Here is a 49,471-nt window from a genome sequence, read left to right as displayed (position 1 = left end):
CTCAAGATGAGATTTCCCATTGCGTAAGCAAGTAAGATCCCTCAAAGACGATGAGGTAGATAGGTCCGGGGTGGAAGCACGGTGACGTGTGGAGCTGACGGATACTAATCGATCGAGGACTTAACCAAGAAAACACTTTCGATGCCGTTATCCAGTTTTGAGGGAACAACCCTCATATTGTGAAGTGACGATGGCGAAGAGGTCACACCCGTTCCCATACCGAACACGGAAGTTAAGCTCTTCAGCGCCGATGGTAGTTGGGGGCTTCCCCCTGCGAGAGTAGGACGTCGCTTCGCAAGAAAGCACCACTTTTGAAGTGGTGCTTTTTTGTTTTCAAAAATAAGCCCCCAACTGCCAAAGACCGAAGGTCAGGTCGGCGCGGTTAAGGAAGCAGCTATTCAATGGATAAGGGAATCCAGAGCAGCAGCAGGCGAGAAGCCCGGGGACCAAGAAGGTCAAGGAAGCGAGCCGGCCCGGATCGGAGCGTACAGTGTACGTGAGCACCGGACCGGCGAAGCTGACGCGGAGATTCGCCGGTCAACGGGCTTCGGAGCCAGTGCCGATGGTAGTGAGGGGGCTTCCCCCTGCGCGAGATAGACGCGCGCTTCGCAAAGACACCACTTTTTCAGTGGTGTTTTTTTATTGCAATCCATAAAACTCCTTCTGTGCAATTGTACGGTTCCCCTGTATTTGTAAAAAGTTTGAAAATATTTTATTGAATTCTTTATCAAAAGATGTGTTTTTCCGTCATTCGGACTATAATAAAAGTCAGTAGTACAGGGGGTAAAACGATGAGAATCGAACGGCCATTAGTGGAAACATTAAAGAAATTTACGGAGAAACATCCGATATCTTTTCATGTACCGGGCCATAAGAATGGATTAATTTCGGGATTGCCGCAGGATATGCAGGGTGCACTGCCCTTTGATTTAACAGAGCTGACAGGTCTGGATGATTTCCATCATCCTGAAGGAGCAATATACGAAGCGGAGCAATTGTTGGCACAAACATACGGTGCCGATCGCAGTTTTTTTTTAGTTAATGGTTCCACCGTGGGCAATTTGGCAATGATTTATGCCGTTTGTAAACGGAATGAGAAAGTGATTGTACAAAGAAATGCCCATAAATCGATTTTTCATGGACTTCAATTGGTCGGGGCGAAACCGATCTATGTTTCCCCGGAATGGGATGAAAAAACAAGGACGGCCACTCACGTAACATTTACGACTTTAGAAGAGGTATTGCTGATTCATCAAGATGCCAAAGCGGTCATTTTGACTTCTCCGACCTATTATGGAGCGGTGTCCAAAGAATTAAAACTGCAGATCGCTCTCTGTCATGAATTGGGGATCCCGGTTTTGGTGGATGAAGCCCATGGCGCCCACTTTTCGGCAAGCAAACGATTTCCGGAGTCTGCTCTGGATGCAGGAGCGGATCTGGTTGTTCAATCAGCCCATAAAACCTTGCCGGCAATGACCATGGCATCCTTTTTACATATCAAATCAAACCTTGTGGATGCAGAGAGGGTCAACCGATATTTACGGATGCTGCAGTCAAGCAGTCCATCCTATGTATTGCTTGCTTCTTTGGACGATGCAAGACATTATGTGCAAACCTATTTGGAAAGTGACGCAAGCTACTTTTTCGAAAAAAGGGAACGGTGGATTGAAGCGTTGCGTTCCATTCCATCTTTGCAAGTCATCGAAATGGACGATCCGTTAAAAGTGCTTTTAAGAGTACCAGGCCATTCCGGTTTTCAGGTGAAAGAGGCATTGGAAGAGCGCGGCATATATCCGGAATTGGCGGATCTTCATCAAGTTTTGCTCATTTTGCCTTTGTTGAAACAGGGACAAAGTTTTCCTTTTGCAGAAACAAGGATTTTGATCAAAGAAGCGGTTGCCATGTTGAAAAATACAAAGGCGATGGATGGATTTGCGACATCTTATCAAAATAAGAACAAAATCTCCATTCCCGAATATTCCTTCGATGAATTGGAGGATAAGGAAACGGAATGGATTCCTTATGTACGGGCCATTGGCAGGGTTTCGGCAGGTATGGTCATTCCTTATCCACCGGGCATCCCTTTATTTATACCGGGAGAAAAAATTACGGTATCCAAACTGAGCCAATTGGAAGAACTATTGGCGGCAGGAGCAGCTTTCCAAGGGGAGCATCGACTTGAAGAAAAGCTCCTTTATGTGGTAAAGAATTAATCGATGTCTAAAAATCAATGCAATTTATTGGAGGAACAACTTGTGGGATATTTAATCAGTTTTGAAGGAGGAGAAGGAGCAGGGAAAAGCACGATCCTCCAACGCTTAGCGGAATATTTGGTTCAACAGGGGTATGAGGTTGTTTGTACGAGAGAGCCTGGAGGCATTGAGATTGCCGAACAGATTCGAAACATCATTTTAGATAAAAAGAATATAAAGATGGATGCCAAGACCGAAGCCCTTTTGTATGCTGCCGCAAGAAGGCAGCATCTTGTTGAAAAGGTCATTCCGGCGATAGAACAAGGAAGTATTGTGTTATGCGATCGATACATTGACAGCAGCCTTACCTATCAAGGGTATGCGAGAGGGCTCGGAATCGAAGAAATATGGGCCATCAACCAATTTGCCGTGAATGGCTATATGCCCCATTTGACTTTATTTTTGGACGTCTCTCCCGAAGTGGGGCTATCCAGAATCCGGAAAGACGGCGACCGGGAAGTCAATCGCCTGGATTTGGAGTCGCTGGATTTTCACCGCAAAGTTCGGAAAGGATACTACGAACTTTTAGAAAGGTTCCCTGAGAGGATCAAGAAAATCGATGCCGATCAGGACATGGACACTGTATTTCATCTGGTGTTAAATGAGGTGTTGAATTATTTAAAAAAGGAATAAATGGAAAAAAGGGATATCTGGAATGGATATCCCTTTGTTTTTCTTTTTCTTTTAAGGGTATACTGTAAAAAACATTCATGCTCTTTTATGAAATGATCAGGATTTGCCGCCCGTTGTGGGCGTTGCATGAAAAGTTGATCATGAAACAGGGCAAAATCATCGTTTCATTCATAAAATAAGGAAAAAATTTTCTTTTCCTGACAATCCGCCATCTAAACAGCATCCAAAAGAATGGCTGATTTTTCTGAAAGCAGGAAATGAAGTGTAAATGGGTAATATGATATAATAAAATACAAGAACGTAGGAGTGAGTGGATGAAGTTAATCATTGCCGTCGTTCAGGATTTGGACAGCAACCGGTTGTCGAATGCATTAATGAAGCAGCAGTTTAGGGCGACAAAGCTGGCAAGTACCGGAGGGTTTTTGCGCTCGGGAAATACCACTTTTCTCATAGGCGTAGATGATCAGGATGTTCCGAAGGTGTTGGACATCATCCGGGACAATTGCCGGGCGAGGGAACAATTGTTCACTCCTGTTTCACCTCTTGGAGGAAATGCCGATACGTATATTCCATATCCGGTGGAGGTGGAAGTTGGCGGTGCAACGGTGTTTGTGCTGCCGATCGAAGCATATTACCACTTTTGAATGACGGATTCCTGTCATTTGAAGAATCATGTAGGGGCTGAAGTTTTGTGAAAATTAATCAGGATTTACGGGTAGGGATTAAACCGAATCTTCAAGAAATAAAACATACAACTGAGAACAATAACCGCTTTGGAGAACTTGTTGTCAAGCATGGGCAGAAACTGCAAAATGAGCAATTGACCCGTCTGTTGGGGGATATCTCCGCGGCGGGGGATCGTGTCGCAAGATCCAGAAATTTGCGTGACTTGGCCCGATTTAAGATGCTCGTGAAACGCTTTCTGCAAGAAACCGTTGAATATGGCCTTGAATTGAAACAGTCCCACACCTGGAACCGGTTCGGCGAAGGCAGAAGGTTGAAAATCATTAAAACGATTGACGAACATTTGGTGGAGTTGGCTCAGGACATTTTGGACGAAGAAAAGGAAACGATTGAGCTGCTTGATAAAATTGGAGAAATAAAAGGCCTATTGATTAATTTATATATGTGACCCCCCGTGTCTTTTGAATATTAATAGACACGGGATTTTTTCTAAAAAAAGGTTGATTTTAAGGGAAGAAAAGGTGGAAGGAAATGCTTGAAACCGTTGATCAACTAATGAAACTGCAACCGATTGTCATGAAGCAATTGCAGATGATTTTTGAAAAGGGACGCATTGGACATGCTTATATATTTGAAGGGGAAAAAGGCACGGGAAAAAAAGAGGTGGCGAAATTTTTTATTAAACTGCTGCTTTGTCTAAACCCGTCGAAAAATGTTCCATGTGAAACATGCAGAAATTGTAAACGGGTGGAATCCGGCAATCATCCGAACGTGCTGCATATCGAACCGGATGGACAATTTATTAAAGTGGAGCAAATCCGGGATTTAATTTCAACAATGGCCAAAACGTCCTTTGAGGAAGGAAGAAAAATTTATGTCCTCCATCATGCCGATAAGATGAATATTGCCGCAAGCAATACGTTGTTAAAGTTTTTGGAAGAACCGGATGGACAAGTAACGGCCATTCTTTTAACGGAACAATATCAATCGATCTTGCCGACGATCCGGTCCCGCTGCCAGCATATCAAGTTTTCAAGCATTCCAAAAGAATTTTTAATTCAGCAATTGGTCGAACATGGATTGACGTTTTCCATGGCATCCACGGTCAGCCAGGTAACGAACAGCCTTGAAAAAGGACTTGAGCTGGCGCAAGATGAGCAGTTTGCACTTGCGAGAAAAACAGTGTTAAAATTAGTTGAGGCTGTCAGAAAGAATGTGAATGAAGCATTGTTGATCATATATGACGAATGGATTCCGAATTTGAAGGAAAGAAACGAATTCGAGCTCAGCCTCGATTTACTGCTTTTAGCTTATCGGGATATTGTAGCGATAAAGGCAAATCCGGACAGTGCCTGCACTTATCCGGATATGATCGATAGATGGAAGGAATTTGCATTATCTTCCACATATGAGCAATTGTCAAACCAGATGCATGCAATCTTGGAAGCCAGACAAAATGTGGGACGCAATATGAATCGCACGCTTTTAATGGAACAGCTAATGCTGAAATTGCAGGAGGGGTATTCCTTTGTATAATGTGGTAGGTGTCCGCTTTAAACGGGCGGGTAAGATATATTACTTTGATCCTGGAGAATATCAACTGGAAAAGGATCAATACGTGATTGTGGAAACGGCCCGGGGGATTGAATACGGAAAAGTCGTAATTCCGATGAGGCAAGTGGGAGAAAATGACGTGGTTCTGCCTTTGAAGCAGGTGATCCGCCCAGCGACGGAACGGGATAAAATCCAGGTGGAAGAAAACAAGAAAGAAGCGAAACGGGCTTTTGATATAGCAAATGTAAAAATTGCAGAACATCAGTTGGAAATGAAGCTGGTGGATGTTGAGTATACATTCGATCGGAATAAAGTCATTTTTTATTTTACAGCAGAGGGAAGAGTGGATTTCCGCGAACTGGTAAAAGATTTGGCCGCGATTTTCCGGACCCGCATAGAACTTCGGCAAATCGGGGTTCGGGATGAAGCGAAACTGCTCGGGGGCATTGGTCCTTGTGGCCGGATGCTATGCTGTACTACCTTTTTGGGGGATTTTGATCCGGTTTCCATTAAAATGGCGAAAGATCAAAATTTGTCCTTAAACCCTACAAAAATTTCCGGATTGTGCGGACGATTAATGTGCTGTTTAAAATATGAAAATGATGATTACGAAACTGCGAAAAATGGAATGCCGGACATCGGTGAAACCATCATCACTCCTGATGGCGTCGGAACCGTTGCGGGAATCAATGTACTGGAACGGGTAATCCAAGTCTATTTGGAAGAACTTGAACGGACTGCCGAATATACATTGGAAGAAATCCTTGCATGCGAGAAGAATTTGATATAGACATATACTAATGGGGTGGCTTGGTTGAGGGACCGTAATTTTTTAGATGCTATAATGGAATTCGAACAGCAACTGGAATCGCTACAACAGCAATTTGACGAAATCAAAAAATCTGTTGCGCATTTGGTGGAAGAATATCAGTCACTTCAAATAGAAAATTATCATCTCAGAAAGCGATTGGAAGATCTTACAAAGGCAGCAGAAACTTTTGAACAGGGCGGAAAGAAAGGCGCTTTAGATATCGGGGAGGGCTATGACAATTTGGCCCGGCTTTATCAGGAAGGCTTTCATGTATGCAATGTGCATTTTGGAAGTTCCCGGAAAGGTGAGGACTGCTTATTTTGTCTTTCGTTTTTTAATAAAAACAGTTAACAAAAGGCTGATACCCGAATGGGGTACAGTCTTTTATTTTCATGAGGAGGAGTGTCAGTGTGGAAGAATGGTTGAAAGGCGATGAACGCCTGGATTATTTATTGGCGGAGGATTTGCGTATTATCCAGAGTCCTTCTGTTTTTTCCTTTTCTTTGGATGCCGTTTTATTGTCGAGGTTTGCAAGCATCCCGATTTCAAGGGGGCAAATAGTTGATTTATGTACCGGAAACGGGGTCATTCCTTTATTTTTAAGCACCCGTACCAAGGCAAAAATCATTGGTGTGGAAATACAAGAGCGGTTGTATGATATGGCTGTAAGAAGCATCAAGTACAATGGATTGGAAGACCAGATTCAAATGATTCATGGGGATGTAAAAGAAATTCCTCCGATGCTCGGCATTGAAAAATATGATGCGGTGACATGCAATCCACCTTATTTTTTGGACATTGAAACAAGCGACAAAAACTTGAATGAGCATTATACCATCGCCCGCCATGAAGTGCTCTTGACCCTGGATGAAGCGATTTATGCCGCAAGCAGATTATTAAAACAGGGGGGAAAGGCGGCTTTTGTACATAGACCGGGCAGACTCCTGGATATTATCACTTCCATGAGGAATTATCGTCTGGAACCGAAGCGGATACGTTTTATTTATCCGAAAATGGGGAAAGAAGCCAACATGCTGTTGATTGAAGGAATCAAGGACGGGAAGCCGGATTTAAAAATTTTGCCTCCGCTCTATGTTTATAATGAGAACAATGAATACACGGATGAAACGAAAGAATTGTTATATGGAAAAAAAGGATAACCATTATTTTTATGTGCTGGAATGCGCCGATTCCTCCCTTTATGCCGGTTATACCAATCATTTGGAACGGAGAATTAGGCAGCATAATGAAGGCAAAGGGGCAAAATATACAAGAGCACGGCGGCCCGTCCAATGCATTTACTATGAAATCTTTGAAACGAAAGAGGAGGCGTTGAAGGCCGAATACGCCTTTAAGCAATTAAAACGCAGCGAAAAGATAAAATATATTGAAATTGGGAGAGAAAAAAATGAAGTCTCAAAAAAGCAGCATACATGAGCAAAGCGGTTGTTTGTATTTGGTGGGAACCCCCATAGGCAACTTGGAAGATATCACCTTGAGGGCCTTGCGCATTCTAAAGGAAGCGGACATCATTGCAGCAGAAGACACAAGAAATACAAAAAAATTATGTCATTATTACGATATTTCCACTCCTTTGGTAAGCTACCACGAACATAACCAAGAACAGGCCGGCGAAAAAATATTGCAATGGCTGCGGGAGGGGAAAAAGGTCGCATTGGTCAGCGACGCGGGGATGCCTTGCATTTCTGATCCGGGAGCCGATCTTGTCCAAAAAGCGGTTTCGGAGGATATTGCGGTCATCCCTATACCGGGAGCCAATGCGGCATTAACCGCTTTAGTCGCATCCGGTTTAAGCCCTCAGCCTTTTTACTTTTTCGGTTTTTTGAACCGCAACAATAAAGAAAGAAAAAGACAGTTGGCCCAATTAAAAAACCGGAAAGAAACATTGGTTTTTTATGAAGCGCCCCACAGGTTGCAAGAGACGCTGGAAAATATCGCGGAGGTGCTAGGCAATCGTCGCATTGTGCTAGCAAGGGAGCTGACGAAAAAATTCGAGGAGTTTTTGCGCGGAACGGTGGAAGAGGCTCTCCAATGGACAAAAGACAATGAGATCCGGGGAGAATTTTGCATCATCTTGGAAGGTGCGAAAGAAAATGATGAAAATGAAGAAGCTCCTTATTGGGCGGGGATGACGATCCCTGAACATGTGGAATTCTTGATGAAGGAAAGACAACTTTCTTCAAAGGAGGCCATTAAGGAAGTGGCGAAATTAAGGGGGCTTCCAAAAAGGGAGGTTTACCAGCAGTACCATTTATAAAAAAAGCTGTCTAGAAATCCAATTCTAGACAGCTTTTGCCACAGTGAAGTCCCTCTTGTCACCACACATGATATCTCAAGCGAAATCGATACCGCAATCGATGACCTGCGCATAAAACAACATCTATTATTGGACGTTGATTTGAAGGCGAGTTCGATGCCGTTATCGATTGTCTGCTGGGCTGATGGGCATTCTTCCCCAATATTAGTCGTTTTTGTGTTTGTTTAAGTGTTCTTGAATTTCTTTCAATAAGATTTCCGCACCTTCCGGACTTAAAATCAATTTACCTCCGGCTAAACGGAAATTTTGGTCTGAAACTTCGCCTGTAATTGCACATGTCATATTTGGCATGTACTTTTTAAGAATGATTTTATCATCGTCAACATAGATTTCCAATGCATCTTTTTCATTGATGCCCAACGTACGGCGAAGTTCAATCGGAATAACTACGCGTCCCAACTCATCAACTTTGCGAACAATACCTGTAGATTTCATGACAATGTTTTCCTCCTATTTTGCGTCATATTTAGAATAAATCTCGTATTCGCCAAAATTCGACATTTATTCCTTGTCTGTTTAGAATAATACCAATAAAAGGAATAAACGTCAATAATTTAGCATTGAAGATTTGTGAAATATTAAAATAAATTATAAAAATTCATTTTTTTTATTAAAAAAATATGATTATCAAAAGGTAAATAACAAAAAAAGTGTGTGTATGATAAAAAAGTTCCAACCAATTTTTGCTTATGAAAATTAGTAAATATAGTCAAAATTTTAGTATAATATGTTAGCGTTGAAACAAAAATCGTTAATCGTTACAATTAATACTATATATCGTTAACATTGGAGGCAGTTTCGGTGAGCGAGAAAAAGGCTTTTTATATAACAACCCCAATATACTACCCAAGCGGAAAATTCCATATTGGAACAGCTTATACGACAGTGGCTTCGGATGCCATGGCACGTTATAAAAGATTGCGTGGCTACGATGTCCATTTCTTGACAGGAATGGACGAGCATGGCCAAAAAATCCAGCAGAAGGCGAAGGAAGCGGGAAAACATCCGCAGGAATACGTAGATGAAATTGCTAAAGCCGCACAAGAGTTGTGGAAGAAACTGGATATCTCGTACGACGATTTTATTCGGACGACTCAAGAACGTCATGTAAAAAGCGTTGAGAAAATCTTCAAGAAATTTTTGGATAACGGAGATATTTATAAAGGAGAATATGAAGGCTGGTATTGCACGCCTTGTGAATCTTTCTTCACAGAAACCCAGTTAGTGGATGGCAACTGTCCGGATTGTGGACGCCCTGTCCAAAAGTTGAAAGAAGAATCTTATTTCTTTAATATGCAAAAATATGCGGATCGCCTGCTTCAATATTACGAAGAAAACCCTGAGTTTATTGAGCCGGAATCACGGAAAAATGAAATGATTAATAACTTTATTAAACCAGGGCTTGAGGATCTTTCTGTTTCAAGGACATCCTTTGATTGGGGAATCAAAGTGCCGGGAGATCCTAAGCATGTGATTTATGTTTGGGTGGATGCTCTAACGAACTACATTACAGCATTAGGATACGGTTCAGACAATGATGAACTGTTTAAAAAATACTGGCCTGCGGATGTACATGTAGTTGGCAAGGATATCGTCCGTTTCCACACGATTTATTGGCCTATTTTCTTAATGGCATTGGGTCTTCCTTTGCCGAAGAAAGTATTTGCCCACGGTTTCATCATGATGAAGGACGGAAAAATGTCAAAATCAAAAGGCAATGTTGTATATCCGGAAATGTTGATCGACCGTTACGGAGTCGATGCAACAAGATATTTCTTGCTGCGCGAATTGCCATTTGGGGCAGACGGAGTATTTTCGCCGGAAGCATTTGTTGAACGGACAAATTATGATTTGGCGAACGATTTAGGAAACTTATTAAATCGTACGGTTTCCATGATTAATAAATATTTTGACGGTGTCATTCCGACAGAGGGATTGGAAGAGACCGAATTCGATGCTTCATTGAAAGCGCACGCAAAAGAGACAAAGGCTTTATATGAAGCGAATATGGAAAAAATGCAATTCAGTGTTGTTCTGGCGGACTTGTGGTCATTTATTTCAAGAACAAACAAATATATCGATGAAACGGAGCCATGGGTCTTGGCGAAAAATGAAGAAAACCGTGGCAAATTGGCTCAGGTCATGTACAATTTAGCCGAAAGTTTGCGGCATATTGCAGTAATGTTACAACCGTTTATGACTCAAACGCCAAAACGCATTATGGAGCAACTTGGTTTAGATGAAAAATTATTGGCCTGGGATACGATTGAGGAGTTCGGAAATGTTATACCGGAAAAAACAAAAGTGGTAGAAAAAGGAATTCCGATTTTCCCTAGGCTGGACGCAGAAGTAGAAATTGAATATATCCGAAATCAGATGCGTGCCAGTGTAAAAACACCGCAAGAAGAAGAGAAGAAAAAATCGGAAGTGCCAAATATGCCCGAAATTACCATTGAAGACTTCCAAAAACTTGATTTGCGGGTAGGTACGGTTATTGCATGCGAACGGGTACCAAAAGCGGATAAATTGCTGAAGCTTCAAGTGGATTTAGGATACGAAAAGCGTCAAGTGGTATCAGGCATTGCAGAGTATTATAAGCCCGAAGAATTGATAGGCCAGAAAGTCATTGTAGTGGCCAATTTGAAACCGGTAAAACTCCGCGGCGAGCTATCACAAGGTATGATTTTGGCAGGTTCCCATGATGGGGTATTAAAAATTGCAACAGTGGATCCTGCTTTGGCCAATGGGGCTAAAGTAAAATAATGAGTACAGCCTGTTGGATGGAGCCATTCAACAGGTTTTTTTATGATTAAAACCTATAGTAAATGTTATTTTAATATAATAAATTATGTTAGAAAATAGAATTTCATGAAAACGTTTTAGGAGTAAAAAACTAATTTTGTTACAAAACAATAAGTAGAATTCTCTGAATCTCATTTCTTGTAATCAAATTGTAATCGTTTTGTGAAATAAGTAATACATGAGAACAATACAATATACGGTAGGTGTAGCAAAATGTTTATTGATACACATGTACACTTAAATGCAGATCAATTTCAGGAAGATTTGCAAGAAGTCATCGACCGGGCACTTGCAGCAAAAATAGAAAAAATGGTAGTCGTTGGCTTCGATCGAAAAACGATTGAACGGGCGATGAACCTTATAGAAAAATATGAATGCTTATATGCAGTAATTGGGTGGCATCCGGTAGACGCTATTGATTGCACAGAAAAAGAATTAACATGGATTGAAGAGCTGACCCACCATCCGAAAGTGGTAGGAATTGGCGAAACAGGGCTGGATTATCACTGGGATAAATCACCGAAAGAAGTCCAGCAGGAACTTTTCCGAAGACAGATTCGTCTGGCGCAAAAGGTGAATCTCCCCATTGTAATCCACAACCGGGAAGCAACCGGAGATGTGGTGAGAATTTTGAGGGAGGAAAATGCCCAGACGGTAGGTGGTGTCATGCATTGTTTCAGTGGCAGCGTCGAAACGGCACGGGAATGTATCAAGATGAACTTTATGATCAGTTTAGGCGGACCCGTGACATTTAAAAATGCCCGCATGCCAAAATTGGTGGCAAAAGAAATTCCGTTGGAGCATTTATTGATTGAAACCGATGCGCCTTATTTGGCGCCGCATCCATATCGCGGAAAACGGAACGAGCCCTCGTTCGTACCGTTGGTTGCAGAGGAAATTGCCCGCCTAAAAGAAATTTCTGTGGAGGAGGTTGCGAAGGCGACGACGGAAAATGCAAAAAAAATTTTCAGGCTGGATGTATAAAATGAAAAAAAGCCTCCGATACTGCAGTTTAATAGGGTTATAACCTGCAAAACTAGTAAATGATAATATTTATTAGTTGACATAATCAAAACTTACCCGTATAATTCAACGGGTGTTAAGGAGGCGTTTTAATGTCAAGTAATCCCATACAAAAACTATTTTTTGGGAATAGACATCAACCATTATTGGTCACCATTTTGTTCACGGTGCTTTTTGCCGTAGTCATTACCTTTGTCCTGTATCAGGGAACGAAAAAGCCTGTGACCATCATAGCGAATGGAGAAGAAATGAAAGTATTGACTCATGCCGAGACAGTTAAAGAACTTTTCGAAGAAAAGGATTTAGATATTACGAGGCATGACAAATTGTCTCATCCGCTGAATGCAAAAATCAAATCCGGCATGAAGATTGAATGGACCAAAGCTAAACAAGTAACCATCATCATTGATGGAAAAGAGCAAAAGCTTTGGACAACAGAAACAAAAGTAAAAGATATTTTGGATGCAGCAAATATCAAAATATCCGAATATGATGTAGTCTCCATTCCGCTGGATAAAAAAATAGACGACGGAGATAAAATTAAAATTAACAAAGCCTTCCAAGTAACACTTGTGGATGGTACCGCAAAAAAACAAGTGTGGACTACTTCCACTACGGTCGCTAACTTTTTAAAACAGCAAGAAATCAAACTGAATGAACTGGATCGTGTCGAAAAGAATTTGGACGATCAAGTGAAACCAAATGACAAAATTGCGATTGTTCGTGTCGAAAAGGTTACCGATGTAGTGGAGGAAGAAATTGACTTTCCAGTGGAAACAAAATCCGATTCTTCCCTGTTAAAAGGAAAAGAAAAAGTCATTTCTGAAGGAAAAAAAGGAAAAGTTTCAAGGACTTACGAGGTTATAAAAGAAAACGGCAAAGTTGTAAAGAAAGTACTGAAAGATGAGAAAATCCTTGAAGAACCAAAAGCAAAAGTGGTTGCTGTAGGTACAAAGGTGGTTACGGCACAAGCATCCCGTGGAAAAAATGCAAGAGGAAAAGAATTTTATGTGATTGCGACTGCCTACACCCCGTCCTGTAATGGCTGTTCCGGGACATCTGCAACAGGAATCAATTTGCGTGGAAACCCTAATTTGAAATTGATTGCAGTTGACCCGAATGTTATTCCTTTAGGTTCAAAAGTTTGGGTTGAAGGATATGGATATGCGATTGCCGGTGATACCGGAGGCGCAATCAAAGGAAATAAAATTGACGTATTGGTACAAACAAAGGAAGAAGCCAACAGATGGGGGCGCAAGACAGTTCGCATAAAAGTGTTAGACTAATTAAATCATAATCCTTATTGGGCTTTCCTGCAATATACAGGAAAGCTTATTTTTTATTTATGTGAGAAAAATATAAGCAGACATTTCTTGTGCAAAAAGTTGATGTTTTGTACAATTGTCCAAGATAAAAAGTAAGAAGAGAGGTACTGCCTTGGAAATAAAAGAAATCATCGTGGTGGAAGGTAAGGATGACACGATTGCCATAAAGAGGGCGGTCAATGCGGATACAATTGAAACGAACGGTTCTGCCATTTCCGAAGAAACGCTGCGCCGCATCCAGCATGCCCAAGAAAAGCGCGGTGTCATTGTATTTACAGATCCCGATTATCCCGGAAGACGCATCCGGGCGATTATCGAGGAACATATTCCTGGAGTGAAACATGCCTTTTTGCCAAAAGAAAAGTGTATTGCCGAAAACGGAAAAGGCGTCGGCATTGAACATGCGAGTGATGAAGATTTGCGGGAAGCCCTGAAAAACGTCTATACGCCTTTGAGAGAGAAACCGGCGAAAGAAGAAATTACGATGGGTGATTTAATGGATGCGCGGCTCATTGGGCATCCATCGGCAAAAAATCGCCGCATCCGGTTAGGGGAAATATTGAATATTGGGATGACGAACGGCAAACAGCTCCATAAGCGCCTGATGATGTTTCAAATTTCCTATGAACAATTTATACAAGCAGTAGCGCAAATTGATCAGGAGGAACAAAATGAATAAAGATATAGCTACGCCAATACGTACGAAAGAAATTTTAAGGAAATACGGTTTTTCTTTCAAAAAAAGTTTGGGGCAAAATTTTATTATTGATTCAAATATTCTGCGGAATATCGTGCGTTACGCAAACTTGACCGAAAAAAGCGGTGCAATAGAAATTGGTCCGGGCATCGGCGCTTTGACGGAGCATTTGGCGAGAAATTGTAAAAAGGTTGTCGCATTTGAAATCGACGGACGGCTTATTCCTGTCTTGGAAGATACATTGAGCCCTTACTCGAATGTAAAAATTATCCATAAAGATATTTTAAAGTCGGATGTGGCAAAAGTCATCGAAGAGGAAATGCAAGGAATCGAGGATATTATGGTAGTCGCCAATCTTCCTTATTATGTCACAACGCCGATTTTGATGAAGTTATTGCATGACAGACTGCCGGTGCGCGGTTTTGTCGTCATGATGCAAAAAGAGGTGGCTGACCGCATTACTGCGGAACCTGGCACAAAAGATTACGGATCATTGTCCATTGCCGTGCAATATTATACGACTGCGGAAGTGGTCATGACTGTGCCGAAGACGGTATTTATGCCGCAGCCGAATGTGGATTCTTCGGTCGTTCGGTTAATAAAGAGGGAGTCTCCTCCAATTCAAGTGGCTGATGAAGACTTTTTGTTTACGGTGACGAGAGCGGCTTTTGGCCAACGAAGAAAAACCATATTCAACAATTTGCAATCAGGGCTTCCAAAAGGAAAAGAGAAAAAACAACAAATTTTGGATGCCTTGTCGGCATGCGGAATCGACCCGTCCCGCAGAGGCGAAACGTTGACGATTGAAGAATTCGGGAAATTATCGAACAGTCTTTTTCCACATTTTCACTAAATTTTCCGAATATGATAATAAAAACTTACTTTTTTTGAAGAAAAATAAGTTGACAACGATATTTGTCTGCTGTTAAAATATTATAATTTATTGACAGAATGGCATTTCTGCGCTATAATGATAAATAGTGAGGTGAATGCGGAAATGCCAAAAACATTAGCAGAGATAAAAAAAACGATGGATGAACACATCGGGAAGCCTTTGCGTTTAAAAGCAAACGGAGGACGCAAAAAAACAGTTGAGTGCAATGGAATTTTGAGCGAAACCTACAATGCGGTATTTGTTGTCGAACTGGACCAGAAAGAAAATGCTTGCAAACGTGTCTCCTATAGCTACACAGATATTTTAACGGAAGCTGTGGAAATCACTTTTTTGGATGACAATAACGAAGCACTCGCAGTCAAATAAGTTCTGACCTGTTGTAAATTGTAGACAAAGCCGATTTTTTCATCGGCTTTGTCTACAATTTTTTTTGGAACTTGCACATACTACGACTGTCAACCTACTTATTTGAAGGAGGCAAATTTCTATGGCACGAAGAGGCGGAATCATGTCGAATCGTCTAAAAGAGGAAATTGCAAAAGAGCTCGGGTTTTATGATGTCGTCCAACGGGAAGGTTGGGGAGGAATTAGAGCCCGAGACGCAGGCAATATGGTGAAGCGGGCTATCGAAATGGCTGAACAAAGTCTGGCGCAGCAGAACCAAAACAATCAATAAGTAGGGTTGACATGATTGCCAATAGCTCTGATAATGAGCTATTGGCATTTTTATATAAAGAAATTACTGAATATTTCATGTTTAAGATTTAACATCTATGGTGATAGCTTCATTATGGTACAATATACGGAAGAAATTTACCGCAGATAGTCTGTTAGGAGGATTAAAATGCTTTATGTAAAAGCTCCTGCCAAAATTAATTTAACCCTGGATGTACTTTTTAAACGTCCAGATCAATATCACGAAGTGGAAATGGTGATGACGACGATTGATTTGGCTGACCGGATCGAGCTTGATTTAAGAAGTGACGGGAAAATCTTAGTGTATTCTTCAAGCGGCATTGTTCCGGAAGATGAACGAAATCTGGCTTATCAAGCCGCGATGCTGTTGAAAAATACATATCAGGTCGATGAAGGGGCGACGATTACAATCCATAAAGAAATTCCCGTTGCTGCCGGGCTGGCCGGAGGAAGCAGTGATGCTGCCGCGACATTGAGAGGTTTAAACAAACTATGGAATTTAAATATATCCATTGATGCTTTGGCAGAGTTGGGAGCAAAGATCGGCTCGGACGTCCCATTCTGTGTCTATGGGGGTACTGCTTTGGCAACGGGCAGGGGTGAAAAAATAAAGGCTTTGCCTGCTCCACCGTCCTGCTGGGTCATTCTTGCAAAGCCGAAAATCGGTGTTTCAACAGCCAAAATTTACGCAAACTTAAATTTGGAAAATATGCAACATCCGAACACAAAGCAGATGATTCAGGCTTTGGAAAACAATGATTATGCTTTGATGTGCAGATCTCTCGGGAATGTTCTCGAACCGGTTACATGCTCTTTGCATCCGGAAGTGGCTTTCATCAAACAGCAAATGCTCCGTTTTGGTGTAGATGCTGCATTGATGAGCGGAAGCGGTCCAACTGTATACGGGCTGGTGAAAAACGAATACAGAATTCATCGGGTATACAATGGATTAAAAGGTTTTTGCGATGAAGTTTATGCGGTGCGCATGTTGGGCAAGAGGAATTCACTTGCCTAAACCCGTACATTTATGATACTTTTTCTATAAAATATTCGTATTTTATTAGGAGAGGGTCGCATGAAATGGAAGCGTAGCGAGCGCTTGGTTGATATGACACATTATTTGCTGGAACATCCCCATCAATTAATTCCACTCACATATTTTGCCGAATTGTATAATGCCGCAAAATCCTCAATCAGTGAAGATCTGGCCATTATCAAAGGAACATTTGAAACGAGAGGAATCGGGGAATTAGTGACAGTTCCCGGAGCGAGTGGGGGCGTCAAGTATATTCCCACCGTATCGGATGAAGAAACCCGGGAAATCATTCAAATATTAATTTCCGAATTGAGCAAGTCGGATCGTCTTCTGCCTGGAGGATATTTATTCATGACGGATTTATTGGGAAATCCGGAATTGATGAACCGGGTAGGGAAAGTTTTTGCCAGCGTTTTTAAAGATCAACAAATTGATGCAATCATGACGGTTGCAACGAAGGGGATTTCCATTGCCCACGCCATCGCCCGACATTTAAACGTGCCGGTTGTTGTTGTTCGCAGGGACAGCAAGGTGACAGAAGGCTCAACCGTGAGCATCAACTATGTATCAGGTTCTTCCAGAAGAATCCAAACAATGGTATTATCAAAGCGTAGCATGAAAAGCGGCCAACGGGTTTTGCTTACCGATGATTTTATGAAAGTTGGAGGAACAATGAACGGCATGAAAAGCCTGTTGGAGGAATTTGATTGCACTTTGGGAGGAATTGCAGTCCTTGTTGAGGCAGAACATGCGGGTGAAACCCTTGTGGATGATTACTATTCGTTGGTAAAACTTCATTCCGTGAATGAAAAAGAGAGAACCATTCAATTAAGCGAAGGAAATATTTTTTCAAAGGAGAGATGATCATGAAAGCAGTATCTACAAAAAATGCCCCACAAGCAATCGGTCCTTATTCCCAAGGAATTATTGCCAACGGATTTTTCTTTAGTTCAGGGCAAATTCCTTTGACTCCTGAAGGGGAATTGGTGGAAGGAGACATCGTCGCACAAACAAACCAGGTGTTCAAAAACTTAAAAGCGGTCCTTGCAGAAGCCGGTTTAACGTTGAATCATGTTGTAAAAACAACTGTATTCTTAAGTGATATGAACGATTTTGCAAAAATGAATGAAGCCTATGAGGCAAATTTTGGCGATCATAAACCTGCCCGATCTGCAGTTGAAGTAGCGAGACTTCCAAAAGATGTAAAAGTAGAAATCGAAGTAATTGCTGCCTTTGAATAAACGATAAGAGAAGCGATGAATTCCAAAAAGGATTCATCGCTTCATTTTTTTGTCAAAACGTCATGAACCAAAAACCTCTATTTACAAAAATATAAAACACTTAAAAATATTCTAAATTTTTTTCGTAAGTAAGAAGGAGATTTTTTAGTTTTGTAGAATTGAATAGCTTTAAAGGCATCCTAGAGGAAGAGAGGAGTGAAATCATGGAAGTGACTGACGTAAGACTTCGACGCGTGCAGACAGATGGACGCATGCGGGCCATTGCATCCATCACACTGGATGATGAATTTGTGGTACATGATATTCGGGTGATTGATGGAAATAACGGGCTCTTTGTGGCTATGCCAAGCAAAAAAACACCGGATGGGGAATTCCGTGATATTGCACACCCAATTAATTCAAAAACACGCAATAAAATCCAAGAAGTTGTGTTGGCTGCTTATCACGCTGCCGGTGAAGAGGAAAAAGCCCAAAATGAATCCCAATTAGAAGAAGCAAATGCATAAAACAGTGTCCCAAGAGTAAATGATTTTACTTTTGGGACACTTTTTTTATAAACGGATTTTTTGCAAAACTGAACGTTTTTCATAAATGTTCATAAAAAAAATAATATGAAAACAGAAATGAAAAAAATATAATAGAGAGGAAGAGACGCCAAGACCATTTTACAATGCCTTGAAAATCGTCCCAAATTACTATATAGTCATAAGAGAACATGAGCTGAAATTGGGGGACTTTGAATGACGAATATTTATGCGATTGTGTTGGCTGCCGGTCAAGGTACTCGCATGAAGTCCAAATTATACAAAGTGTTACATCCGGTTTGTGGAAAGCCGATGGTTGAACACGTTGTTGACAATATATCTGCATTAAATGTAAACCGTATTGTAACAATTGTTGGTCACGGAGCCGAGAAAGTAAAAGAACAGCTTGGCGAAAAGAGTGAATATGTACTTCAATCCGAGCAACTTGGAACAGCCCATGCTGTCATGCAGGCTGAATCGATATTAGGCAGTTTGGAAGGAACTACATTGGTGATTTGCGGAGATACGCCTTTAATCCAGGCAGAAACAATGAAAGCGCTTCTTGACCACCATATCGCACAGAAGGCAAAAGCGACAATTCTTACAGCTATTGCCGAAGATCCGACAGGGTATGGCCGCGTCATCCGGGATGAACAAGGCCAAGTAGCGCAAGTCGTGGAACATAAAGATGCAACGCCGGATCAGCGTTTGATAAAAGAAATTAATACTGGAACATATTGCTTTGACAATAAAGCATTATTTGAGGCGCTGAAATCGGTGAATAATAATAATGCACAAGGCGAATATTATTTGCCAGATGTTATTGAAATTTTAAAACAAAAAGGCGAAACGGTTGCGGCATATACTTGCGAGGATTTCAACGAAACCCTTGGAGTCAACGACCGAATAGCCCTGTCCCGCGCGGAAGAAATCATGCGGGAACGCATCAACAAAAAACATATGGCGAACGGGGTAACGATAATTAATCCTTCAATGACGCATATTAGTATCGATGCGGAAATTGGCCGGGATACAATTATTTATCCGGGCGTTGTGATTGAAGGGAAATCGGTGATTGGTGAAGATTGCATTATCGGCCCTAATAGCCAAATTTCCAATAGCAAGATTGGCAACCGGTCCGTAGTGAAACATTCCGTAGTGCAGCAAAGCGTTATTGGAGAAGATACTTCTGTCGGTCCATTTGCTCATCTAAGACCGGAAGCGGAAATAGGAAACCGTGTAAAAATCGGAAACTTTGTCGAAGTGAAGAAAAGCACACTTGGAGATGAAACAAAAGTTTCTCATTTAAGTTATATAGGTGACGCTGAGGTCGGGAAAAATGTTAATATAGGTTGTGGTTCCATTACCGTTAACTACGACGGCAAAAATAAATACAAAACGATTATTGAAGATAATGTATTTGTCGGATGCAATTCCAATTTAGTGGCTCCTGTCACATTGAGGACAGGATCGTTCATTGCAGCCGGATCTACGATTACGGAGGAAGTGCCGCAAGATTCCTTGGCAATCGCCCGCGCAAGACAAACCAATAAAATCGATTATGCAAAAAAATTAAAGTAATTAGGAGGCCATCATGCCGTATTCATATGCTGACACAAAGTTGAAAATATTTTCTTTGAATTCCAATTATCCATTAGCACAAGAAATTGCGGAATTAATGGGTGTAGAATTGGGGAAATGTTCCGTTAAACACTTCAGTGATGGGGAAATTCAAATTAATATTGAAGAAAGTATCCGCGGTTGCGACGTGTTCATTGTCCAATCAACTTCCCATCCCGTAAATGAACATTTAATGGAATTGTTAATCATGATTGATGCCGTAAAACGGGCATCTGCCCGCACAATCAATGTTGTGATGCCGTATTATGGTTATGCCCGACAAGATCGGAAAGCAAAAGCGCGGGAACCGATTACTGCCAAATTAGTGGCAAACTTATTGGAAACTGCCGGTGCGACACGGGTAATCGTAATTGATTTACATGCTCCACAAATTCAAGGATTCTTTGATATATTGATTGACCATTTAATGGCGGTTCCGTTGCTCTCTGATTATTTTAAATCCAAAAACTTCTCTGAAGATGAGGTAGTTATCGTTTCTCCGGACCATGGTGGAGTAACGAGAGCCCGCAAAATGGCTGAACGCTTGAAAGCGCCGATTGCCATTATCGATAAGCGCCGGCCAAGACCTAACGTTGCGGAAGTCATGAATATCGTGGGAAATGTGGAAGGGAAAATCTGTATCTTAATTGATGATATCATTGACACAGCAGGCACCATCACAATCGGTGCAAGCGCATTGATTGAAAACGGCGCGAAGGAAGTCTATGCATGCTGCACGCATCCGGTGCTGTCAGGTCCGGCGATTGAACGGATTCAAAATTCCGTCATTAGAGAATTGGTCGTTACAAATACAATCAAGCTGCCTGAGGAAAAAATGATTTCAAAAATTACTCAATTATCGGTAGCTCCATTAATGGCGGAAGCGATTTCCCGCATCTATGAAAACAAATCCGTAAGCACTTTATTTGATTAAAAACCAAAATGTAGACAAATTCCGGGACGAATTTGTCTACATTTTTTTTATTTTGGAAAGAATGATGAAGTATAAGAGCTTTTCTAAAAAATTGTGCAATGAATGGAAACTTTCAAAAAGTGGACTATAATTAAAAGTGGGTATAGTCCGCAATTTTCTATAGGAGGGGTTGAAATTATGAGCACAGTATTACAAGCGACAAAACGTAAAACTGGTGTGCGTTCAGAGTTGTCCCAACTTAGAAAAGGAGGAAAAGTACCTGCCGTTATTTACGGCTACAATATCGAAAACACTCCAATCGCAGTCGATTATAAGGAAGTGGCGAAAGAAGTCCAAAAAAGAGGAAGAACGGGTGTTTTCGATTTAGATGTGGAAGGAAAAAAAGTAAAGGCACTTATTCAGGAAGTGCAAAGAGACCGATTAAACGGAAAAGTATTGCACATTGATTTCTTATCTGTAAACATGGAAGAAGAAGTGGAAGTTGAAGTGCCAATCCATGCGGTTGGAGAATCCGTCGGCGTAAAAGAAGGCGGAGTATTGACGCAAATTTTGGATACATTGAAAATCAAAGTGAAACCGGCTGAAATTCCGGAAAAAATCGATATTGATATTTCGAATTTAGGTATTGGAGATACACTTTTTGTAAGCGATATACGGGAAAGAGTGAATTATCAAATTATAGAAGGCGATGACGTAACCGTCTTTACAGTCACTTCACCGGCGACTGCCCGGGATGCAGGCCAAGGTGACAATGACAACCAGGATATCAAAGCTACAGAAGCTCCTGAATCGCAAGCGTAAAAAAACGGGGTTGTCCAAGATGTTTGGACAACCCTTTCTTGCGTTTAATTTGCGGGCCGAGATATTTCTTTTAAGTAGGAACACTTTGATATTATGTGATAAAATAAGCAACGATTAGATATAATAAAAGGAATGGTTTCATGAAACTGATTGTTGGTTTGGGAAATCCCGGAAAGCAGTATGAAGGGACACGGCATAATATCGGGTTTATGTGTGTGGATGCTTTAGCCGCGAAGTGGAATGTGCCGCTAAAAGAAACGAAATTTAAAGGCATGTATGCCATTGCCCATCGTCCTGAAGGGAAAGTCATGTTGTTAAAACCGTTGACTTTCATGAATTTATCCGGCGAATGTGTCCGGCCGATCGTTGATTACTTCGATATAGATATTGATGATATAGTTGTTATTTACGATGATCTGGATTTAGAAACCGGAAAACTCCGGCTTCGCCAAAAAGGAAGCGCCGGCGGACATAATGGGATGAAATCGATCATCCAGCATCTAGGAACGCAGGAATTTAAACGCATTCGTGTTGGGATTGGCCGTCCTCCAGCCGGCATGAAAGTTCCTGATTATGTTCTTTCCAAATTTTCAAAAGAAGAGGAGCCGTTGATTGAACAGGCGGTTGAAAAAGTGGTTCAAGCTTGCGAATTGTGGCAATCCAAAAAGTTTATTGATGTCATGAACGAATTTAATTAATTCCCCTTTCCATCAATGAATTGAGGTGCATAATTGTTCACTGAACAGTCTATACTTGGAATATACCCGAGCTTGAAGGAGGTCCAGTATGGCTGTTCGTTATCGTTGCAGATATTGCAATACGGAATTAGGTTCTTTGCCTTTTAACGAAGAAGAAACGATTCGCAAGATTCATTTGTTTGAAGTTGGAGAAATTGAAGAATTTATTGAAAAGGACGAACTGGGAGAAACAATCATACATTGCATTTGCGAACATTGCGAAGAATCGTTGCGGCAATTCCCTGATTATTATGCTTTAAATAAATGGATTCAATGAAAGTACGCTTTGGGCGATAAAGTCCAAGGCTTTTCCAATATTTTTCATTTTTAGTAGTGAACGGCATGTCTAATGGATTCATAGATTACATATACAGGAAGTTCGTCTTATCGGAAGGAGGTACCTGTATGCGGGTAATTTCGCAATTAATCTCTCAAGATAAACATATAAATAAGCTGATTCACAATTTGAAAGACCATGCGGTACAGTCGCAATTAATTACAGGATTGAACGCCAGTGCCCGTGCCGTTATAATTGATGCACTTTTCAGAGAGTTAAAACGGCCATTATATATCATTTCCCCCAGCCTGTTGCAAGCGCAAAAGTTGGTAGATGATTTAACATCTCTTGCAGGGGAAGAAAACATCCATTATTATCCAGCCGATGAATTTATTGCGGCGGATATGACCATTACATCGCCGGAACTTAGGGCGGGACGAATTTCCGCACTTGATCACATGGCAAGGGAAGAAGTCGGAATCTATGTCATCCCTGTTGCAGGTATGAGAAAATTGATGACACCTGTAGGGCAATGGAAACAAAATGTTTTAGAAGCACATGTCGGACAAGAAATTAATATAGACCAATGGCTTTCGAAATTAGTTGAAATGGGTTATACAAGAAGTCAGATGGTAACAACCCCAGGTGAGTTTGCATTGCGTGGAGGAATACTGGATATCTACCCACCATATGCAGAGTCACCATTTCGTATTGAGCTTTTTGATACGGAAATCGATTCCATTCGCGAATTTTCTGCCGATGATCAACGCTCCATTAGAAAATTGGAGTCATGCCGTATTCTTCCGGCCATTGAATTGCTGCTTACAATGGATCAGCGCAGTGAATTGGCTGAACGTCTTGAAAAGGCGCTGGCAAAAAGCATACAAAAGGTAAAAAAACAGGAAGTAAAAGAGGCGTTATATGAAAACATCCAGTATGATATAGAAATGCTCAAACAAGGAAATTTGCCCGACCATGTAACCAAGTACGGTTCTTTATTATATGACCATCCGGCATTTTTAGGAGATTATTTTTCAAAAGACGGCATCGTTTTATTTGATGAGCTGGGAAGAATTCAAGAGGTATGCGAAGCCTGGGAGAGGGAAGAGGAAGAGTGGTTCATTTCATTGATTGAGGAAGGGAAAATGGTCCATGATGTTCAACCTTCTTACTCTTTCAAAAAAATATTTTCAAAACTAGATTTGCCGAAAGTCCACTTTATGTTGTTTACCCGCAGTTTTACCGGCATCCGTTTTGACCAGACCATGAGTTTTTCTTGCAAGCCGATGCAACAGTTTCACGGGCAAATGTCTTTTCTGAAAAATGAGGTTGAGCGTTGGAAACAAGAAAAATTCACCGTGATTATCGTGGCAGAGAAAGAACGTTTAGAGAAAATAAAAAATATGTTGGAAGATTACGAGATTGATGCCATTATAGGACCGCCTTCCGGAGAAGGTATTTTCCTGGTGGAAGGCCAACTGACTTCCGGATTTGAATTGGGATTGCAACGCATTGTCATTGTAACAGATGATGAATTATTCAAGCAGCAAACGAAACGCAGAAAAACCCGTCCTCAAAAAATGACCAATGCGGAACGAATCAAAAGCTATACAGAAATCAAACCGGGAGACTATGTGGTCCATGTTCATCATGGAATTGGGAAATATCTCGGCATCCAAACCCTTGAAGTAAACGGAACCCATAAAGATTACCTCCATATTCGTTACCGGGGCGATGATAAATTATTTGTGCCCGTCGATCAAATCGATTTAGTCCAAAAATATGTTTCTTCGGAAGGGAAAGAACCAAAGCTCCATAAGCTGGGCGGTACGGAATGGAAAAAAGCGAAGGCGAAAGTTTCCTCCGCTGTGAAGGATATTGCCGAAGAACTGATTAAACTCTATGCAAAACGGGAAGCGGAAAAGGGATATGCATTTTCTCCGGATACGGATGAACAACGGGAATTTGAAAGTGCATTCCCTTATGAAGAAACGGAAGACCAGCTTCGGACCATCATGGAAGTAAAGCGGGATATGGAAAGGGAACGACCAATGGACCGGCTTATTTGCGGAGATGTAGGATATGGGAAAACGGAAGTGGCCATCCGCGCGGCCTTTAAAGCGATTATGGATGGAAAACAAGTAGCGTTCCTTGTCCCGACGACCATTTTAGCACAGCAGCATTACGAAACCATTTGCGCGAGATTCGAAGGGTATGCGATTAATGTCGGATTGCTCAGCCGCTTCCGCACGAGAAAAGAGCAGGCGGAAACAATAAAGGGATTAAAAGATGGAACGGTGGATATCGTCATCGGGACCCATCGGCTTCTTTCGAAAGATGTTGCTTTCAAAGATTTGGGATTATTGATTGTCGATGAGGAACAACGATTTGGTGTTGCCCATAAAGAAAAAATCAAACAATTAAAAACGAACGTAGATGTATTGACGTTGACGGCCACACCGATTCCAAGAACCCTCCATATGTCCATGATCGGCGTTCGGGACCTTTCGGTTATTGAAACACCTCCGCAAAACCGGTTTCCTGTCCAAACGTATGTGATGGAGTACAGCCCGGCGTTGGTGCGGGAAGCCATCGAAAGAGAAATTGCCCGCGGAGGCCAAACATTTTATTTATATAACCGCGTGGAAGATATGACGAAAAAAGTGGAAGAAATTCAGACACTCGTACCGGAGGCCCGCGTCGGATATGCCCATGGAAAGATGTCTGAATCCCAATTGGAATCCGTGATTTTGAACTTTTTAAACGGTGAATTTGATGTGCTTGTGACAACGACAATTATTGAAACCGGCGTCGATATGCCGAATGTCAATACGCTGATTGTCCAGGATGCAGATAAAATGGGGCTCTCCCAGCTTTATCAATTGCGCGGCCGCGTAGGAAGATCGAACCGGGTGGCGTACGCGTATTTCATGTATCAGCGGGATAAAGTATTAACGGAAGTGGCGGAGCAGCGTCTTCAGGCGATTAAAGAATTTACGGAGCTGGGATCAGGTTTTAAAATTGCCATGCGCGACCTTTCCATTCGCGGTGCCGGAAACTTGCTCGGGGCCCAGCAGCACGGATTTATCGATACGGTGGGATTTGATTTGTATACCCAGTTGCTGGAAGAGGCTATTGCCGAACAAAAAGGCGAAAAACGCGAAGAGAAGGAAGAAGTGGAGATTATTTTGCATGTAGATGCATATATCCCTGATAAATATATTCCTGACGGATATCAAAAAATTCAAATGTATAAGCGGATTAAAGCGATGGAAAACCCGGAAGATTATCATGAAATTGTCGAAGAACTGCACGATCGGTTTGGCGACATGCCTCCCGAAACGGAAAGACTTTTGCGCATAGCGCGGATAAAAGCATGGGCAGGCAAATCCGGCATTGTTTCGATAAAAGAAAAGCAGAAAATCATTTCAATTGTGTTTTCTGAAGAAGGCACAAGAAATCTCGATGGTTCAGTCGTTGTTTCGGAAACGATGAAGTTTGAAAAAGCGGTTGGTTTTAGCATGGACGGACCGATTTTGACGATCACCATCGACGGGAAAAAATGCGGAAACAACGAACCGTTGGATGTGCTGGAGCAAGTGGCTGAAATTATTTATAAAGCAAGGAAGAATAATGTAGTGGAACAGGAAGCAAAATAAGACTGTAAACATGACCCAAATACTCATTTGGGTCATTTTGTTTACCCCAATATTTTGCTTGTTTTTCATTAAATTGTTATATTTTTAAAATTTTTGGGGCATATTAATTTTACAATTTTTCGATGCAATAAAAACATTTTACACAAAATCCTCCGCATGTATTTTTTGCATACTTTGCCTAAAGATTAAGCATACTATTTGTGAAATTAAGACTTCAGAAAGCGAGGCAGCGTAGATGAAAGCAACAGGAATAGTTCGTCGAATTGATGATTTAGGTCGTGTTGTAATCCCGAAAGAAATCCGCAGAACCATGCGGATACGAGAAGGAGATCCTTTGGAAATTTATACTGACCGGGAAGGGGAAGTTATTCTAAAAAAATATTCACCTATTAATGATTTAGGCGAGTTTGCAAAAGAATATGTAGAATCTTTGTATGAAACAATAGGCACTCCTGCTTTAATCAGCGATCGTGATGAAATGATTGCAGTGGCAGGATTGTCGAAAAAAGATTACACAAATCGCCGTCTTTCACCTTTTGCGGAGGAATTTATGAAACAACGGAATATTGTATTGGAAAAACAGGAAACAACAATTGAGTTGGTGCCAGGCCAATTCGAACAAGTAAAATCCTATTGCGTGGCACCGATTGTGGTAAACGGCGACACAATTGGGGCAGTGTATCTTCTTTCAAAAGTCCATTATTTAAGCGAAGTGGAGCAAAAAGCAGCGGAAACGGCGGCTCATTTCTTGGCAAAGCAAATGGAGAATTAGAAAGAATTTGGAAACAAACATTATGAAAAAACATCATTTTCTCTTAAGGGGAAAATGATGTTTTTTTTTAGTGTTATTGAAAAAATAAGAAAATATTGGAAGAATAACAGATGGATTATTTTTTTGTTATCGGGAAATAGGAAAGTTGTTTTATTATTTGAAAGAGTCTTTGGTATACTTTCTTATGTGAAGAAAGGAAAGAGAAAACAAATATGTCAAATTCGATCGGATTGAAAGGCTATATGAAGGGGGCACTGCTCTTAACCGTCTCGGCTCTTATTGTAAAAGTGCTGAGTGCAATTTATCGGGTCCCTTTTCAAAATTTAGTGGGAGATGCCGGCTTTTACATTTACCAGCAAGTTTATCCGTTTATATCATTTTTTGTTGCATGGACATCGGGCGGATTTGCCGTTGCCATTTCAAAAATGCTGGCAGATGCGGAGCTCGGCCGGGATGCCATCCGAAAAAAAGGCATCATTGCTAGAACGGTATTTTTATATCTGTCAGGTTTGTCGTTGATGTTTTTTTCAATCTTATTTTTTGGGGCGGAATTACTGGCGGATTGGATGGGGGATGAAGAGTTGTCCCCACTCCTAAGAACAGGCGCTTTTGTGACGTTGTTTATGCCGTTTTTGGCGCTGATGAAAGGAACATTCCAGTCCCGGGGGGAGATGGCGCCCGTTGCGAAAGCCCAAGTATTTGAACAATTGATCCGTGTGACCATTATTTTGGCAGGAGCTTTTTTCGTGATGGCTGTTTCGGGTTCCCTTTATTCCGCGGGGAATATGGCTGTGTTAGGAACCGTGGCCGGAGAAGCGGCAGGAGTATTTTTAATGGTTCATTACTTTAGAAAAGTATTCAATCTTTCTTTATTTCAACATGCAAGGGGCCGGGAAAAGAAATGGCCGATCATCAAAGAAGTGACCGTTTTAAGCATCAGCATCAGCATGAGCAGTTTGTTGCTTCTGTGTTTTCAGCTCATTGATTCCTTTACTGTGTATTCATTGATGGTGGAAAGCGGAATCGATGCCCAATCGGCCAAGGAAATGAAAGGGATTTATGACCGTGGACAACCCCTCGTTCAATTAGGGATTGTAATTGCTTCCTCGCTGTCGATTGCGGTTGTTCCTCTTGTGGCGATTCAGTCCAAAAAGAAAACCGGAAGAGGAGCGAAGCCTTTTATTCAATTGACTTATCGCACGGCGCTTTTGTTTGGCGTAGCCTCTTCGCTTGGCCTCGTCATTGTCATGCCATATGTAAATGAGATGTTGTTTGAAACCAATTCCTTGCAGAAGGTATTGTCAGTCTTTGTTTTGCAAATTGTTCCGCTCTCGATCATTCTGACATTTACGGCCATTTTGCAAGGAATGGGAAAATTGAAGGTGCCCTTTGTTATTTTGACAGGTGCCATCATTTTCAAAGCAATCGGGAATGTTGTCCTTGTTCCCGTTTGGAATGTTTTAGGATCGGCTGTCGCTAGTACGGCGATGTTATTTATAGCTGCAATATTAATGGCGGTTTATTTAAAAAAATTAACATTTGTCCAATTGGCTCCTTGGGATTTTTACATAAAATTAAGCGGTGCAAGCATTGCCATGGCCATCGCAGTCATCATAATCGATCAATGTTTCGGCGTGTTTGGGGGAATCTTTGGCAACAGCAGAATGGAAGCCGCCGTTTTCGGCATGATCTTGATTGCGGTAGGAGCTTTTGTATTTTTGACATTTGTGGCAAAATCCCGGATGCTTTCGGAAAAAGAATGGTTCTTCATCCCTTTGGGACGCCGGATGGCCGCTTATCAGCTTTGGTTAAATAATCGAAAGTAGGTGGTTGTATGCAGATTACAATCGTTGGACTCGGATCGTCGGATTATGAACAATTGCCAATGGGCGTGTATAAAAAATTGAAAGAAGCAAAAAAAGTGTTCGTTCGTACAATGGATCACCCTGTTCTTGCGGAATTGCAAAAGGAAGGATTGCGATTTGAAAGTTTCGATGAAGTATACGAAAAACATGATGCTTTTCAGCCTGTATACGAGGAAATTGTTGAACGTTTGGTAGAAGCCGCGAAGGACGGGCAAGTGGTCTATGCCGTTCCCGGGCATCCTTTAGTGGCGGAACAAACGGTGCAAATGCTGATTGAGGCTGAAAAACAAGGCAAAGTCCAAATTTCCATCGAAGGGGGACAAAGCTTTTTAGATGCCATTTTCACCGCGTTAAAAATTGATCCCATTGAAGGATTCCAATTGTTGGATGGAACAAGTTTCTCCATCCATGATGTCAATATGCGTTGCCATGTGCTGATTGCCCAAGTGTATGACCAGTTCAGCGCTTCCGAGGTAAAATTAAAATTGATGGAAAAATACAGGGATGATTATCCGGTCACGGTTATTACCGGTGCGGGATCCAGCAATGAACAGCTTCAAACCGTGCCGCTATATGAATTGGATCAGACGGTGGAACTCAATAACTTGACAACGGTTTATGTTCCGCCGGTAAAAAGCGATTTGGATGCTTTAAAAGATTGGACGACTTTCAGAAGGATCATTGCGACGTTGCGCGGCCCGAACGGCTGCCCGTGGGATCGCAAGCAAACCCATGAAAGCTTAAAAAAATATTTGATCGAAGAAGTTCATGAGTTTCTTGCAGCGGTCGATGAAAAAGACGATTTTGGCATGGTGGAAGAACTCGGGGATATTTTGTTGCAAGTGTTTTTGCATGCCCAAATCGGAGAAGATGAAGGTTACTTCAATTTGGAGGAAGTATTAGAAAGTATTTCCGGGAAAATGATTCGCCGCCATCCGCATGTTTTTGGCGACATCAGCGTAAAAGATGCCGATGAAGTCGTATTGAATTGGGAGGAAATTAAAAAGAAAGAGAAGGGCAAACAGGAGGAATCGCTGCTTAAAGGAGAATACCGCCCTGGTTCCTCATTGCAAACGTCCTATAATTATCAGAAAAAAGCCGCTTCAGTCGGCTTTGACTGGCCTGATGCAGCCGGAGCGATCAAGAAATTTGAAGAGGAATGGCAGGAATTTCGCAATGAATTAGAGAAAGGTACAAATGACACTATATTGGATGAGTTTGGGGATGTATTGTTCACTCTTGTCAATATCGCCCGTTTTTATAAAATCTCCCCTGAGGAAGCGATGATTCACGCCAATGAAAAATTTGCAAAAAGGTTTAGATTTGTCGAAGAACAGGTAAGAAAGAGCGGAAAATCTTTCGAAGATTTTACATTGGAACAATTGGACGAATTTTGGAATGAAGCAAAACAATTAGAAAAGGAGTAGCCTATGCGACTAGACAAGTTTTTAAAAGTATCCCGATTAATTAAACGCCGCACATTGGCAAAAGAAGTGGCGGATCAAGGACGAATCACCATCAACGGAAAAGTGGCAAAAGCTTCTACCGATGTCAATGCCGGCGATGAACTGACTATCCGTTTTGGACAAAAAATCGTCACTGTCCGGATTGAAGAAATTAAAGAAAATGTCCGTAAAGAAGAGGCCGGCAAAATGTATACCATCATCAAGGAAGAAAAACTGGATAAAATCGAACCAGAATTTATTGATGATGAAGAAGATAAAGAGAGAAGAAAAAATATTTTTTTATAGCATGGCACGGGTTTGTTGTCATGCTTTTTTTATTTCCCGCATAAAGTGAACAGAACAAACCATTAGAAGGAGGAACGGATTATGACACAATTACATCAGGAAAACAATTATACTATCACTTCCGGTGATCACCTTGTGACTGTGAGAAATAGAAAAAGATTGGATATGACATCAGTAAAGGAAATTGAAAGATTCGATCAGGAGGAATTTTACGTACGGACTTCCCAAGGTCATCTGCTCATTCGGGGGGAAGAATTGCGCATTGTCCATTTGGATGTGGACAAAGGGTTATTGACATTGGAAGGCAATGTCAAAGCTCTTCAATACGATGATGACGACGCAGGGTTGGCTAAAGGCTTTCTCCATAAATTGTTTGGATGACGGTCAACGAACAATTTTTCAGCATCGTAATAATGGCGGCGAGCGGCATCCTTATTGGCGCGGTTATTGACGCAACAAGAATCTGCATCAGCGCCTTGGCTCCCAAGTCATTATTACGAAAAATATCTTGGATTCTCGAAATCATCGTCTGGGCTTTATTAGGTGTTGCCAGCTTTTATATCATTTTCATCATAAAGGGTGGAGAGTGGCGTTTAGTCGACCCATTATCACAAATCTTAGGCATCTTTCTTTATGAATCGATATTTCAGCCATTTTTCCGATTTCTTGGCCGGCTGTTCATTATGTTGATCGTTCGGCCGATCATCGCCTTTATCAACTTTGTTTTCAAAATGATCCGGGGAATGATCCGTCTGCTTGTACGAATCATCAAGATATTCATTTGGCCGTTCTATAAACTTTGGACCATCATCCAAAAACCTTTTCAAAGAAAATTTATAAACATGAAAAGAGCCATCTTCAAAAAGCAACCATAACTAAGGTATAATGACATTATAGTGAATTTTCGGGAGGTGACGGATGTGGGTAATGGCTATCATCGGAAACAAACCATGAATGTTCGTAAAATCGAAAATGATTACGTTCGTACAGCGGACCGCCAATTGGAAAAAAAGGTAAAGAAGAAAATAGGATTGAGAAGAAGGCTGACAGCATTTTTCATTATCGCATCCGTCGTCCTGGTTTGTTTGATGGGCATGATTTTGAACCAAAACGAAAGATTGGCGGAAAAAGAAGCGCAAAAAGAGAAGATGCTGGCGGAGCTGGAAGAAGTAAAAAAACAACAGGAGCAACTAAAATTGCAAATAAAGAAGCTGGAAGATGACGAATATATTGCAAAACTGGCCCGCAAAGAGTATTTCTTGTCCGATAAAGGAGAAATCATTTTTACGATTCCAAAAAAGGATCAGGAAAAAAAAGATAAAGATGAAAAATCAGCTGAAGAAGAGGAAAAGCATAAAGAAAATAGTGATAAATAATGTTTATCGGACCTTCATAATATTTTTCTGACAAAAAGAAATTTTTGTAAAAAGTGATGATAAAATTCAAAAAATAGATGCCGAAAAAAGAGTTGTCTTGTTGACACTCTTTTTTTGTCGGCTATAATGAAAGAGAGCAGTTACATTTTTTTTGCTCGTATATAATCTATATATAACAAAAATTCTGGCTTAGTTTTAGCCGCTAAATTTTTAAGGAGGAGCATTTTTTTTATGTCAATTGAAGTAGGCAGCAAATTACAAGGGAAGGTCACAGGAATTACAAATTTTGGAGCATTTGTTGAGCTGCCAGATGGTAGAACGGGCCTTGTCCACATTAGCGAAGTAGCTGATAACTACGTAAAAGACATCCACGATCATCTCAAAGTCGGAGATATTGTGGAAGTAAAAGTGTTAAATGTAGAAGAGGATGGAAAAATTGGACTTTCCATCAGAAAGGCTAAAGACCAATCAGAAAGACCTGACCGTCCTCAAAGACCACGTCGAGACCACCGTTCAAATGAACGAAATGAACGTCAATCGAGAGAAAGCTTTGAACAAAAATTGGCAAAATTTTTAAGAGATAGTGATGAGCGTCTTGCTTCATTAAGACGCGCAACTGAGTCAAAACGAGGTGGACGTGGCGCAAGAAGAGGGTAGTTTGCTGTCTATTAAGTGAAGAAGTTTAGCGTAAATAAATTGTCAAAATATAGAGGTAACATCATCGGTTCACCGTAAAAAAGAGTCGACTATTTCCTGCCAATAGTCGACTTTTTTTTATAAAATCAGTACCCATTTCACTTGTTTTTGCCGAGCATATGTTTCGTAAATGCATTGCGCTTCAAAGATTGACGCCAATTTAGTGGGGCGAGAAAGCTTTTAGGAGTTATATCTAAAAAGTTTTTAATACCCATACAATATTATGTTGTCATAAAAAACTGTTATTGCAATCAAATAAATATTGATGAAAAGCGACACAACTTGCGAAAGAAAATAATTTGTTAAGTTATTAAGCAATTCGTCGAACAAATTTTTAAAACTAGAGCAGTACTAGACAAATTTTACATCCCCAATTTTTTATAATAGAGCGCAACAATATCTCTAAAGGGGGATGGAATATGTCAAATATTCAAATACTCAATGAAAAAATGTCATGGCCAGATCGGTTTGCCCGTTTTTCTATCAAAAAGATGAGCGTCCTTATTCATTCGTTCTTTTTCCTTTTGGCTTTTTTTCTTGCAAGAGCGGTCATGTTTGAAGCTGCAGTCCCTTTTTTATTGCCATTGTGGGCAATTGTACGGCAACGATATGAAAATGAAAAGTGGGCTGTGTTTGTTGGCGGACTCGCGGGCGCCCTTAGTTTGAGTTTCGGACAGGGGTTCATATTGTTAATTCAGCTCGGCATTTACGAATTGCTGACGCGTTTTCGGTATTGGAAGCCGCCCGCAGCTGTTGCTGTGGCTTTTGCTGTCTTTTTTGGGCAGTTTTTATGGCAAGGATTGGTGCATATGGGCATCCCTCCTATGATCGTCCAAATGTATGTTTATTATGAAATGATTTTGGCGTTTTTCATGACAATCTTTGTGAAACTGTTTTTTGTGGAACCGTACCGATTTTGGTCCGCTGCATGGGGTTATGAACGCATAGGAGCGGGACTGGTGATTTTGGCGGTTGTGCTTACCGGGATGCACGCCCTGACCATCTCTTATTTCTCGTTGTTTACATTCGTCATGCATTTATCCATTTTGATTGCCGCGATTGCTGGCGGAGTAACCGTTGCATCAAGCGTATCCACCATTATCGGGGCATTGGTGGGGATTTCGGAACTTTCTTTTACAGGCATGATTGCCGTCTATTCTTTAACGGGTGTAACGAGCGGTCTCTTTAAAGGATTGGGAAGGACAGGGGTTGTACTGGGAAGTTTTATTCCGAGCATTTTTTTCTTTTTTTATGATTCGACACTGCCCCTTGATAGCGTATACTTTGTTTCCATGTTGATTGCGGGAGTCGTCTTTTTATTACTGCCTCAAAAAATGCTGGGCTTTTTGGAAAACATCATCCGTCCTAAACGGGATGAAGTGCTCTTGAAACGGCAGCAATGGCTGACGGAACATACAACGGAAAAATTGGAGACGTTTCAGCGTTTTGTTTTGTTTATGAAAGAATTGGTGTTTGACCATTTTACATCGACAGAACATGTAAGCGGCATGAGGAAAATAGAGCCGTGCGCCACTTGCATGAGTTGTTTCCGATATGAGCGGTGTTGGGGAGAAAATAATATCGGCATGGATGAGAATATACGGAGATGGTTCCATGCAAAATCGAGATTAAGCGAAGCGGAACAGATGCAAACGGAAGAGCTGATCAGGGCGAAATGCGTAAAATCGTCGAAATTGCTGGAAGAACTTGATTATCAGTTGTATAACGACAAAATGAATGGGCAATTCTATCATGGGAAAAAAATGATTGCGCTGCAGTTAAGGGATTTAAGCAATCACTTAAATAAACTGATGGAAGATATGAAAAATGAAACACTTTCTTTCAAAACCGTCGAAGAGGAATTGGGCCAGGAATTTAAGAGGGCGAATATTGATTGTTTTCAAATTGATGTGTTGAACAATACAGTGGGTGAGCGGGTCATCGTTTGCTCTTTTGTGAACACCCAGGATAAAGATGATTTATATTTATTGTGCGAACGAATGATTTTGCCTGTTCTTTACGAAGTGTTTTCCGAACCGTTTCAAGTGGATCGGATCTCCAATCATCAAAAGCCATTTAAACATTTCCAAGTGAGATTTCGTTCTGCCGTCCGATACAAAATACAGTATGATATATATAGTAAAGCCAAACATTCCAACGCAGTCTCCGGGGATTCCCATGCCATTTTCCATATTCATCCCGGACTGGTGGCCGTCATGTTATCGGATGGCATGGGGCACAGCCGTGAAGCGAAGCGGGAAAGCCGACGTCTTGTGCGGTTGATGAGAGAATGTTTAAGCTATAATATGAATCCGGAGACTGCCATGCATACGTTGCATTATGTGCTCAGTTTAAATCGAGAAGTGGATATGTATGCGACGATTGATTTTGCATTGGTGGATTTGCAAAAGGGAGAATTGTGGTCCTGGAAAGCGGGAAGCATGTCCACGTATATTTTGCGCGGAGATCGTCTGATAAAAGTGGAAGGATCTTCGGCTCCGGTAGGTTTTATGCCGGTATTCTCGATTGAAACAGAAAAAGTTAACTTGATGGCGGATGATTATGTCGTAATGGTTTCTGACGGGTTATTCTCCAGCAAGTATGATTGGGATGAACAAGAACAGTTTTTTGTTGAATTGATCAAATCCAAAATCCGTTTAGGAATCCCGATTGAAGCCCTGCTTTACGACGTCATGGACAGCTATCAGGGTAAATATGAAGTAGAGGATGATTGCACGGTCATCATCTATAATGTATCTCACGTTGCGCCCAAATGGGCTGTATTTAGACCGGCCAATTCATGAAAACGGGGTGAGAAGATGGCAACTTTATCATTTGAAAAGAAAGTGCAAAAGTTTATAGAAGAAGAACAACTGGTCGAAGCGGGAGACCGTCTTCTCATCGCTTGTTCCGGCGGCGTTGATTCCATGGGTCTTCTCCATTTTTTTCTTCATTTTCAAAAAATATGGGAAATTGACTTGTATGTAGCCCATGTGGACCATATGTTAAGAGGGGAAGTTTCCTATGAAGATCGATTATTTGTGGAGCGGTTTTGCCAAGAAAAGAATCTCCCTATTTTCAGCACGAGCATTCCGATTCCGGAGATATTAAAAAAAGAAGGCGGGAACGCTCAGGCCGTCTGTCGCAGGGAGCGTTATGCCTATTTTGCAGAAATGATGAAACAACACAAAATTAACAAGCTGGTAACGGCCCATCATGCGGATGATCAGTTGGAAACCATGCTGATGGCACTGACAAGATCGGGGAGTGTCGGAGGTTTCAAAGGCATATCTTCCAAACGGACATTTGCCGCCGGGACGATTATCCGTCCATTTTTGACAGTGACAAAGGAAGAAATCAGGAAATATTTGGAGGGTCAAGGCGGCACTTTCCGGGAGGATGCGAGCAATTTGAAGGACGATTATACCCGCAACCGGTTCCGCCATCATATTGTCCCGTTATTGAAAAAAGAGAACCCTCAAGTTGCGGTTCATGCGTTTCAATTGTCCCAAAGTTTGCAGCAAGATGACGAATATTTGAATGAGCTCGCCCTCAGCCGATTTTCTTTTGTTGTGGAAAAGGCGGGGGACGGCTTTATATTACATATTCAACGTCTTCAAAAAGAGCCACTTGCTTTACAAAGGAGAATCATTTTAATACTATTAAACTATCTTTATCGTTTTTCGGATGACAAAGGTTTTTCCATTTGCAGTAAAATTCTGGAATTATGCAAATCCCAAGAAGGGAATGCAATGATTCATCTGCCAGACCAATATATAGCAAACAGAAGTTATGATATTATTACCTTCTTTAAATATCGGGCATCAAAAGCTGATGACAGCATTCAGACAGTTGAAATTGGAGAATGGAACGTTTTCAACGGTTTCCGTTTATACATAGGGAAAATCTCCGATGAAACGGCCAACTTCCAGCAAAATGCCACTGCTTCTTACTATTTCAATTCTGATAGCATCGCTTTTCCTCTTAAAGTTCGAAATCGGAAAGAAGGGGACCGGATACATTTAAAAGGCATGCATGAGGCAAAACGTTTATCCCGCCTTTTTATTGATGAAAAAATCCCTTTAATCGAAAGAGATGATTGGCCGATCCTAGTTGATTCGAAAGATGAAATCCTAGCAGTAGTAGGGATCCGAGCGAACCATCGCTTCTCCAAAGCGAAAAGAATGAACGATGATATGGTCATGATTATTCAAAAAGTTTTTAACAATAAATGAGGTTTATTTTAAATATTCATTAAAAATGGCTATAATTCTTTTTAAGGGCAATTCACATGAATTTGTTTCATTATTCTAACTGTCGTTTTGAAATTGTTATTCGCGCTAGGAGGAACACCATGATTCATAATGATATCGAAAAAATATTGTTTACAGAAGATCAAATACAAGAAAGAATTGCAGAAATTGGAGCACAATTGACTGAAGAATATAAGGATAAATTTCCATTGGCCGTCGGTGTATTAAAAGGGGCCATCCCATTTATGACGGATTTGATGAAAAGGTTCGATTCATATATTGAAATAGATTTTATGGATGTTTCAAGTTATGGAAATGCCACGGTTTCTTCAGGAGAGGTAAAAATATTGAAAGATTTAAACACGAGTGTGGAAGGCCGGGATGTCATCATCATCGAAGATATTATAGACAGCGGGCTGACCTTAAGTTATTTAGTGGACTTGTTCAAATACCGCAAAGCCAACTCCATTAAAATTGTGACCTTGCTGGATAAACCATCCGGCCGGAAAGTGGATATAAAAGCAGATATCGTCGGATTTGAAGTTCCGGATGGATTTGTAGTAGGTTATGGATTGGACTATGCGGAAAAATATCGCAATCTACCTTACATTGGTATATTAAAAAGAGAAGTATATTCCTTTTAAACGGAATGCATGCCAAAAAAATGACAAAAAAGCAAAAACGCTACATTATCAGTGCATTTCATTGTATGATGAAATAATGGTATGTTAAGATTTTACTTATAGTTTTTGTGTTAAGTTGTGAGGAGGCTGGGGATGAATCGAATATTCCGATACACCATACTTTATTTATTAATTTTTCTTGTCGTGATTGGTATTTTTGGCACCTTCAACGGTGGTAGCCAACCGTCAAAAGAATTGACTTATGGCGAATTTATTAACGCCTTAGAAAATGGAAAAATCAAATCTTTAAGCATTCAGCCGGATGCGGGTGTTTTTGTTGTAGAGGGCGAGTTTGCAGGCGGAGAAGATCAAACCTTCACCGTGAACCTTCCTCAAAACAACCCAGCGCTGATGGAAAAAATAGATAATGCAGTAAAAAACAATCCGGATATACGTTTTTTGCCAGCTCCTGAAACCAGTGGATGGGTACAATTCTTCACTGGCATCATACCATTCATTATTATCATCATTTTATTCTTCTTCCTCTTGAGCCAAACTCAGGGCGGAGGAAATAAAGTGATGAATTTCGGCAAAAGCAAAGCGAAATTATATGAAGCGGATAAGAAAAAAGTCCGCTTCGAGGATGTTGCAGGAGCAGATGAAGAAAAGGCCGAATTGGTGGAAGTAGTAGAATTTTTGAAAGACCACCGCAAGTTTACAGAGATGGGGGCACGCATTCCAAAAGGGATTTTGTTAGTGGGTCCTCCAGGTACCGGGAAAACATTGCTTGCCCGGGCTGTTGCAGGTGAAGCAGGAGTTCCGTTCTTCTCCATTTCCGGTTCAGACTTTGTTGAAATGTTTGTAGGGGTGGGTGCATCCCGCGTTCGCGACTTGTTTGAAACAGCGAAGAAAAATGCGCCATGTATCATCTTTATCGACGAGATTGATGCGGTAGGACGCCAACGCGGTGCAGGTCTCGGCGGAGGCCATGACGAGCGTGAGCAAACGTTGAACCAGTTGCTTGTCGAAATGGATGGTTTCAGCGCAAATGAAGGAATAATCATTATTGCTGCTACAAACCGCCCGGATATCCTGGATAAAGCGTTGTTGCGTCCAGGCCGCTTTGACCGCCAAATCACGGTAGGTTATCCGGATGTCAAAGGACGGGAAGCGATTCTTAAAGTTCATGCGCGCAATAAGCCGCTTGCGGAAGAAGTGGATTTAAAGGCCGTCGCTCAACGGACGCCAGGTTTTTCAGGTGCGGATTTGGAAAACTTGCTGAACGAAGCGGCTCTAGTTGCAACGCGCAAAGGAAAGCGGAAAATTTATATGGAAGATATTGACGAAGCTAGTGACCGGGTAATTGCCGGACCGGCTAAAACAAGCCGAGCATATACGCCAAAAGAGAAAAAACTTGTTGCTTATCATGAAGCAGGGCACGTTGTAATCGGTTTAACGCTCGATTCAGCGGAAAAAGTTCACAAAGTGACGATTGTTCCGCGGGGCCAAGCGGGCGGTTATGCAATCATGCTTCCAAAAGAAGAGCGTTTCTTCCAAACAAAAGAAGAATTGCTGGATCGCATTACCGGACTTCTTGGAGGACGGGCAGCAGAGGAAATTGTACTAGGGGAAATTTCCACTGGTGCTCATAATGACTTCCAAAAAGTTACGGAAATTGCCCGCCGCATGGTGACGGAATTTGGCATGAGCGAGAAATTGGGCCAATTGCAATTCGGATCCCCTCAAAGCGGAAATGTTTTCTTGGGGCGGGACTTCAATACAGATCAGAACTACTCTGAAGCGATTGCTTATGAAATTGATAAAGAAATGCAAAAAATTGTGACCGAGCAATATGAACGGGCAAAACGCATTCTGACAGAAAAACGTGATTTATTAGATCGGATTGCGCAAGCCCTATTGGAACATGAAACATTAAACGCAGAGCAAATTGAACACTTGCGCGATTACGGCTGCTTGCCTGAAAAAACGGAAGAAGAATCCGTTAAAATCTCAACAGTGGAACCGAAACAAGAAGAAAATAAAAATGAGTCTGCTTCTGAATCAAATGAAGCAAGCATTGAAAAGGCCGGCTCTGCGCAAATTCATCAAGAAGTTGCCGGTGAACCGAAAGCGCCGACGACAGATGATTTACCAAAAGGAGATTCCCCTGATTTGAATCGTTTCAACGGGGAGAAAAAGGAATAAACATTGTGTTAGTGGCATCAGAATAATATTCCTGGTGCCGCTTTTTTTGTGCGAAAGATGAATCTTTTTGAGCGAACATCATGCAATATGGTATTATTTCATCAAACGTAAAATGGAAGTGATTGCAGTGATTTTGGCAATTGACGTTGGAAATTCAAAAATTTCTTTAGGCGTTTATCAAAATGACCGATTGGCGCACCATTGGAAAATGGAAATGGAAAAGAATAAAACGGCTGATGAATACGCCATGCATTTATATGCCTTTTTTAACTATGAAGGAATCGCCTTCAGCGATATTGATGGAATCATCATTTCTTCTGTCGTGCCGCCAATCATGCACGTGTTGGAAGAAATGTGCCGGAAATATTTTCATATTAGCCCCCTTTTTGTTGGTCCAGGGGTTAAAACAGGTTTAAATATCAAATGCGATAATCCCCGGGAAGTTGGAACAGACCGCATCGTCAATGCGGTTGCAGCTGTGCATGAATATGGGACAAGGCCGTTGATTGTGGTGGATTTTGGAACGGCCATCACCTTCAGTTATATTAATGAAAAAGGTCATTATCTAGGAGGGGCGATTACCCCGGGTGTCACAATCTCTTTGGATGCCCTATTTACAAAGGCATCGAAATTGCCGCGGGTCGAGCTTGTCAAACCGGTGGATGTGATTGCGAAAAATACAGTCGCTTCCATCCAATCTGGTATTTTTTACGGATTCCTCGGACTGGTTGAAGGAATTGTCAACCGCATGAAAGAGCAGAGCAAGGATGAACCTTTGGTGATTGCGACAGGGGGACTTGCCGAGTTCTTTTCAAATGAAACGAAAGTGATTGATATCGTGGACAAGTTTTTAACATTAAAAGGGCTATACATTATATATAAAAGAAATCAATAACTGGAGAGAGGAATGTTGATATGGAAGATTATTTAGTAAAAGCGTTGGCATTTGACGGGAAGATACGTGCCTATGCAGCACGTTCAACGAATACAGTCGGAGAAGCACAAAAAAGGCATGATACTTGGCCTACTGCGACTGCTGCTTTGGGCAGGGCTTTGACAGCGGGTGTGATGATGGGGTCCATGATGAACCAGGATGATAAAATTACAATCAAAATCGAAGGCGGCGGCCCAATAGGAATCGTGCTGATCGATGCGAATGGAAAAGGAGAAGTAAGGGGGTATGTTACAAATCCTCATATCCATTTCCCGCTAAATGAAGCCGGGAAATTGGATGTGCGCCGCGCGGTTGGAACCCAAGGCAGCATAACAATTGTAAAAGACTTGGGTGTAAGGGAAATGTTTTCAGGGCAGACACCGATTGTTTCCGGGGAAATAGCCGAAGATTTCACTTATTATTATGCGGCTTCCGAACAAATCCCTTCATCAGTGGGATTAGGTGTGCTTGTCAATACGGATAATTCCGTCCTAGCTGCCGGGGGGTTTATTATTCAAGTAATGCCGGGGTGTGATGAAGAAACCATTGAAGCCATTGAAACCCGTTTAAAAACTGTTGAACCAATCTCCAAAATGATCGAGAAAGGCTATACTCCGGAACAAATTTTGGAAGCCGTATTAGGCGAAGGAAATGTAAAAGTCTTGGAAACAATGCCTATTCAATTTAAATGCAACTGTTCAAAGGAACGTTTTGGAGCGGCCATTCAATCCCTGGGAATACAAGAAATTCAAGAAATGATTGACGAAGATGGCGGAGCTGAAGCGCAATGCCACTTCTGTATGGAAAAATATTATTTTAGCAAAGAGGAGTTAGAGGGTTTTATCCGTGAAATACAGGCAAAGAATGAATCAAAATAATCGGTCTGTTCAGAATGTGCCGCTATCAAAACGTCGCTTAAAAACCAAACCGGTGCTGACTTTGCTTGCCATTTTATTTTTAGGAAACATTTTTTGGTTTGTCCTATGGCTATTTGCATTGGTAGATGGGGATGCGGGCGATGATGAGACCGTTGTTGCACGCATTGATGGCGAAAAAATCACCCGGCAACAATGGATGGCTGAAATGGAGCGCTATTACGGGAAGGAAACATTGCAGCGCATGGTCAACGAAAAGGTGATGGAAAAGGCAGCGAAAGAATATGACATTGACGTAACCGATGAAGAAATTGATTTAGAGCGCTCTTTAATGATTTCATCCAGCGAAATGGATTCAACGCTTGCGCAATTAGATGAAAAAGAATTGAAAAATCAAATCAAGTCCCAGCTGATATTGGAAAAAGTATTAACAAAGGATATCGTGATCGATGAAAAAGATTTAAAAGAATATTACAAAGAAAATGAATCGCTTTATAATATACAGGCTACATACAGGGCAAAATTAATAGTGGTAAATACCAAAAAAGAGGCGGAAAAAGTTCTGGATGAACTGGAAAAAGGGTCCGATTTTTCGGTGCTTGCCAAGGAGCGTTCCCTTGAACCGGTATCGGCAAGTTTGGGGGGCGATATTGGCTATATTTCAAAGCAGTCAGATGTGGATCCGAACATTTTGAAAGCGGTTCAGAAGTTGGAGAAAAATGAAATCAGCAAACCTTTCATCTTAAGAGACGGGCGGTATGGAATCGTTCAAGTCGTTGAAAAGATGGATGGGAAATCCTTTGAATTTGAAGAGGTAAAAGATCATATTAAACGGGTCTTGGCGATGGAACAATTGCCTTCCACCATTTCTCCCGAAACGTTTTGGAGAGATTTTAATGTTTCATGGTTCTATGGAGAATAAATATTAATTATCATTTAAAATTTTTACAAAATTTCACTTCTATTTTCATTGACAAAAACCAATAATTGTTGTTAATATTAAAACATGAAAACCTATAAACATAGTCGGTATTTGAAAGGGGAACCATGAATGAGCAAATTATATAATTCTATTACTGAATTAGTTGGTCGTACGCCAATTGTAAAACTTAACCACCAAACAACTGAAGACGAAGGAACAGTTTGGGTTAAATTGGAATATTTCAACCCAGGAAGCTCTGTTAAAGACCGTATCGCTTTGGCAATGATCGAGGCGGCAGAAAAAGAAGGCAAATTAAAACCAGGCGGCACAATCATCGAACCAACTTCAGGGAACACTGGTATCGGACTTGCCATGATCGCTGCGGCAAAAGGCTATCGTGCAATTCTAGTAATGCCTGAAACAATGAGTATTGAACGCCGTAAATTGCTTCGTGCTTATGGAGCTGAATTGGTATTGACACCTGGTCCTGAAGGAATGAAAGGGGCCATTGCAAAAGCGACAGCTCTTGCAGAAGAAAACGGTTATTTCATGCCACAACAATTTGAAAACCCTGCAAACGCAGAAATCCATCGTTTAACTACAGGTCCGGAAATTGTGGAAGCATTTGAAAATTCAGGGGTACAATTGGATGCATTTGTTGCAGGTGTTGGTACAGGCGGTACTATTACAGGCGCAGGCGAAGTGTTGAGAGAAAAATTCCCTAACATTGAAATTATTGCGGTAGAACCTAAAGATTCGCCTGTATTATCCGGAGGTAAACCAGGTCCGCACAAAATCCAAGGTATCGGCGCAGGTTTCGTACCAAAAGTATTAAATACTGAAATCTATAACTCTGTGTTCCCGGTTGATAACGAAACTGCTTTCGAAACAGCACGTAAAGTAGGCCGTGAAGAAGGCATCCTATGCGGTATTTCTTCTGGAGCTGCTATCTACGCTGCTATTCAAACTGCAAAACGTTTAGGCAAAGGATCTAACGTATTGGCGATTGTTCCATCCAACGGTGAACGCTACTTATCAACAGCATTATATAATTTTGAAGACTAATCACCGGAAAATCGGCATTGTCCTTTGGGATAATGCCGATTTTTTTGTTTCGGGAAGAAAGATATTCCCATATGGTATTCCAAATTGATCAATACATAAAAAGAACGAGCATGAAGCCCATTTATGTTGAAAATGATATACTTGTTTAGGATGAATAGAAGAACAATGAATGAGGTGTGCGTTCATGCTGTCAAAATATACGAAGCCGTTAATTATAAATAATATAAAACTTGATTATACCAAGGAAACTTTTGTTATGGGCATATTAAATGTAACACCGGATTCGTTTTCGGATGGAGGGAAATATAATTCGGTCGAGACCGCTTTGGCCCATGCGAAAGAGATGGTCCAACACGGTGCGAAAATCATTGATGTGGGCGGCGAATCAACTCGTCCCGGGTATACACGCATTTCCGATGAAGAAGAAATCGCAAGGGTTGTTCCGGTCATTAAGGCATTAAGAGAAGAACAGCTTCCGGCAATCATCTCCATTGATACTTACAAGTCCGTTGTAGCGAAAGCAGCAATCGAAGCGGGAGCCCACATCATTAATGATATCTGGGGGGCAAAGGCGGATCCGGAAATGGCAAAGGTGGCTTCCCGATACAACGTACCCATCATTTTGATGCACAATCGTGAGGATACGAATTATACCGACTACTTTGAGGATTTTTTGAATGACTTGAAGGAAAGCGTTGAAATTGCGAAAGCCGCAGGGGTTCCCGATGAGCATATCATCCTTGATCCGGGCATCGGGTTTGCCAAAAATTTACAACAAACGATTGAAACACTTCGGCGGTTGGACGAGCTTGCGGAATGGGGGTACCCGGTGTTGCTGGCTGCATCGAGAAAACGGTTTATCGGCACGATATTAAATGTTCCGCTTCATGAACGGGTAGAGGGAACTGCTGCAGCATGCGCTTATGGAGTAATGAAAGGATGCCATATCGTCCGGGTCCATGATGTGAAGGAGGTAGCAAGGACAGTAAAAATGATTGATGCATTAATGGGGAAATTTGAAGTGACGGGTGAACTGCCTGAAAGACATTAATCAATGCTTTTAGGAGGATTATTATGGATTATATACATTTGAGAGATATGCAGTTTTATGGCTATCATGGTGTATTGCCGGAGGAGACGGTGCTGGGGCAACGGTTTCGGGTAACTGTATCCCTTGCCGTTGATACAAAAAAAGCAGGGGAAACCGACGATTTGAATTATACAGTAAATTATGTGGACGTGTATGAACTATGCAAAACGGTGATGGAGGGGAAGTCATTTCAACTGATTGAAGCGGCAGCGGAAACGATTGCTTCATCCATTTTAGAAAAGTTTAAAGGGCAAGTGTTTGGCTGCAAGGTGGAGCTGGTAAAACCGGATCCTCCAATTCCTGGACACTACAAAGAAGTGGCGGTTGAAATTGTGAGGGGTCGTTACAGTGAATGATGTCTATCTATCCTTAGGAACAAATTTGGGAGATCGGGAAAAACATTTGAAAGAGGCCATAAAATTACTGCAGCAACAAGAGGGGATTGTGATCCAAAAGGTATCGCCCATTTATGAGACGGCTCCGGTCGGTTATGTCAATCAACCCTCTTTTCTGAATATGGCCCTTTATGCCCAAACCACTCTGACACCTTTTGAATTATTGGAGAAATGTCAATCAATTGAACATGATTTGGGAAGGGTTCGAACAATCCGTTGGGGGCCAAGAACGATCGATCTTGACATTTTACTTTATAACAATGACAATATTGAGTCGGAAAAATTGATCATTCCCCATCCCCGAATGTTTGAGAGGGCCTTCGTGCTCGTTCCGCTGATGGATGTGGCCAAGAAGCCATATACAGAAAAGCTGCAACAAGCGGAAACGGCGTTAAGGAATATGGACATTGAAAAAGAAGGGATTCGGAAGTGGAAGGATTCTTTTCCTTTGTAAAGAAGGTTTGGGCGTCGTGAAGTCGCATTGATATAAATCGATCAACCAGGAAAGGAGGAGAGAGCCAGGTGGAAACAAAGCCGTTTCAAATCGGAAATATCGTCATGGCAAACCGGGTGGTACTTGCCCCTATGGCAGGTGTCAGCAACGCAGCTTTTAGGCTTACCGTGAAAGAATTTGGAGCAGGACTTGTTTATGCTGAAATGATCAGCGATAAAGGTTTGATTACACGCAATAAAAAAACATTGGAATTGCTGTATATAGATGAAAGGGAAAAGCCGATTGCATTGCAGATTTTCGGTGGTGAAAAAGAAACCCTTGTAGAAGCGGCCAAATTTGTCGACCAATATACAAACGCTGATATAATTGATATTAATATGGGCTGCCCTGTTAACAAGGTCATTAAATGTGAAGCGGGAGCAAAATGGCTGCTCGATCCGAAAAAAGTGTATGAAATGGTTGCCGCGGTTGTGGATGCTGTGAAGAAGCCGGTGACGGTGAAAATGCGTATTGGCTGGGACGATGAACATATATTTGCCGTCGAAAATGCACAGGCCATTGAAAGAGCCGGCGGCAGTGCGGTAGCCGTCCATGGCCGGACACGCATTCAAATGTACGAAGGAAAAGCGGATTGGGATGTGATTTGCCAAGTAAAGGAAAATGTGGATATTCCTGTGATTGGAAATGGAGATGTGGAGACGCCGCAAGATGCCAGACGGATGCTGGAAGAAACGGGTGTTGATGCTGTCATGATCGGCCGGGCCGCACTGGGCAATCCATGGATGATTTATCGTACGGTCCATTACCTTGAAACGGGCGAATTAATGCCGGAGCCGTCCGTCAGGGAAAAAATTGATGTTTGTTTATTACATTTTGATCGTCTGATTAAATTGAAAGGGGAATATATTGCGGTACGCGAAATGCGCAAACATGCGGCCTGGTATTTGAAAGGGATCCGCGGCAACGGAATGGTTCGCAATGCCATTAATCAGGCGGAAACGGCGGAAGAATTGCGGGCAATTCTAAACAATGTGGCTGCACAATGGGAAGAGCAAGAAAAACCTGAGTTTCAAGCTGTTTAAAGCGCTGTTTCAATAAATTTCATGTTTATCTTTGTTCATTGTGTATAAATAATTAATGGAGTTTATTTATAAAGCCGTCTCAGTAATTGAGGCGGCTTATCGTGAATGGGATGGTTGATCCTTTTGCGTCCCATTAATAAAGGCATCCATCATTGCGGTTGCCGGCGCATCTATGGTGCCAATCTTTTATGAAATCATTCAAATTTGCGAAACATTGAAAACACTTTCTTAAATGTTTATTATTACATCTAGGCTTAAGAATAAAAAAATAACTACCCTATATTTTTAAGAAACTTAAAAAATAATAAAAAATAATATTAAAAAAGATGAAGAGAAGATAGAAATTGTGTAAAATAAAAACATTGTGGACTATGAACAGAACGTTTTAAAAATATGAGGAGTGAAAGACGTGTCAAATATCGAGGAATTAAATGATCAACTTTTGGTAAGACGCCAAAAGTTAGAGAATATTCGTTCAAAAGGAATCGATCCTTTTGGCCACCGTTTTGAACGTACACACTTATCTTCTGAGGTTTTCAAACAATTTGGCGAATTGACGAAAGAAGAATTGGAAGAAAAAAACAACGAAGTGGTTATCGCGGGCCGCATTATGACAAAACGAGGAAAAGGGAAAGCCGGTTTTGCCCATATACAAGATGTGGATGGCCAAATCCAGATTTATGTTCGTCAGGATCGGGTAGGAGAAGAGGCATACGATTTATTTAAGCATGCGGATTTAGGGGATATCGTAGGCATTCGCGGGGTTGTTTTCAAAACGAATACAGGAGAGCTTTCCGTAAAGGCGAACGAGTTTACCCTTCTTACAAAATCCCTTCGTCCAATGCCGGAAAAATTCCACGGTTTGCAGGATGTAGAGCAACGTTATCGACAACGTTATTTAGATTTAATGACGAACCCTAAAAGCAAGGATACGTTTATTACTCGTTCAAAAATTATCCGTTCGATACGGAATTATTTGGATTCGCAAGGTTACTTGGAAGTTGAAACGCCTATTTTGCACACGGTTGCCGGCGGAGCGGCTGCCCGTCCATTTATCACCCATCATAATGCGCTGGATATGGATTTATATTTGCGCATTGCGTTGGAATTACACCTAAAACGTCTAATTGTAGGCGGACTCGAAAAAGTTTACGAAATTGGCCGGGTATTCCGGAATGAAGGGATTTCAACACGTCATAATCCGGAATTTACGTTATTGGAACTGTACGGAGCATACATGGACTTCCGCGATATTATGGAATTGACGGAGAATTTGATTTCCCATGTAGCTCAAGAGGTGCTCGGCACGACGAAAATCCAATACGGGGAAGATGAAATCGACCTTTCACCAGGATGGAAACGTGTGCATATGGTCGATGCCATTAAAGAAGTGACGGGTGTCGACTTCTGGCAACCAATGACGCTGGAAGAAGCAAGACGCTTAGCGAAAGAACATGGTGTTGAAATTCAAGAAATGCATGAAGTTGGACATATCATCAATGAATTCTTTGAACAAAAAGTGGAGCAAACATTGGTCCAACCGACATTTGTTTATGGCCACCCTGTTGAAATTTCGCCATTGGCTAAGAAAAATGCAGAAGACGGACGCTTCACAGATCGCTTCGAATTGATCATTGTTCGTCGGGAACATGCAAATGCCTTTACGGAATTAAACGATCCGATCGATCAAAGAGCGCGTTTTGAAGCACAGCTGGCGGAAAAAGCTGCGGGTAATGAAGAAGCGCATGAAATGGATGAAGACTTCATCGAAGCATTAGAATACGGCATGCCGCCTACCGGAGGATTAGGAATCGGCATTGACCGGCTAGTAATGCTGTTAACAAACTCTCAATCCATTCGCGACGTATTGTTGTTCCCAACGATGCGGCCAAAAGATTAATTGTTTTTTCAAAGAAAAAATGATTTCATATATGGCTGTCCAGATGATGATAACATTGGACAGCCCCATTTTTTTGCGTTATTTGTTAGATTTTAAAAATAAATAATACTTTTTAATGGAAATCACAATACTATTTTTCGATGTGCAGATTTGAATATTAAGTGAAGGTTTTTCTTGGCGGGTTTGAAATATTGGAACAACCTATTATTATTAATAATAGGGATTCGGAATCCCGGTTCGGACTGGCGATAAGCAGATAAAGAATGTTTTAAATAAAGAAAATGACGAAGAAAATTTTAATTAAAAAGTGTTGACATAAAAAAACTGGAATGCTATTATGTAAGAGCTGTCGTTGATAGAAAAGTTATTTTAATAAAGCTTTAAGCGCAGAGTAAAAACAGCGAAAACAGCCTGACAAAAAGTTGTTGACTTCTGAAACTTTTATTGATATAATATAAAAGCTGTCGCAACGAAAAAAAGAATGAACCTTGAAAACTGAACACCAAAGCGTTGATGCCAGAAACAATTCTGGTTTGCCGGCCCCGTCGGCGGACCGGATTCGGACAAACAATTTGAGCGAAATCAAATTCTTTTTGGAGAGTTTGATCCTGGCTCAGGACGAACGCTGGCGGCGTGCCTAATACATGCAAGTCGAGCGGACCTCATAGGAAGCT

Annotated in this window: 49 protein-coding genes and 3 rRNA genes; 51 read left to right on the top strand and 1 reads right to left on the bottom strand. The window is 41.3% G+C overall.

Features of this window, described 5'->3' with window-relative positions:
- From FKZ59_RS12300 to rsmI, 12 genes are all read left to right on the top strand, one after another.
- Positions 1 to 128 (top strand): 23S ribosomal RNA (locus tag FKZ59_RS12300); the annotation flags it as partial.
- Positions 129 to 180: 52 nt separating this feature from the next.
- Positions 181 to 296: ribosomal RNA gene (gene rrf / locus FKZ59_RS12295) — 5S ribosomal RNA — on the top strand.
- 495 nt (positions 297 to 791) lie between these two features.
- Complete coding sequence (locus tag FKZ59_RS12290) at positions 792 to 2,213, top strand: aminotransferase class I/II-fold pyridoxal phosphate-dependent enzyme (RefSeq protein ID WP_141603054.1); 1,422 nt, start codon at positions 792 to 794, stop codon at positions 2,211 to 2,213.
- Between the two features lie 3 nt (positions 2,214 to 2,216).
- Entirely contained in the window at positions 2,217 to 2,885 is a 669-nt protein-coding gene (gene tmk / locus FKZ59_RS12285; RefSeq protein WP_141603053.1) for a dTMP kinase, read from the top strand.
- A 314-nt stretch (positions 2,886 to 3,199) separates the two neighbouring features.
- Positions 3,200 to 3,529, top strand: a complete 330-nt coding sequence (locus tag FKZ59_RS12280; protein WP_141603052.1) for a cyclic-di-AMP receptor — start codon at positions 3,200 to 3,202, stop codon at positions 3,527 to 3,529.
- A 47-nt stretch (positions 3,530 to 3,576) separates the two neighbouring features.
- Complete coding sequence (locus tag FKZ59_RS12275) at positions 3,577 to 4,017, top strand: YaaR family protein (RefSeq protein WP_141603051.1); 441 nt, start codon at positions 3,577 to 3,579, stop codon at positions 4,015 to 4,017.
- A gap of 83 nt (positions 4,018 to 4,100) precedes the next feature.
- A complete protein-coding gene (gene holB / locus FKZ59_RS12270) occupies positions 4,101 to 5,105 on the top strand; it encodes a DNA polymerase III subunit delta' (protein WP_141603050.1) in 1,005 nt (334 codons plus the stop codon).
- The gene (locus FKZ59_RS12265; protein WP_141603049.1) at positions 5,098 to 5,913 is read left to right on the top strand and encodes a PSP1 domain-containing protein; all 816 of its coding nucleotides are present in this window, start codon (positions 5,098 to 5,100) and stop codon (positions 5,911 to 5,913) included. Before holB ends, FKZ59_RS12265 begins: the two co-directional genes overlap by 8 nt.
- 24 nt (positions 5,914 to 5,937) lie before the next feature.
- Complete coding sequence (gene yabA, locus FKZ59_RS12260) at positions 5,938 to 6,285, top strand: DNA replication initiation control protein YabA (protein ID WP_141603048.1); 348 nt, start codon at positions 5,938 to 5,940, stop codon at positions 6,283 to 6,285.
- A 59-nt stretch (positions 6,286 to 6,344) separates the two neighbouring features.
- On the top strand, positions 6,345 to 7,094 hold the full coding sequence (locus FKZ59_RS12255; protein WP_141603047.1) for a tRNA1(Val) (adenine(37)-N6)-methyltransferase: 750 nt from the start codon (positions 6,345 to 6,347) through the stop codon (positions 7,092 to 7,094).
- Complete coding sequence (locus FKZ59_RS12250) at positions 7,078 to 7,371, top strand: GIY-YIG nuclease family protein (RefSeq protein WP_141603046.1); 294 nt, start codon at positions 7,078 to 7,080, stop codon at positions 7,369 to 7,371. Before FKZ59_RS12255 ends, FKZ59_RS12250 begins: the two co-directional genes overlap by 17 nt.
- Positions 7,343 to 8,212, top strand: a complete 870-nt coding sequence (gene rsmI, locus FKZ59_RS12245; protein WP_141603045.1) for a 16S rRNA (cytidine(1402)-2'-O)-methyltransferase — start codon at positions 7,343 to 7,345, stop codon at positions 8,210 to 8,212. Before FKZ59_RS12250 ends, rsmI begins: the two co-directional genes overlap by 29 nt.
- Before the next feature lie 204 nt (positions 8,213 to 8,416).
- Here rsmI and FKZ59_RS12240 read toward each other — a convergent pair whose 3' ends face one another.
- The gene (locus FKZ59_RS12240) at positions 8,417 to 8,707 is read right to left on the bottom strand and encodes an AbrB/MazE/SpoVT family DNA-binding domain-containing protein (RefSeq protein WP_141603044.1); all 291 of its coding nucleotides are present in this window, start codon (positions 8,705 to 8,707) and stop codon (positions 8,417 to 8,419) included.
- Between the two features lie 366 nt (positions 8,708 to 9,073).
- Here FKZ59_RS12240 and metG point away from each other — a divergent pair, with 366 nt between their 5' ends.
- The 39 genes from metG to FKZ59_RS12045 form a co-directional block, all read left to right on the top strand.
- Positions 9,074 to 11,035, top strand: a complete 1,962-nt coding sequence (gene metG / locus FKZ59_RS12235) for a methionine--tRNA ligase (RefSeq protein ID WP_141603043.1) — start codon at positions 9,074 to 9,076, stop codon at positions 11,033 to 11,035.
- A 252-nt stretch (positions 11,036 to 11,287) separates the two neighbouring features.
- Positions 11,288 to 12,058, top strand: coding sequence for a TatD family hydrolase (locus FKZ59_RS12230; protein WP_141603042.1), 771 nt, complete (start codon positions 11,288 to 11,290; stop codon positions 12,056 to 12,058).
- A gap of 131 nt (positions 12,059 to 12,189) precedes the next feature.
- A complete protein-coding gene (locus FKZ59_RS12225) occupies positions 12,190 to 13,383 on the top strand; it encodes a G5 and 3D domain-containing protein (protein ID WP_141603041.1) in 1,194 nt (397 codons plus the stop codon).
- Between the two features lie 151 nt (positions 13,384 to 13,534).
- On the top strand, positions 13,535 to 14,101 hold the full coding sequence (rnmV, locus tag FKZ59_RS12220; protein WP_141603040.1) for a ribonuclease M5: 567 nt from the start codon (positions 13,535 to 13,537) through the stop codon (positions 14,099 to 14,101).
- Entirely contained in the window at positions 14,094 to 14,972 is an 879-nt protein-coding gene (gene rsmA / locus FKZ59_RS12215; protein WP_141603039.1) for a 16S rRNA (adenine(1518)-N(6)/adenine(1519)-N(6))-dimethyltransferase RsmA, read from the top strand. Before rnmV ends, rsmA begins: the two co-directional genes overlap by 8 nt.
- A gap of 144 nt (positions 14,973 to 15,116) precedes the next feature.
- A complete protein-coding gene (gene veg, locus FKZ59_RS12210; protein ID WP_141603038.1) occupies positions 15,117 to 15,380 on the top strand; it encodes a biofilm formation stimulator Veg in 264 nt (87 codons plus the stop codon).
- A gap of 121 nt (positions 15,381 to 15,501) precedes the next feature.
- Complete coding sequence (locus FKZ59_RS12205) at positions 15,502 to 15,690, top strand: small, acid-soluble spore protein, alpha/beta type (RefSeq protein ID WP_141603037.1); 189 nt, start codon at positions 15,502 to 15,504, stop codon at positions 15,688 to 15,690.
- A gap of 168 nt (positions 15,691 to 15,858) precedes the next feature.
- Entirely contained in the window at positions 15,859 to 16,725 is an 867-nt protein-coding gene (gene ispE, locus FKZ59_RS12200) for a 4-(cytidine 5'-diphospho)-2-C-methyl-D-erythritol kinase (RefSeq protein ID WP_141603036.1), read from the top strand.
- A gap of 60 nt (positions 16,726 to 16,785) precedes the next feature.
- A complete protein-coding gene (gene purR / locus FKZ59_RS12195) occupies positions 16,786 to 17,610 on the top strand; it encodes a pur operon repressor (RefSeq protein WP_141603035.1) in 825 nt (274 codons plus the stop codon).
- Between the two features lie 2 nt (positions 17,611 to 17,612).
- Positions 17,613 to 17,987, top strand: coding sequence for a RidA family protein (locus tag FKZ59_RS12190; RefSeq protein WP_141603034.1), 375 nt, complete (start codon positions 17,613 to 17,615; stop codon positions 17,985 to 17,987).
- A 203-nt stretch (positions 17,988 to 18,190) separates the two neighbouring features.
- Positions 18,191 to 18,493 carry a septation regulator SpoVG gene (gene spoVG / locus FKZ59_RS12185; RefSeq protein WP_141603033.1) on the top strand — a complete coding sequence of 101 codons (303 nt, stop codon included), beginning with the start codon at positions 18,191 to 18,193 and terminating at the stop codon, positions 18,491 to 18,493.
- A 234-nt stretch (positions 18,494 to 18,727) separates the two neighbouring features.
- Entirely contained in the window at positions 18,728 to 20,092 is a 1,365-nt protein-coding gene (glmU, locus tag FKZ59_RS12180; RefSeq protein ID WP_141603032.1) for a bifunctional UDP-N-acetylglucosamine diphosphorylase/glucosamine-1-phosphate N-acetyltransferase GlmU, read from the top strand.
- Between the two features lie 13 nt (positions 20,093 to 20,105).
- Positions 20,106 to 21,065 carry a ribose-phosphate diphosphokinase gene (locus tag FKZ59_RS12175; RefSeq protein ID WP_141603031.1) on the top strand — a complete coding sequence of 320 codons (960 nt, stop codon included), beginning with the start codon at positions 20,106 to 20,108 and terminating at the stop codon, positions 21,063 to 21,065.
- A gap of 177 nt (positions 21,066 to 21,242) precedes the next feature.
- Positions 21,243 to 21,866, top strand: coding sequence for a 50S ribosomal protein L25/general stress protein Ctc (locus FKZ59_RS12170; RefSeq protein WP_141603030.1), 624 nt, complete (start codon positions 21,243 to 21,245; stop codon positions 21,864 to 21,866).
- 140 nt (positions 21,867 to 22,006) lie between these two features.
- A complete protein-coding gene (gene pth / locus FKZ59_RS12165) occupies positions 22,007 to 22,564 on the top strand; it encodes an aminoacyl-tRNA hydrolase (protein ID WP_141603029.1) in 558 nt (185 codons plus the stop codon).
- A gap of 88 nt (positions 22,565 to 22,652) precedes the next feature.
- Complete coding sequence (locus tag FKZ59_RS12160; RefSeq protein WP_141603028.1) at positions 22,653 to 22,880, top strand: anti-sigma-F factor Fin; 228 nt, start codon at positions 22,653 to 22,655, stop codon at positions 22,878 to 22,880.
- Between the two features lie 128 nt (positions 22,881 to 23,008).
- The gene (gene mfd, locus FKZ59_RS12155; protein ID WP_141603027.1) at positions 23,009 to 26,539 is read left to right on the top strand and encodes a transcription-repair coupling factor; all 3,531 of its coding nucleotides are present in this window, start codon (positions 23,009 to 23,011) and stop codon (positions 26,537 to 26,539) included.
- A gap of 235 nt (positions 26,540 to 26,774) precedes the next feature.
- On the top strand, positions 26,775 to 27,311 hold the full coding sequence (gene spoVT / locus FKZ59_RS12150; RefSeq protein WP_141603026.1) for a stage V sporulation protein T: 537 nt from the start codon (positions 26,775 to 26,777) through the stop codon (positions 27,309 to 27,311).
- A gap of 212 nt (positions 27,312 to 27,523) precedes the next feature.
- Positions 27,524 to 29,137, top strand: coding sequence for a putative polysaccharide biosynthesis protein (locus FKZ59_RS12145; protein WP_141603025.1), 1,614 nt, complete (start codon positions 27,524 to 27,526; stop codon positions 29,135 to 29,137).
- 8 nt (positions 29,138 to 29,145) lie between these two features.
- A complete protein-coding gene (yabN, locus tag FKZ59_RS12140; RefSeq protein ID WP_141603024.1) occupies positions 29,146 to 30,603 on the top strand; it encodes a bifunctional methyltransferase/pyrophosphohydrolase YabN in 1,458 nt (485 codons plus the stop codon).
- Between the two features lie 3 nt (positions 30,604 to 30,606).
- Positions 30,607 to 30,927, top strand: coding sequence for an RNA-binding S4 domain-containing protein (locus FKZ59_RS12135; protein WP_141603023.1), 321 nt, complete (start codon positions 30,607 to 30,609; stop codon positions 30,925 to 30,927).
- A gap of 81 nt (positions 30,928 to 31,008) precedes the next feature.
- Positions 31,009 to 31,308: a sporulation protein YabP gene (gene yabP / locus FKZ59_RS12130; RefSeq protein ID WP_141603022.1), complete on the top strand. Its 300-nt coding sequence runs from the start codon at positions 31,009 to 31,011 to the stop codon at positions 31,306 to 31,308.
- A complete protein-coding gene (yabQ, locus tag FKZ59_RS12125) occupies positions 31,305 to 31,802 on the top strand; it encodes a spore cortex biosynthesis protein YabQ (protein ID WP_141603021.1) in 498 nt (165 codons plus the stop codon). Before yabP ends, yabQ begins: the two co-directional genes overlap by 4 nt.
- 45 nt (positions 31,803 to 31,847) lie before the next feature.
- A complete protein-coding gene (locus FKZ59_RS12120; RefSeq protein ID WP_246045888.1) occupies positions 31,848 to 32,303 on the top strand; it encodes an FtsB family cell division protein in 456 nt (151 codons plus the stop codon).
- Positions 32,304 to 32,534: 231 nt separating this feature from the next.
- Positions 32,535 to 32,960, top strand: a complete 426-nt coding sequence (locus FKZ59_RS12115; protein ID WP_141603020.1) for a S1 domain-containing RNA-binding protein — start codon at positions 32,535 to 32,537, stop codon at positions 32,958 to 32,960.
- Positions 32,961 to 33,418: 458 nt separating this feature from the next.
- On the top strand, positions 33,419 to 35,803 hold the full coding sequence (locus tag FKZ59_RS12110) for a SpoIIE family protein phosphatase (RefSeq protein ID WP_141603019.1): 2,385 nt from the start codon (positions 33,419 to 33,421) through the stop codon (positions 35,801 to 35,803).
- 15 nt (positions 35,804 to 35,818) lie between these two features.
- Positions 35,819 to 37,234 carry a tRNA lysidine(34) synthetase TilS gene (gene tilS, locus FKZ59_RS12105; RefSeq protein ID WP_141603018.1) on the top strand — a complete coding sequence of 472 codons (1,416 nt, stop codon included), beginning with the start codon at positions 35,819 to 35,821 and terminating at the stop codon, positions 37,232 to 37,234.
- A 119-nt stretch (positions 37,235 to 37,353) separates the two neighbouring features.
- Positions 37,354 to 37,896 carry a hypoxanthine phosphoribosyltransferase gene (gene hpt / locus FKZ59_RS12100; protein ID WP_141603017.1) on the top strand — a complete coding sequence of 181 codons (543 nt, stop codon included), beginning with the start codon at positions 37,354 to 37,356 and terminating at the stop codon, positions 37,894 to 37,896.
- Between the two features lie 132 nt (positions 37,897 to 38,028).
- Positions 38,029 to 40,080, top strand: coding sequence for an ATP-dependent zinc metalloprotease FtsH (gene ftsH / locus FKZ59_RS12095; protein WP_141603016.1), 2,052 nt, complete (start codon positions 38,029 to 38,031; stop codon positions 40,078 to 40,080).
- 127 nt (positions 40,081 to 40,207) lie between these two features.
- Entirely contained in the window at positions 40,208 to 40,975 is a 768-nt protein-coding gene (locus FKZ59_RS12090) for a type III pantothenate kinase (RefSeq protein WP_141603056.1), read from the top strand.
- Between the two features lie 20 nt (positions 40,976 to 40,995).
- A complete protein-coding gene (gene hslO / locus FKZ59_RS12085) occupies positions 40,996 to 41,892 on the top strand; it encodes an Hsp33 family molecular chaperone HslO (protein ID WP_141603015.1) in 897 nt (298 codons plus the stop codon).
- Positions 41,861 to 42,811 carry a peptidyl-prolyl cis-trans isomerase gene (locus FKZ59_RS12080; RefSeq protein WP_141603014.1) on the top strand — a complete coding sequence of 317 codons (951 nt, stop codon included), beginning with the start codon at positions 41,861 to 41,863 and terminating at the stop codon, positions 42,809 to 42,811. Before hslO ends, FKZ59_RS12080 begins: the two co-directional genes overlap by 32 nt.
- A gap of 129 nt (positions 42,812 to 42,940) precedes the next feature.
- Positions 42,941 to 43,876 carry a cysteine synthase A gene (gene cysK / locus FKZ59_RS12075; RefSeq protein WP_141603013.1) on the top strand — a complete coding sequence of 312 codons (936 nt, stop codon included), beginning with the start codon at positions 42,941 to 42,943 and terminating at the stop codon, positions 43,874 to 43,876.
- A 184-nt stretch (positions 43,877 to 44,060) separates the two neighbouring features.
- Positions 44,061 to 44,927 carry a dihydropteroate synthase gene (gene folP, locus FKZ59_RS12070; RefSeq protein WP_141603012.1) on the top strand — a complete coding sequence of 289 codons (867 nt, stop codon included), beginning with the start codon at positions 44,061 to 44,063 and terminating at the stop codon, positions 44,925 to 44,927.
- A 23-nt stretch (positions 44,928 to 44,950) separates the two neighbouring features.
- A complete protein-coding gene (gene folB, locus FKZ59_RS12065) occupies positions 44,951 to 45,322 on the top strand; it encodes a dihydroneopterin aldolase (protein WP_141603011.1) in 372 nt (123 codons plus the stop codon).
- Positions 45,315 to 45,815, top strand: coding sequence for a 2-amino-4-hydroxy-6-hydroxymethyldihydropteridine diphosphokinase (gene folK, locus FKZ59_RS12060; protein WP_141603010.1), 501 nt, complete (start codon positions 45,315 to 45,317; stop codon positions 45,813 to 45,815). Before folB ends, folK begins: the two co-directional genes overlap by 8 nt.
- A 68-nt stretch (positions 45,816 to 45,883) precedes the next feature.
- Complete coding sequence (dusB, locus tag FKZ59_RS12055; protein WP_281279247.1) at positions 45,884 to 46,897, top strand: tRNA dihydrouridine synthase DusB; 1,014 nt, start codon at positions 45,884 to 45,886, stop codon at positions 46,895 to 46,897.
- Between the two features lie 400 nt (positions 46,898 to 47,297).
- Complete coding sequence (gene lysS / locus FKZ59_RS12050) at positions 47,298 to 48,797, top strand: lysine--tRNA ligase (RefSeq protein ID WP_181733289.1); 1,500 nt, start codon at positions 47,298 to 47,300, stop codon at positions 48,795 to 48,797.
- 590 nt (positions 48,798 to 49,387) lie between these two features.
- Positions 49,388 to 49,471: ribosomal RNA gene (locus FKZ59_RS12045) — 16S ribosomal RNA — on the top strand; the annotation flags it as partial.

This window comes from Ureibacillus terrenus, assembly GCF_006569205.1.
Lineage (GTDB): Bacteria > Bacillota > Bacilli > Bacillales_A > Planococcaceae > Ureibacillus > Ureibacillus terrenus.
The sequence above is the reverse complement of the archived record's forward strand: the minus strand, read 5'-3'. Positions and strand labels throughout refer to the sequence as shown.

Coding starts and splice junctions, on each gene's coding strand:
- FKZ59_RS12290 (WP_141603054.1), top strand. CDS start 792: ATGAGAATCGAACGGCCATTAGTGGAAACATTAAAGAAATTTACGGAG.
- tmk (WP_141603053.1), top strand. CDS start 2,217: ATGTCTAAAAATCAATGCAATTTATTGGAGGAACAACTTGTGGGATAT.
- FKZ59_RS12280 (WP_141603052.1), top strand. CDS start 3,200: ATGAAGTTAATCATTGCCGTCGTTCAGGATTTGGACAGCAACCGGTTG.
- holB (WP_141603050.1), top strand. CDS start 4,101: ATGCTTGAAACCGTTGATCAACTAATGAAACTGCAACCGATTGTCATG.
- FKZ59_RS12250 (WP_141603046.1), top strand. CDS start 7,078: ATGGAAAAAAAGGATAACCATTATTTTTATGTGCTGGAATGCGCCGAT.
- rsmI (WP_141603045.1), top strand. CDS start 7,343: ATGAAGTCTCAAAAAAGCAGCATACATGAGCAAAGCGGTTGTTTGTAT.
- FKZ59_RS12240 (WP_141603044.1), bottom strand. CDS start 8,707: ATGAAATCTACAGGTATTGTTCGCAAAGTTGATGAGTTGGGACGCGTA.
- FKZ59_RS12230 (WP_141603042.1), top strand. CDS start 11,288: ATGTTTATTGATACACATGTACACTTAAATGCAGATCAATTTCAGGAA.
- FKZ59_RS12225 (WP_141603041.1), top strand. CDS start 12,190: ATGTCAAGTAATCCCATACAAAAACTATTTTTTGGGAATAGACATCAA.
- rsmA (WP_141603039.1), top strand. CDS start 14,094: ATGAATAAAGATATAGCTACGCCAATACGTACGAAAGAAATTTTAAGG.
- veg (WP_141603038.1), top strand. CDS start 15,117: ATGCCAAAAACATTAGCAGAGATAAAAAAAACGATGGATGAACACATC.
- FKZ59_RS12205 (WP_141603037.1), top strand. CDS start 15,502: ATGGCACGAAGAGGCGGAATCATGTCGAATCGTCTAAAAGAGGAAATT.
- ispE (WP_141603036.1), top strand. CDS start 15,859: ATGCTTTATGTAAAAGCTCCTGCCAAAATTAATTTAACCCTGGATGTA.
- purR (WP_141603035.1), top strand. CDS start 16,786: ATGAAATGGAAGCGTAGCGAGCGCTTGGTTGATATGACACATTATTTG.
- FKZ59_RS12190 (WP_141603034.1), top strand. CDS start 17,613: ATGAAAGCAGTATCTACAAAAAATGCCCCACAAGCAATCGGTCCTTAT.
- spoVG (WP_141603033.1), top strand. CDS start 18,191: ATGGAAGTGACTGACGTAAGACTTCGACGCGTGCAGACAGATGGACGC.
- glmU (WP_141603032.1), top strand. CDS start 18,728: ATGACGAATATTTATGCGATTGTGTTGGCTGCCGGTCAAGGTACTCGC.
- FKZ59_RS12175 (WP_141603031.1), top strand. CDS start 20,106: ATGCCGTATTCATATGCTGACACAAAGTTGAAAATATTTTCTTTGAAT.
- FKZ59_RS12170 (WP_141603030.1), top strand. CDS start 21,243: ATGAGCACAGTATTACAAGCGACAAAACGTAAAACTGGTGTGCGTTCA.
- pth (WP_141603029.1), top strand. CDS start 22,007: ATGAAACTGATTGTTGGTTTGGGAAATCCCGGAAAGCAGTATGAAGGG.
- FKZ59_RS12160 (WP_141603028.1), top strand. CDS start 22,653: ATGGCTGTTCGTTATCGTTGCAGATATTGCAATACGGAATTAGGTTCT.
- mfd (WP_141603027.1), top strand. CDS start 23,009: ATGCGGGTAATTTCGCAATTAATCTCTCAAGATAAACATATAAATAAG.
- spoVT (WP_141603026.1), top strand. CDS start 26,775: ATGAAAGCAACAGGAATAGTTCGTCGAATTGATGATTTAGGTCGTGTT.
- FKZ59_RS12145 (WP_141603025.1), top strand. CDS start 27,524: ATGTCAAATTCGATCGGATTGAAAGGCTATATGAAGGGGGCACTGCTC.
- yabN (WP_141603024.1), top strand. CDS start 29,146: ATGCAGATTACAATCGTTGGACTCGGATCGTCGGATTATGAACAATTG.
- FKZ59_RS12135 (WP_141603023.1), top strand. CDS start 30,607: ATGCGACTAGACAAGTTTTTAAAAGTATCCCGATTAATTAAACGCCGC.
- yabP (WP_141603022.1), top strand. CDS start 31,009: ATGACACAATTACATCAGGAAAACAATTATACTATCACTTCCGGTGAT.
- yabQ (WP_141603021.1), top strand. CDS start 31,305: ATGACGGTCAACGAACAATTTTTCAGCATCGTAATAATGGCGGCGAGC.
- FKZ59_RS12115 (WP_141603020.1), top strand. CDS start 32,535: ATGTCAATTGAAGTAGGCAGCAAATTACAAGGGAAGGTCACAGGAATT.
- FKZ59_RS12110 (WP_141603019.1), top strand. CDS start 33,419: ATGTCAAATATTCAAATACTCAATGAAAAAATGTCATGGCCAGATCGG.
- tilS (WP_141603018.1), top strand. CDS start 35,819: ATGGCAACTTTATCATTTGAAAAGAAAGTGCAAAAGTTTATAGAAGAA.
- hpt (WP_141603017.1), top strand. CDS start 37,354: ATGATTCATAATGATATCGAAAAAATATTGTTTACAGAAGATCAAATA.
- ftsH (WP_141603016.1), top strand. CDS start 38,029: ATGAATCGAATATTCCGATACACCATACTTTATTTATTAATTTTTCTT.
- hslO (WP_141603015.1), top strand. CDS start 40,996: ATGGAAGATTATTTAGTAAAAGCGTTGGCATTTGACGGGAAGATACGT.
- cysK (WP_141603013.1), top strand. CDS start 42,941: ATGAGCAAATTATATAATTCTATTACTGAATTAGTTGGTCGTACGCCA.
- folP (WP_141603012.1), top strand. CDS start 44,061: ATGCTGTCAAAATATACGAAGCCGTTAATTATAAATAATATAAAACTT.
- folB (WP_141603011.1), top strand. CDS start 44,951: ATGGATTATATACATTTGAGAGATATGCAGTTTTATGGCTATCATGGT.